The organism is Pseudomonas sp. 25 R 14, assembly GCF_900004755.1.
Classification (GTDB): domain Bacteria; phylum Pseudomonadota; class Gammaproteobacteria; order Pseudomonadales; family Pseudomonadaceae; genus Aquipseudomonas; species Aquipseudomonas brenneri.
On the sequence record NZ_CVTS01000050.1, the window covers coordinates 1 to 57458 of the forward strand.

48 protein-coding genes and 2 pseudogenes (1 of these 50 running past the window's edge) are annotated in these 57458 nt (G+C 61.3%); 25 read left to right on the forward strand and 25 right to left on the reverse strand.

What is annotated here, in order from left to right:
• Positions 1–795: L,D-transpeptidase family protein (locus tag BFQ03_RS17205; protein WP_175403906.1), on the forward strand; the 795-nt coding region annotated here is incomplete at its 5' end.
• A gap of 133 nt (positions 796–928) precedes the next feature.
• Positions 929–1312 carry a hypothetical protein gene (locus BFQ03_RS17210; RefSeq protein ID WP_065943613.1) on the forward strand — a complete coding sequence of 128 codons (384 nt, stop codon included), beginning with the start codon at positions 929–931 and terminating at the stop codon, positions 1310–1312.
• 46 nt (positions 1313–1358) lie between these two features.
• On the opposite strand, the gene BFQ03_RS17215 is transcribed toward BFQ03_RS17210, so the two are convergent.
• The 3 genes and pseudogenes from BFQ03_RS17215 to BFQ03_RS30710 form a co-directional block, all read right to left on the reverse strand.
• Positions 1359–2477, reverse strand: coding sequence for an acyl-CoA dehydrogenase family protein (locus BFQ03_RS17215; RefSeq protein ID WP_065943614.1), 1119 nt, complete (start codon positions 2475–2477; stop codon positions 1359–1361).
• A 21-nt stretch (positions 2478–2498) separates the two neighbouring features.
• Positions 2499–3287 carry a GNAT family N-acetyltransferase gene (locus BFQ03_RS17220; RefSeq protein ID WP_065943615.1) on the reverse strand — a complete coding sequence of 263 codons (789 nt, stop codon included), beginning with the start codon at positions 3285–3287 and terminating at the stop codon, positions 2499–2501.
• 325 nt (positions 3288–3612) lie between these two features.
• Positions 3613–3775: pseudogene (locus BFQ03_RS30710) on the reverse strand (alpha/beta hydrolase); the annotation flags it as partial.
• Between the two features lie 132 nt (positions 3776–3907).
• Between BFQ03_RS30710 and BFQ03_RS17225 the strand changes: the two are divergent.
• A complete protein-coding gene (locus tag BFQ03_RS17225) occupies positions 3908–5125 on the forward strand; it encodes a TPM domain-containing protein (RefSeq protein WP_032860951.1) in 1218 nt (405 codons plus the stop codon).
• Positions 5126–5139: 14 nt separating this feature from the next.
• On the opposite strand, the gene BFQ03_RS17230 is transcribed toward BFQ03_RS17225, so the two are convergent.
• Both BFQ03_RS17230 and BFQ03_RS17235 read right to left on the reverse strand, forming a co-directional pair.
• Positions 5140–5631 carry a GNAT family N-acetyltransferase gene (locus BFQ03_RS17230; RefSeq protein WP_065943616.1) on the reverse strand — a complete coding sequence of 164 codons (492 nt, stop codon included), beginning with the start codon at positions 5629–5631 and terminating at the stop codon, positions 5140–5142.
• A gap of 113 nt (positions 5632–5744) precedes the next feature.
• Positions 5745–6347: a LuxR C-terminal-related transcriptional regulator gene (locus BFQ03_RS17235; RefSeq protein ID WP_032860949.1), complete on the reverse strand. Its 603-nt coding sequence runs from the start codon at positions 6345–6347 to the stop codon at positions 5745–5747.
• A 113-nt stretch (positions 6348–6460) separates the two neighbouring features.
• Here BFQ03_RS17235 and BFQ03_RS17240 point away from each other — a divergent pair, with 113 nt between their 5' ends.
• Positions 6461–8074 carry an ATP-binding response regulator gene (locus BFQ03_RS17240; protein WP_032860948.1) on the forward strand — a complete coding sequence of 538 codons (1614 nt, stop codon included), beginning with the start codon at positions 6461–6463 and terminating at the stop codon, positions 8072–8074.
• Here BFQ03_RS17240 and BFQ03_RS17245 read toward each other — a convergent pair.
• Positions 8067–8399 (reverse strand): hypothetical protein, encoded by a 333-nt coding sequence (locus BFQ03_RS17245; RefSeq protein ID WP_032860946.1) that lies wholly within the window; start codon positions 8397–8399, stop codon positions 8067–8069. The two genes, BFQ03_RS17240 and BFQ03_RS17245, sit on opposite strands and share 8 nt — an antisense overlap.
• A 192-nt stretch (positions 8400–8591) precedes the next feature.
• Here BFQ03_RS17245 and BFQ03_RS17250 point away from each other — a divergent pair, with 192 nt between their 5' ends.
• A complete protein-coding gene (locus tag BFQ03_RS17250) occupies positions 8592–9056 on the forward strand; it encodes a GNAT family N-acetyltransferase (protein WP_032860944.1) in 465 nt (154 codons plus the stop codon).
• A 206-nt stretch (positions 9057–9262) separates the two neighbouring features.
• On the opposite strand, the gene BFQ03_RS17255 is transcribed toward BFQ03_RS17250, so the two are convergent.
• Positions 9263–9733 (reverse strand): copper chaperone PCu(A)C, encoded by a 471-nt coding sequence (locus BFQ03_RS17255; RefSeq protein WP_032860943.1) that lies wholly within the window; start codon positions 9731–9733, stop codon positions 9263–9265.
• Positions 9733–10338, reverse strand: a complete 606-nt coding sequence (locus tag BFQ03_RS17260) for an SCO family protein (protein ID WP_032860942.1) — start codon at positions 10336–10338, stop codon at positions 9733–9735. The genes BFQ03_RS17255 and BFQ03_RS17260 overlap by 1 nt, the downstream gene beginning before the upstream one ends.
• A 327-nt stretch (positions 10339–10665) precedes the next feature.
• Here BFQ03_RS17260 and BFQ03_RS17265 point away from each other — a divergent pair, with 327 nt between their 5' ends.
• The 3 genes from BFQ03_RS17265 to hemN all read left to right on the forward strand — a co-directional run bounded on the left by BFQ03_RS17265 (position 10666) and on the right by hemN (position 13889).
• Positions 10666–11109: a hypothetical protein gene (locus BFQ03_RS17265; protein WP_065943617.1), complete on the forward strand. Its 444-nt coding sequence runs from the start codon at positions 10666–10668 to the stop codon at positions 11107–11109.
• An 82-nt stretch (positions 11110–11191) separates the two neighbouring features.
• The gene (locus BFQ03_RS17270) at positions 11192–12517 is read left to right on the forward strand and encodes an oxygen-independent coproporphyrinogen III oxidase (protein ID WP_032860939.1); all 1326 of its coding nucleotides are present in this window, start codon (positions 11192–11194) and stop codon (positions 12515–12517) included.
• Positions 12504–13889 (forward strand): oxygen-independent coproporphyrinogen III oxidase, encoded by a 1386-nt coding sequence (hemN, locus tag BFQ03_RS17275; RefSeq protein ID WP_032860938.1) that lies wholly within the window; start codon positions 12504–12506, stop codon positions 13887–13889. The genes BFQ03_RS17270 and hemN overlap by 14 nt, the downstream gene beginning before the upstream one ends.
• 142 nt (positions 13890–14031) lie before the next feature.
• Here hemN and BFQ03_RS17280 read toward each other — a convergent pair whose 3' ends face one another.
• The 3 genes from BFQ03_RS17280 to BFQ03_RS17290 are packed head-to-tail and all read right to left on the reverse strand — an operon-like array spanning position 14032 to position 17320.
• Entirely contained in the window at positions 14032–14871 is an 840-nt protein-coding gene (locus BFQ03_RS17280; protein WP_065943618.1) for a metal-dependent hydrolase, read from the reverse strand.
• Complete coding sequence (locus BFQ03_RS17285) at positions 14871–15767, reverse strand: SDR family NAD(P)-dependent oxidoreductase (RefSeq protein ID WP_065943619.1); 897 nt, start codon at positions 15765–15767, stop codon at positions 14871–14873. Before BFQ03_RS17285 ends, BFQ03_RS17280 begins: the two co-directional genes overlap by 1 nt.
• On the reverse strand, positions 15764–17320 hold the full coding sequence (locus BFQ03_RS17290) for a flavin-containing monooxygenase (RefSeq protein ID WP_065943620.1): 1557 nt from the start codon (positions 17318–17320) through the stop codon (positions 15764–15766). The genes BFQ03_RS17285 and BFQ03_RS17290 overlap by 4 nt, the downstream gene beginning before the upstream one ends.
• Positions 17321–17621: 301 nt before the next feature.
• Between BFQ03_RS17290 and BFQ03_RS17295 the strand changes: the two genes are divergently transcribed.
• From BFQ03_RS17295 to BFQ03_RS17340, 10 genes are all read left to right on the forward strand, one after another.
• Complete coding sequence (locus tag BFQ03_RS17295) at positions 17622–18620, forward strand: alpha/beta fold hydrolase (protein WP_032860932.1); 999 nt, start codon at positions 17622–17624, stop codon at positions 18618–18620.
• Between the two features lie 326 nt (positions 18621–18946).
• Positions 18947–20224, forward strand: a complete 1278-nt coding sequence (locus BFQ03_RS17300; RefSeq protein ID WP_065943621.1) for an alkane 1-monooxygenase — start codon at positions 18947–18949, stop codon at positions 20222–20224.
• 146 nt (positions 20225–20370) lie between these two features.
• Complete coding sequence (gene praA, locus BFQ03_RS17305) at positions 20371–20865, forward strand: alkane oxidation protein activator PraA (protein WP_065943622.1); 495 nt, start codon at positions 20371–20373, stop codon at positions 20863–20865.
• Between the two features lie 129 nt (positions 20866–20994).
• Positions 20995–21501 carry an alkane oxidation protein activator PraB gene (gene praB / locus BFQ03_RS17310; protein WP_065943623.1) on the forward strand — a complete coding sequence of 169 codons (507 nt, stop codon included), beginning with the start codon at positions 20995–20997 and terminating at the stop codon, positions 21499–21501.
• A gap of 114 nt (positions 21502–21615) precedes the next feature.
• Positions 21616–23061: an outer membrane protein transport protein gene (locus BFQ03_RS17315; protein WP_032860926.1), complete on the forward strand. Its 1446-nt coding sequence runs from the start codon at positions 21616–21618 to the stop codon at positions 23059–23061.
• Between the two features lie 291 nt (positions 23062–23352).
• Positions 23353–25878 carry an acyl-CoA dehydrogenase gene (locus tag BFQ03_RS17320; protein WP_065943624.1) on the forward strand — a complete coding sequence of 842 codons (2526 nt, stop codon included), beginning with the start codon at positions 23353–23355 and terminating at the stop codon, positions 25876–25878.
• Between the two features lie 82 nt (positions 25879–25960).
• On the forward strand, positions 25961–27304 hold the full coding sequence (locus BFQ03_RS17325) for a 3-oxoacyl-ACP reductase (protein ID WP_032860924.1): 1344 nt from the start codon (positions 25961–25963) through the stop codon (positions 27302–27304).
• Between the two features lie 2 nt (positions 27305–27306).
• Positions 27307–28209 carry a MaoC/PaaZ C-terminal domain-containing protein gene (locus BFQ03_RS17330; protein WP_032860922.1) on the forward strand — a complete coding sequence of 301 codons (903 nt, stop codon included), beginning with the start codon at positions 27307–27309 and terminating at the stop codon, positions 28207–28209.
• Complete coding sequence (locus BFQ03_RS17335) at positions 28206–29504, forward strand: acetyl-CoA C-acetyltransferase (protein WP_065943625.1); 1299 nt, start codon at positions 28206–28208, stop codon at positions 29502–29504. Before BFQ03_RS17330 ends, BFQ03_RS17335 begins: the two co-directional genes overlap by 4 nt.
• Positions 29505–29535: 31 nt before the next feature.
• Positions 29536–31239 (forward strand): AMP-binding protein, encoded by a 1704-nt coding sequence (locus tag BFQ03_RS17340; protein WP_065943626.1) that lies wholly within the window; start codon positions 29536–29538, stop codon positions 31237–31239.
• 123 nt (positions 31240–31362) lie between these two features.
• Here the strand turns inward: BFQ03_RS17340 and BFQ03_RS17345 are convergent, their stop codons facing one another.
• Positions 31363–32478: a Gfo/Idh/MocA family protein gene (locus tag BFQ03_RS17345; RefSeq protein ID WP_065943627.1), complete on the reverse strand. Its 1116-nt coding sequence runs from the start codon at positions 32476–32478 to the stop codon at positions 31363–31365.
• Positions 32479–32585: 107 nt separating this feature from the next.
• Between BFQ03_RS17345 and BFQ03_RS30715 the strand changes: the two are divergent.
• From BFQ03_RS30715 to BFQ03_RS17355, 3 genes and pseudogenes are all read left to right on the forward strand, one after another.
• Positions 32586–32672, forward strand: a pseudogene (locus tag BFQ03_RS30715) (outer membrane lipoprotein carrier protein LolA); the annotation flags it as partial.
• A 237-nt stretch (positions 32673–32909) separates the two neighbouring features.
• Positions 32910–33950, forward strand: coding sequence for a WD40/YVTN/BNR-like repeat-containing protein (locus BFQ03_RS17350; protein ID WP_032860916.1), 1041 nt, complete (start codon positions 32910–32912; stop codon positions 33948–33950).
• Positions 33951–33965: 15 nt separating this feature from the next.
• Positions 33966–36341 (forward strand): efflux RND transporter permease subunit, encoded by a 2376-nt coding sequence (locus tag BFQ03_RS17355; protein ID WP_032860914.1) that lies wholly within the window; start codon positions 33966–33968, stop codon positions 36339–36341.
• A 52-nt stretch (positions 36342–36393) separates the two neighbouring features.
• On the opposite strand, the gene BFQ03_RS17360 is transcribed toward BFQ03_RS17355, so the two are convergent.
• Positions 36394–40527: a dermonecrotic toxin domain-containing protein gene (locus BFQ03_RS17360; RefSeq protein ID WP_239695253.1), complete on the reverse strand. Its 4134-nt coding sequence runs from the start codon at positions 40525–40527 to the stop codon at positions 36394–36396.
• Between the two features lie 165 nt (positions 40528–40692).
• Here BFQ03_RS17360 and BFQ03_RS30720 point away from each other — a divergent pair, with 165 nt between their 5' ends.
• From BFQ03_RS30720 to BFQ03_RS17375, 4 genes are all read left to right on the forward strand, one after another.
• Entirely contained in the window at positions 40693–41031 is a 339-nt protein-coding gene (locus tag BFQ03_RS30720) for a hypothetical protein (RefSeq protein WP_239695254.1), read from the forward strand.
• A gap of 409 nt (positions 41032–41440) precedes the next feature.
• On the forward strand, positions 41441–41731 hold the full coding sequence (locus tag BFQ03_RS17365; protein ID WP_065943629.1) for a DUF5629 family protein: 291 nt from the start codon (positions 41441–41443) through the stop codon (positions 41729–41731).
• A complete protein-coding gene (locus BFQ03_RS17370; protein ID WP_032860912.1) occupies positions 41718–42893 on the forward strand; it encodes a lactonase family protein in 1176 nt (391 codons plus the stop codon). Before BFQ03_RS17365 ends, BFQ03_RS17370 begins: the two co-directional genes overlap by 14 nt.
• A 155-nt stretch (positions 42894–43048) precedes the next feature.
• Positions 43049–43228: a hypothetical protein gene (locus tag BFQ03_RS17375; RefSeq protein WP_032860910.1), complete on the forward strand. Its 180-nt coding sequence runs from the start codon at positions 43049–43051 to the stop codon at positions 43226–43228.
• Positions 43229–43317: 89 nt separating this feature from the next.
• Here the strand turns inward: BFQ03_RS17375 and BFQ03_RS17380 are convergent, their stop codons facing one another.
• From BFQ03_RS17380 to BFQ03_RS17435, 12 genes are all read right to left on the reverse strand, one after another.
• Positions 43318–43932: a glutathione S-transferase gene (locus BFQ03_RS17380; protein WP_032860909.1), complete on the reverse strand. Its 615-nt coding sequence runs from the start codon at positions 43930–43932 to the stop codon at positions 43318–43320.
• Complete coding sequence (locus BFQ03_RS17385) at positions 43929–47567, reverse strand: SbcC/MukB-like Walker B domain-containing protein (protein ID WP_065943630.1); 3639 nt, start codon at positions 47565–47567, stop codon at positions 43929–43931. Before BFQ03_RS17385 ends, BFQ03_RS17380 begins: the two co-directional genes overlap by 4 nt.
• Positions 47564–48805 (reverse strand): exonuclease SbcCD subunit D C-terminal domain-containing protein, encoded by a 1242-nt coding sequence (locus tag BFQ03_RS17390; protein WP_032860906.1) that lies wholly within the window; start codon positions 48803–48805, stop codon positions 47564–47566. Before BFQ03_RS17390 ends, BFQ03_RS17385 begins: the two co-directional genes overlap by 4 nt.
• Positions 48806–48892: 87 nt before the next feature.
• The gene (locus tag BFQ03_RS17395) at positions 48893–49192 is read right to left on the reverse strand and encodes a DUF6124 family protein (RefSeq protein ID WP_174553282.1); all 300 of its coding nucleotides are present in this window, start codon (positions 49190–49192) and stop codon (positions 48893–48895) included.
• A 338-nt stretch (positions 49193–49530) separates the two neighbouring features.
• Entirely contained in the window at positions 49531–51171 is a 1641-nt protein-coding gene (locus BFQ03_RS17400; RefSeq protein ID WP_065943631.1) for a BatD family protein, read from the reverse strand.
• Positions 51168–52904 carry a tetratricopeptide repeat protein gene (locus BFQ03_RS17405; RefSeq protein ID WP_032860901.1) on the reverse strand — a complete coding sequence of 579 codons (1737 nt, stop codon included), beginning with the start codon at positions 52902–52904 and terminating at the stop codon, positions 51168–51170. Before BFQ03_RS17405 ends, BFQ03_RS17400 begins: the two co-directional genes overlap by 4 nt.
• The gene (locus tag BFQ03_RS17410; RefSeq protein ID WP_032860899.1) at positions 52901–53989 is read right to left on the reverse strand and encodes a vWA domain-containing protein; all 1089 of its coding nucleotides are present in this window, start codon (positions 53987–53989) and stop codon (positions 52901–52903) included. Before BFQ03_RS17410 ends, BFQ03_RS17405 begins: the two co-directional genes overlap by 4 nt.
• Positions 53982–54476 (reverse strand): DUF4381 domain-containing protein, encoded by a 495-nt coding sequence (locus BFQ03_RS17415; protein WP_032860898.1) that lies wholly within the window; start codon positions 54474–54476, stop codon positions 53982–53984. Before BFQ03_RS17415 ends, BFQ03_RS17410 begins: the two co-directional genes overlap by 8 nt.
• Positions 54473–55405, reverse strand: a complete 933-nt coding sequence (locus BFQ03_RS17420) for a DUF58 domain-containing protein (protein ID WP_065943632.1) — start codon at positions 55403–55405, stop codon at positions 54473–54475. Before BFQ03_RS17420 ends, BFQ03_RS17415 begins: the two co-directional genes overlap by 4 nt.
• Positions 55406–55410: 5 nt before the next feature.
• Positions 55411–56370 (reverse strand): AAA family ATPase, encoded by a 960-nt coding sequence (locus BFQ03_RS17425; protein ID WP_003218556.1) that lies wholly within the window; start codon positions 56368–56370, stop codon positions 55411–55413.
• 239 nt (positions 56371–56609) lie between these two features.
• Positions 56610–56963, reverse strand: coding sequence for a hypothetical protein (locus tag BFQ03_RS17430; protein WP_065943633.1), 354 nt, complete (start codon positions 56961–56963; stop codon positions 56610–56612).
• 93 nt (positions 56964–57056) lie between these two features.
• Positions 57057–57458, reverse strand: the final stretch of a protein-coding gene (locus tag BFQ03_RS17435) for a dermonecrotic toxin domain-containing protein (protein ID WP_065943634.1). It continues 1203 nt past the right edge of the window; 402 of the gene's 1605 nt are visible here — the last part of the coding sequence; the start codon falls outside the window, past its right edge — the gene reads right to left on this strand; its stop codon occupies positions 57057–57059.

Genomic DNA, 57458 nt, shown 5'->3' on the forward strand with positions numbered 1-57458 from the left:
GGGGTGATCGGCCCGGGCACGGTGGCGGAGCTCAACGTCAGCCCGGCGGTGCGTCGCGAGCAACTGCGGGTCAACCTCGAGCGTTTTCGCTGGCTGGCCCAGGACCTGGAGCCTGATGGCATCCTGGTCAACGTCGCGGCTGCCCAGTTGAGCGTCTACCAGGGCGGTGTCCCCGTGTGGCAGACCCGCTTGCAGGTGGGCCGCGCCGAACGGCAAACGCCGCTGCTCAAGTCGCGTATCACGCGGTTGACCCTCAACCCCACCTGGACGATCCCGCCGACCATCATGCGCGAGGACAAGTTGCCGGCCATTCGCCTGAACCCGGAGTACTTGCGCCAGCAGAACCTCAAAGTGCTCGACAGTGAAGGTCGCGCCCTGTCGCCCGAACAAGTGGACTGGTCGCGCCCGGGTAATATCCTCCTGCGCCAGGACGCCGGCCCGCGCAACCCGTTGGGCAGGATCGTCCTGCGTTTCCCCAACCCATTCTCCGTCTACCTGCACGATACGCCCAGCCAGCCGTTGTTCAGCAAGGGACCGCGGGCGTTCAGTTCCGGGTGTGTGCGGGTGGAGCAACCGATGGTGCTGCGCGACTTGCTGGTGAACCCGGCGGAAAAGGCGCGGACCGAGGAATTGCTGGCGACCGGGGTGACCCATGAGTTCCGGCTGGCCACGCCGGTCCCGGTGTTGCTGGGCTATTGGACGGTGCAGGTGGATAGCCAGGGTGCGTTGCTGTACGCACCGGATATTTATAGCCGCGACGGTGTGCTGTTGAAGGCCCTGGGCGCTGTCCTGTAGGGGCTGTCGTGAAACTGCGCAATATGAGACCCGGTTGGCATCCTTGAAAGAATAGCCATCAGATAATTCTGAAAAGCTCAAGAAACCAACCATGCTTGCCGACGTGATGGGTACATACCCAGGAGCGTTCAATATGAGCAGTCAACGTTTGGCAGTTGGTATCAGCCTGTTTCTTGCGCTCGTCAGTGGCAGTGGCCAGGCGGCCACGACCGTGGCCCAAGGTGTTATCCAGTTCCGTGGCAGCATTGTCGAGGCGACGTGCAATGCGGGCGATGGGGCGGGGTCGACACTGGCCTTGAGGGGTTGCCCGATGTTTGCACCTGGGGGCAGCATCGGCGCCTATGGCGTCGAGCCGGTTCGTACGGTCAGTGCGCCGGATCGCTCTGCGGTCAAGGTCACGCTGGTGGCCGAAACGACGGGTGATGGCCGTTACTTCGACCGGCAATACCGCTTGAACGATGCGGCGGGCAAACCGTTGCAGTCGGGGGCTTACCTGGTGACGCTGAGTTACCCATAAGGCCAGTCGAAGGCTTGCCGGATGCGCGGTTCCGGCAGGCTGCGGCCTAGCTCAGCTGTTCACACAGGAACGCGGTGCTGGCAAGTCTGGAGGTCGGGTGGAATGCCAACAAACGAGTGGCAACCAGCAGATACGCGACCTCTTCTGAAGACATGAAGGCCATGCCTCCCAGGATTTCGAAAGCGCGAGTGCTAATGCGGTTCACGGCGTCCTGTATGGCAAACCGGGTTGCCTGTGCTCGCGCCAAATCACTGTGCAAGAAGCGATTGTCGTCTATCGACGCTGCCAGGCCGCGCAAAGCCATTGTGGCGCCTTGCAGATCGATGAGCAGCAGGGCTCGATCTTCTTGCGAGCCTTTTTTACCGGTCAATGCACGTGACGCCAACGCCGATGCCATTCCCAGGTAGGACGCGCTGGCCAGCAGTTGAAACCAGATGGCGAACAAATGGTTGCCGGTTCCTTGTTGAGTCTCATCGAGTTGATCATCGACGGCTGCGCTGAAACACATCATGGCTTCGGGAACCATCAAGTTATTGAAGATGACTTCATGGCTGTCAGCCGCCTGCAAATGCGGTACGGACCAGAACTCTTTCCGCTCGATGCTCGGGTCTGCGGCAAATCCTACGCCTATGCCGATTTGGGGCTGGCCTTGAGGGGCCATGTAGTTGACGCCAAAGGTGATGAGGTCAAAGTGATGTGTCATGGTGCAAGGTTTCTTGCTGCCGTTGACGAGGTAGCCGCCGAGGGTTTTTTGAACGGCCATTGTCGACGCTAAAATAGGCGTATTCGTGCGCCCTTCGGCAAAGCCTGAGGCAACTAATAAGTTGTCGCGAGCGATCATGGCCAACAATCCCTGGATATCTGGGAAGAAATGCCTGGCGGCCATCATTCCGGCGACAGTGTGGTGATGCATGGTCATCATAATTGCCAGGGACGGACAATGTGCACCGACCCAAGTATGCAGTTGCGCCATGTCCAATGCACTGGCACCTGCGCCACCCAGCTCTTTGCCAATGGTGAGCGCGGGTTGGCCGAACTTTCGAAATAGGTCGGCTAAGCGCCGAGACTCACCACGCTCAAGATCAAGAAGTGAGGCGGTTTCAAGAAAAGATACCATCTCCGGCATCCATTTGAAGGCAGTGTTTCTTTCTTCTTGTAATAACATATCGATTAAGTTCTTTAAGGTTCAGGAGGGGTGTGCAGGCGTATCTGTCTTCAGGTAATGACGCGCATAGCGGCTGTCCAACTTCGACAGTGGTAACAACATAAAGAAATCAGCTGCATTGTAATCAGGATCCCAGGCGGGCTCGCCACACACCCAGGCGCCGCTGCGCAAATAACCCTTTAACAGCGGAGGCATCTGTGGAATATGTCCACTTTCACGCTCATGCACGGGAAATGGATTGTGCGGGGTCACGTGATATTCGCTGGGGGCAAAGTTTTGCGCGGTCAAGGCGTGATACAACGCTGCGGCATTGTGGCCGCCATCCGCCAGGCTTACGCTGGCGCAACCCACCAAATAATCGCTGCGTTCACGTCGCATATACATGGCCAACCCCGTCCATAACAGCATGATGACACTGCCGCTGCGGTAATCCGGGTGCACGCAGGCATGCCCTGCTTCGGTCATGCGCGGTCGTAAGTGATTCAGGCGACTGAGGTCAAATTCCTGCTCGCAATAGTAACGTCCCATGCGTTGTGCGGCCGTGGGGCTCATCACGCGATAAGTCCCCACCACGTATGATGTCTGAGTGTCGCGCACTATCAGGTGATCACAGTAGGCATCAAACTCATCAATATTTAAACTGCCGGAGTTGACAGGTTCGGAAAGCTGGAAAGTTTTAGTGAAAACTCTATGGCGTAGACGTTGTGCTTCACGTATTTCTTGCGGTGTGCTGGCAAGACTTATGGTCAATTTTGTATGTTTTAAGTTTGCGCTTGAATGGCTCTCATTGGACGGTGTCATTGATTGCATGCGACTTCCATTTAGATTTGTTTAATCCTGTCTGATAGCGCTCGAAATAATAACGTTCCACTTTTGGCCGCGGCATAAGGAAAGTCTGAAGTGTTCGCAAATACATGCGTTGAGAATAAGACAGGACTCGTCTGTGGACCTCGCTGTCCTGGCCGGCGCATGGTTATGGACCGAGAGGCTGGCCCCGTCGCGATTGGTTGTTGCAGCTCGCGTTCGTACTTGACACGGTCGGTGGTGCCGAACTGTGCCAGGGGCTCGGGCAACGGGTCATTGGCCATGAATAACTATCCATGGCACCAGAAAGCCATCCATCGCGTCCGCACAGGCCGGCGCCTACCAGGTCATACAGCACCACGCGAAAACGCTCGATGAAATAGGGCAGCAGGTAATTCCACATGACCTGGTTGCAGTCAAAGCCATGGGAAAACGACCAGGGTCGTGGAGCCATTGCCCATTACGTTGACGTTGTTGCGATGTCGAAGGTCCATGGGAGTACTAGTGAAGTCATTTTGCCATGAGATTTTGCCGTCAATTTAGAGCGTCATCCGTATGGGGTCACTAGGTATAGCGTTGATAGGTTAAAGTCGCTGCCTTCAGGATGAAACGTCAGGTAACAAAGTATGCGGCTGTTTTTACGGCAATCGGCCCTGGGCCTGCTGGTCATGGTGTTCACCGCGCTGGCCTTGGCGCAAACGGCGCCACCGGCACTGGTCAACGTGGCATTGAACCAGCGGGTGATCGACCTGACCAATACCCTGGATACCTCGACCCAGCAGCGTCTGACCAACCAGCTTGCGGACCTCGAACAGCGCAAGGGCGCGCAGATCGCCGTGATGCTACTGCCAAGTACCGGCGACGCTGATATTGACGCGTTCACCACCCAACTGTTCCGCGCCTGGAAACTGGGGCGCAAGGGCATCGACGACGGTATTTTGCTGCTGGTGGTCAAGGACGACCGCAAGGTACGGATTGAAGTCGGCTACGGCCTGGAAGGGGTGGTCACGGACCTGTTGAGCCACCGGATTATCGAGGAACAGCTGACCCCGGCGTTTCGCCAGGGCAATTACGCTGCGGGTGTGCAGCACGCCGTGAATGCCCTGACCATGCTGGTAGAGGGGGAGGACTTGCCGGCGGTGGACGACACCCGGGAGACGATCGATGAGTCTGCGGTGTTACTGGCGTTGCTCCTCGGCGCTGTTGGCGGGGTGCTGCTGGCCGCGGGCAAGCTGCATTGGCGACGGGGCCTGATCGCTGCCCTGGTGTTGACCGTGCTGCTGACGGCGTTGGCCGCGATCAATGGCAAGGCCTGGCCGTTGTATATGCTGGCACTGCCGTTTTGCATGTCGATCACCGCGGCTATATTTGGCGCATTGTGGCAGGCCAAGGCGGTGTTTTATTTCGTGCTGGGGCTGATTGCCTACAGCGTCGGCCTGGGGCTGGTGGATCACTACCTGACGCAAGTGTCCTTCATCAACTGGCTGGCATGGCCGATGGCCGGGTTGGTGGTACTTGGCCTGTACCTGATCCTGTTCATGGTGATGAAGGCTGCCTGGAAAAACAGCCCGCTAGGGTTCTGCGTGCAGTCAGTGATGGTGCTGGGGGTGTATGGCGCGGCGGGCTACTTGTTGGAGCTGGGGCTTGAAGGCTGGTTGTTCGCCTTGCCCATCAGCTCGTTCGCGGCGCTGTTCATCTATGGCCAGGGTACGGGGGGATCGGGCTCCAGTTCCAGTTCCAGCGATCGCTCAAGCTCCAGCTCCAGTTCGAGCTCAAGCTCCGGTGGTGGGTTTTCCGGTGGCGGCGGCTCCAGCGGCGGCGGTGGGGCCTCGGGGAGCTGGTGAAGCCCGGCGTCTGTTCAGAGCGCCATTACCATCTCATGCCACGCCATCCCGCCGTGGTCTGATGCCGAGGGCTGCACATACTGGTAGCCCATGCGCGTGTACAGCGGCACATGCTGTTGCTTGCACATCAGGTGGATGGTTTGCTTGCCCATCTCGCGCATCTGCTGCACAAATGCCGTCATCAATTGCGTGGAATACCCCTTGCCCTGATGCGCCGGGTCGACCACCACCGACATGATCACCACATTTGGCGCATCTGCCGAGTGCCCTACCAATTCCTTGAAGGCCTCGTCCGACATCACCACGTCGTAGGCGCAACCGCCGTTGATAAAGCCTGCGACCTGGCCGTCGACTTCCAGGATCAGGAAACCTTCCGGGTACAGGGCGATACGCGTGGCGATCTTCTCCAGTGTCGCGGCTTCATCACCCTCGTAGGCGCTGATTTCGATCTCGTAACAGCGCTCGGCATCTGCCGGGGTGGCGTTGCGTAGGGTGAGGGTGGGCATGGCGGTTCCTGGGCTGGGCGGTTGAGCGAGGGGCTGCATGATAGCGGGGTAGCTGTACTGACGAAAATCCCATAGATAAAACCCGCCCACAGTAGATGCCGGCAAGTCGGCACCTACAAGGACGCGCTGTATTTGACGGCCGCCGCCGCCCGCGATGGTACGTTCAGGCTTCTCAGCAATCCCGAGACATGGATGCGCACGGTAAACGGTGAAATATCCAGGGCCTTGGCGATTTCCTTGTTGGTCTTGCCTTGGGCGATCAGCCGCAATACGTCTTGCTGACGCGCGGTCAGGGTGTTGGTGTCCAGCGGCAACAGCCCCGAGGGTGCAAACTTGACCAGCACCTCGCCTTGGCGAATGGCGAGCAGGGCCTGGCCGATTTCTTCGGGGGCGATGTTTTTGCCGATAAACCCATCGGCGCCCATCGCCATCACCTGTTCGATCAACTGCGGGTCATCGACCATCGATACCACGATCAACGTAGTGCGCCGCAGTTGCTGGCGCAGCTCGCCCAACTGGCTGATGCAGGTCAGGCCCGGGAAGCGCAGGTCGAGGATCAGCGTGTCGACTTCGCCGCCGGTCTTGAGCATTTCCAGCACCGTGTCCAGGTCGCCCGCCTGTTCCACGCAGGCCTCGGGCAGCAGGCGTTGCACGGTACGCAGCATGCCCTCGCGAAACATCGGGTGATCGTCGGCGATAATGATCCGGCATGTCATGGGGTGCTCCTCCCTGGGGCCAGGTTGTCCTGTGGCATGCTACTTTAACACTCTGCTCAGCGCCTGCCTCCCAGGCGCACAGATATGACGATGACCGTACAAGGACGTTGCCCATGAAGTTCGTGAAAGACGCCGAACTGGATCAAGCCAACCTGCGCATTGTGGTTGCCGCCATAGCCCTGGTTTACATCGGCCTGCTGGGTTTTCTGCCGGGGCAATCGGTGGCGCGCTATGTGCCGGTAATGATCTATATCGGCCTGTTCCTGCTGGTCTCGATTGTGCTGCGCCAGGTCATCGCGCGCTGGCCGGGGCATTACCCGGCACGGCGGATTTTCGGGATGATCCACGACTACACTGGCACCTCGTTCGGCCTGGTGGTGGGCGGGGAGGCGGCGCTGCCGCTGTATGCGGTGATGGTCTGGGTCAACCTCGGCAACGGCATGCGCTATGGCTCGCGCTACCTGGCGATTGCCACGGGCCTGGCGCTGCTGGCGCTGCTGATCGTGTATCGGCTGACACCACTGTGGCAGGCACAACCGTTTATGGTGTTGATGCTGATGATCACCAGCACGGTGATCCCGATCTACGCCCACCTGTTGCTGGAGCGCACGCGCAAGGCGTCTGAAGAAGCCATCGCCGCCAACCTGGAAAAGTCGCGCTTCCTGGCCCAGGCCAGCCATGACCTGCGCCAGCCGATTCACTCCATCGGCCTGTTTACCGCGTGTCTGCGCGAAGCACGGCTGGGCGATGAAGAGCGGCGCCTGGTCGACAATATCGACCGTTCGCTGCTCAACGTATCGCAGTTGTTCCGCTCCATCCTTGATCTCTACACCTTGGACAACGGCCGGCTGCTGCCCAAATACCAAGCGGTTCACCTGGGCGAGTTGCTCGCCGACCTGGTGCGCCAGAACGCCGAAGCCGCGCGTTGGGCCGGGGTGGAGCTGCGTTTGCGGCCATGCGCCCATTGGGTCAGGGTCGACCCGGCACTGCTGGCGACCATGGTGCAGAACGTGCTCTCCAATTGCTTTAAATATGGCGGCCAGCACCCGGTGCTGATCGGTGTGCGCAAGCGCGGCGACGGGGTCGTGATAGACATTCATGACCAGGGGCGGGGGATTGCCGAAGAACATCTGCCCAAGGTCTTTGAAGAGTTCTATCGCGTGCGTCAACAGCGGGACAAGGACGTTGAGGGCGTCGGCCTGGGGCTGTCCATCGTCAAGCGCCTGGGCCAGTTGATGGAGCTGGACGTGGTGTTGCGTTCACGAGTTGGCCGTGGCACCTCCGTCAGCCTGCAGGGCTTGCCCCTGGCGGTAGCATCCCGGCCGATGCTGGTTCGCGACGACGCGCGCCAGGTTGGACTGCTGACCGGGTTGAAAGTGTGCCTGGTGGAAGATGACCACAACGTGTTGCTGGCCACCCAGGCCTTGTTGGAACGCTGGGGCTGTGAAGTGCAGGCCGAATCCTCAGGGCACAACCTGGTCAGTGATTGCGACATCATCGTCGCCGACTATGACCTGGGCAATCAGGCCACCGGTATCGAGTGCATCGACCACCTGCGCCAGCAACGCGGTTGGGCGGTGCCGGCGCTGATCCTCACCGGACACGACGTAGAGAAGATCCAGGCGGCATTGCATGATCGCCAGATCGCGATCCTCTCCAAGCCCGTGCGCCCCGCAGAGCTGCGGGGTACGCTACGAGCGCTCAGCCAGCAGGCGGCAATCAGTTAAACGGCATCAGCGGGTTGCCACGGGCACCCTTGGGTTGGCAGTAGGCGGCGGGTTTCATCAAGCCAAAGCTGGCCACGGCAAACATCCCGCCGCTGGCACCGCTGGGCACGGAGCAGTTGTAGTCGCCGGACGCGGTGCTGGCGATGTAATAGGTGGTCATGGAGTCGCTGCGAACATTGGAAACACGCTTGACCGGCTCGCCGAGGTTGGTTTCCGAGAGGGTCTTGAGATGGTCTTCGGTGGGCTTGATATTGCTGCAACCGGCAACGCCGATCATCAGGGCGCCCAGCAGGGCAAGGCGGGTGACAGGGGAGTGCAGTTTCATGGCGCTTCTTCCTTGGGGTTGTTTTGGTTTTTTCAACGCACAACGATCCCTTGCACGGCGGGTTCGACGTGCTGGCGGGGAGCATTGGGGTTGCCGGGGAATATAGCGCCGGGTGCTTGCGGGGTCGATTAGCACAAGTGTGCTAATGGCACCTTGAGGTCATGGCAAACAGGTTTATTCAGGGAGATTCGAATGCTGCATATCAGACGCGCCACTCACGACGACGGCCCCATCGCCTTCGACATCCGCCTGCAGGCGATCCGCAGCCAATGCATCGGCGCCTACACCGCCGAACAGATGCTGACCTGGACCCGTGGCGCGGCCGAGGACGGCTATAGCGCACTGATGGGCAAGCCGTTCTACCTGGGTTGCGTCGACGGTGAGCCGGTCGCTACCGGCATGCTCGACCCGGACCATCGGGAAGTCGGTGCACTGTTTGTACTGCCCGGTTTTACCGGGCGCGGGTTTGGCGGGCAGATGCTTGAGCACTTGGAGCAGGTGGCGCTGGAGTTGGGGATTGCGCAGGTGGTGCTGGATGCAACCTTGAATGCCGCACAGTTCTATCGCAGCCGGGGTTACGAAGGCTGCGAACAGTCCATCTATCATTCGCCCACGGGGCTGGATCTGGCGTGTATCCCGATGGTCAAGCGCCTGTAGACCCTATTGTGGTGCGGACCAAAACCCTGTGCCAGGCAAAGATCCCCTGTGGGAGCTGGCTTGCCTGCGATGGTCGCTAACGATGACGGATGAATACCTGACACCCTGCGGCGGCCTTATTGACGCCATCACAGGCAAGCCAGCTCCCACAGGGGGATGCAGCTCCGCGCTTTTGCTCTGCTTTTGATCTTGGGCGCCCCTGCGGATCAGTGGTGCATGTGTTCGCCGTCAGCGCTGCCCAGGCTGCGGGCAGGGGCCTGGACCTGAATGTCCTGCTTCTCGCCCTTGGCATTTTCCACGGTCAGGGTCAGCGGCACCTGGTCGCCTTCCTTGATCTGGCCCGTCAGGCCCATGAGCATCACGTGATAACCCTCGGGATCGAGCTTCACCGCCTGGCCGGCCGGCAGTGCCACGGAGTCCACCGGGCCCATGCGCATGACGTCGTCCTTCATGCTCATCTCATGAATCTGCACATCCTTGGCCACCGGCGACTTGACGCTGAGCAACTTGCTGTCGCTGTCGGCGGTCAGGGTCATGAACGCCCCGCTCGAATGCTGGCCCGGCACAGTGGCGCGGGCCCAGGCGTCGCTGATCTGGACCTGGGCGCTGGCGTGGGCGGCGAGGCCCAGCAGGGAAAGACCGAGGGCGATGCGCTTGAGGGTTTGGACAGCAGTCATTAGCAGACCTCCATGACGGTGAGCAGGTCTTCTGCGCACTCTTTGGCGTTAAGCGATGCCGACAGGCCCAGGCGCAGGTTGCTGCGGGTGTCGAATACAAAGCTGGTGGCGGTGTGAGACAGGGTATAGGTGTCGCCGGCGGGGATCTTTTCATAAAAGATCCCGAACTCCTTGGCGGCCACGGCGATTTCTTCCGGGGTGCCGTAGAGTGCTTCGAAGCTGGGGTCGAAGGCCTTGACGTAGGCGTCGAGCACCTGGGGCGTGTCGCGTTCCGGGTCCAGGGTGATGAAGATCACCTGCATGATTTCGCCGTCGCGGCCCATCAGTTTCTTGGCCTGGGCCATGCGCGCCAGGGTGGTAGGGCACACAGCCGGGCACTGGGTGAAACCGAAGAACACCACCGGCATCAGGCCGCGGAACGAGGTCAGGGTCACGGTTTCGCCAGCGGTGTTCTTGAGCTTGAACGTGCGGCCCATGATCTTGTTGCTCAGGTCCTTGCCGTACTTGAAGTTCAGCTTGGGGCCGGTGTCGCAGCCGCTCAACAGGCCCAGGCCCAGCAGGCCCATACCGGTAAGGACCTTACGACGGGTGAATAACGTACTCATGAAAGGGGCGTCCCGTGAAGCGCCTGACGGCTGCGCATAACAGGTCAGTCAGGCTTTGAAAAGCGGTGAACAGGAAGGTGGGTAGTCTACCGACCTTGATCGCGCTTGATAATCTGCGACGTTCTGCCACAGGGGCGGTGGCCACCTTACCAGCCAAGGGGGTAATTGCGTCTGTGGCACACTGTCGCAGACATCGGCAAAGGCCCGCCGCACAAGGCTTGGGGCAAATGTATCAACGATTATCAGGGCCCTTGACCCGCATCAAGGCAGCGCTTGCTCGCTGTAGGGCACAGTCACGGTACAAGGACCGGCCACCGTGAGGCTCTGATGCTCTATCTTTTGTTCCTGCTGGCCCATCTGTTCGCAGCGCTGATTTTCATCGGCACGGTGTTCTTTGAAGTGTTGATCCTTGCCAGTGTGCACAGGCAACTGCCGGCCCGCGTCATGTTGCTGGTGGAGCAAGGCATTGGTCGCCGGGCCAGGGCCTTGATGCCGTGGGTGCTGCTGGTGCTGTTCGGCGCCGGCATCGGCATGGTCTGGCTGCGCTACCTGCCGGTGCTGGCCGCGCCGTCGAGTTCGGCATTCGGTGCGCTGCTGACCCTCAAGCTGATCCTGGCCGCCAGTGTGCTGATGCATTTTTTGCTGACGGTGGGGTTGATGCGCCGTGGGCAGGTCAGCGCGGCCTATCTGCGTTTTGTCCATCTGAGCCTGTTCTGCCATATGGTCGCCATTGTGTTGCTGGCCAAGGGCATGTTCTACATCACCTGGTAATCGCCGGCGCTTGATGCATATCAAGGTGCGCTGTCCGGTCGCACCGCACAATGACCCACCGTAGCCAGACCCGGAGGCCGTCATGCTCACTGTCATTCATCCCGCCCGCGAGTGGCGCCTGCGCCGTGACCAAAGCGTGCTGGACCAGGGTCAGGTGGATATCGGCAGATTTCACTCGGGCATCGGCTCCCTCGACCTGCTGCGCGCCTTGCGCAGCAGCCGCCAGCGGCAACGGCCCCTGGCGCTGAACCTGCAATGGCCGGCCGGCCTGGTGGCCGATGATTACCTGGGCGCGCTGGAGCAGGAGATCCACCTGGTCGGTTGCCATGTGGGCGGTCGGCAACCGGTGGATCAATTCCATCTGGGCGGCGCCACACCGGCGATTGCCGACCTGCAACGCTTGATGGCGCACCTGCGCAGTCGCCTGCACTTTCTTGAGCACGACCAGGGTGACTACAGCCTCGATCTCGACCCACTGCATACCGACTGGGCGACCATGGGCCTGCTGCGCGAGATGGGGTTCAACCACATCAACATCGGCGTGCCGGATGCCAATGCCGAGGTCACGCCATCGGTGGCCGGCTATCAGGACCCGGCGCCGATCCAGTCGCTGATCGATGCGGCGCGCACCTTCGGCTTTCGCTCGGTGAATGTCGACCTGGGCTATGGGCACGCCTGGCAGACCTGCGACAGCTTTGAAGCCAAGCTGGCCAGCCTGATCGCCCTGGAGCCGGACCGCCTGCAAGTGTTCGACTATGCCCAGGCCCCACGGCGCTACCAGCAGCAGCCACGGCGTGCGCTGTCGTCGAATGTCGACAAATGTGGCATGCGCCGCATCGCCTTCCAGCGCCTGGAAGCCGCCGGTTATCACTACATTGGCCTGGGCCAGTTCGTACGCCCCGACGATGACCTGGCACTGGCCCAGGAGCGCGGGCACCTGAGTCGCAATTGCCAAGGGTTTACCCGTCACGGCTACTGCGACCATATCGGCTTTGGCCTGGGCGCCATCAGCCAACTTGACACCCTGTATGCGCAAAACACCGACGACCTGGCGCGCTATCGCCAGCAGTTGGACAGCGACCTGTTGCCCACCGCCCGCGGCTGGCGCTGCGAGGCGGGCGACCAGATCCGCCAGCATGTCATGGAGCGCCTGGCCTGTGACCTGGAGCTGGATATCCAGGCCCTGGAGCGCCGCTATGGGGTGATTTTTCCCCGCTATTTCTCGGCGATCTGGCCGCTGCTGGAGCATCTGCACCAGGACGGTCTGATCGACTTGTCCGAGCGTTTCCTCTGTGTGCTGCCGGCTGGCCGGCACCGGGTCGAAGCCCTCTGCGCGCTGTTTGACCGGGCCGCCAGTGCTGTCCCTCCTTGCTCCAACGATGAGACCATCGACCATGAAAGCGTTTGAGTTCAACCGGGCCCTGGTGCAGAAATACGACCGCCCGGGGCCGCGCTACACCTCGTACCCGACTGCGCCGCAGTTTCACTCAGCCTTTGCCCTGGATGACTACCAGCAGGCGGTCGCGACCAGCAACCACGCGGTGGCGCCCAAGGCGTTGTCGGTGTACATCCACGTCCCGTTCTGCCAGAGCCTTTGCTACTACTGCGGCTGCCACAAGATCATCACGCGCAAGACCCACCGCGCGGTGGAGTACCTGAGCTACCTCAAGCGTGAAATCCAGATGCAGGCGGCGCTGTTCGACCGCGCGCGGCCGCTGACCCAGTTGCACTTGGGGGGCGGTACGCCGACCTACCTGGACGATGGGCAACTGGCCGAGTTGATGGACTGCCTGGCCCAAGGGTTCAGCCTGGATACCAGTGATCGCCATGAGTTTTCCATTGAAGTGGACCCGCGCACCATCAGTGTCGAGCGGATCCACAACTTGCGCGGGCTGGGTTTCAATCGCCTGAGTTTTGGCGTGCAGGACTTTGATGCGGATGTGCAGGCGGCAGTCAACCGTGTGCAGAGCGAAGAGCAGATCGTGCAACTGGTCTCGGCGGCGCGTGAGGCGCGGTTCAAGTCGATCAGCGTAGATCTGATCTATGGCCTGCCGTTGCAGACCGTGGCCAGTTTCGACGTGACCCTGGGCAAGCTGATTGCCTTGCGTCCCGACCGCGTGGCGGCCTACAGCTACGCGCACCTGCCGACACAAATCCGTGCCCAGCGCATGATTCGCCCCGAAGACATGCCACCGCCGGAGCGCAAGCTGGAATTGCTGGAGTTGACCATTCGCCGGCTGACCGAGGCCGGTTATGTGTATATCGGCATGGATCACTTTGCCTTGCCCGACGATGAACTGGCCCTGGCCCGGGCCAATGGCACCTTGCAGCGTAATTTCCAGGGCTACTCGACCCATGCCGATTGCGACCTGATCGGGCTCGGTGTCTCGGCCATCGGCAAGGTGGGCGACAGCTACAGCCAGAGCGTCAAGGAGTTGTCCCAGTACTACGCACGTATCGACGCCGGCTTGTTGCCGGTGCAGCGCGGCTACCGCCTGAACGCGGATGACGTGCTGCGTCGCGACGTGATCAACGGCCTGATGTGCCACGGGCGTATTGACTTTGCCGGGGTCGAGGCGGGGCACGCGATCCAGTTTACCGAGTACTTCGCTCAGGCCCTGTCGCGCCTCGATGAGCAAGTGGCGGATGGTTTGCTGCATATCCAGGACGATGCCGTGCAACTGCTGCCCCAGGGGCAATTGATGGTGCGCAGCGTGGCGATGGCGTTTGATGCGTACTTGGGCGGGCAGCAGAAGGGCCAGTTTTCCCGCACGGTCTGACCCGTGCTAATACCAACTGTAGGAGCGAGCTTGCTCGCGAAAAACTTAACGACAACGCGTTTACCCAGGCAACCCGCGTTATCGTTGACGACCTTCGCGAGCAAGCTCGCTCCTACAGCGGCATTCGGCCAAACCTATAGGGTCAGGCTCCGGCAACCGTGTTGGTGCGCTCTATCTCTTCGACCAGCTTATCGATCCCTTCCAGCCGCGCGCGGTTGTCGTGATCCCATGGATGAAACCCCGGCTTGAAGTAATGCAGCCACGGCCGGGCCATGCGCGGGAATACGCCCCTGGTGCCGTAGAGAAACTTCAGCATCCGCCAAAACCCCTTCAGATGCCCACCCGCGCGGCGGTCGGCGAACAGCAGGCGCAGGTGGAAATCAAACACCACCAGCCAGAAAAACACCGTGGTAAACAGCATGGTCCCGGTGCGCAGCAAATAGCGCCTGGGCCCTGGCTTGATTACGCGGTTCCACACATCGAAGGCCACGGCCTTGTGTTCCGTTTCCTCAAGCGCGTGCCAATACCACATCTGCTGGTAGCCCTTGAGCGAATCCCCAAAGCGCGTGGGATCGCTGAGCAGGATTTCCGCGAGCATCGCGGTGTAGTGTTCCAGGGCAATGGTCACCGCCAGGTTGAAGGACGGCGGCAAGTGCTTCTTTTGCAGGTCGAGGATGAATTTCAACCGACGGTCGAGCAGATGGGCCGGCAGCCCGGCGGCTTGCAGCAGATCGTTATAGGCCACATGTTCACGGCTGTGCATGGCCTCCTGGCCGATAAATCCCTGGATTTCCTTCTTTAATGCCGGGTCGTCGATGCGCTGGCGATAGTGGCGCACGCTGTCCATGAAGAACAGTTCGCCCTGGGGAAACAGCAGCGACAGGGCATTGAAAAAATGCGTGATAAAGGGACCTTGCTCGTGCCAGTCCTTGATGCGTTCGGCGGGCAGGGCAAAATGCAGGTCGCGGCGAATGGGCAACATTATGGCGACTCCTGTTCAGTGATGGGGGTGGGCGCCGGGGCCTTGCGCTTTTTCGGTGCCATGCGCCGGCTGGCAAAGACCACCAGCGCCTGGTAGGCCGCCGGCAGAAAGCGTGCGAGCAAGTCCAGGGCGTAGGCATCGCGGCCAATCAGCACGCGGCGCTTGTTCTTGCGCACGCCTTGCAGGATCACCTTGGCGGCTTGGTCGGCGTCAGTGATAAACAGCTTCTCGAAGTCGGCGCGGGCCTGTTGTTCGCTGTGGATCAGGAACCCAGTCATGTTCGCGTCGATCCGGCTGCTGCGGCAGATATCGGTGCGGATCCCGCCAGGATGCACGCAGGTGGCCGAGACCCCGCTGCGTTGCAAATCCAACTCCTGGCGCAAGGATTCGGTGAAGCCGCGCACCGCGAACTTGGTGGCGTTGTAGCCGCTCATACCGGGCTGGGCGAACAGGCCGAACACGCTGGAGGTGTTGACCACATGCCCGTCGCCGCTGGCCTTGAGGTAGGGCAGAAAGGCCTTGGTGCCGTAGACCACGCCCCAGAAGTTGATGCCGACGATCCACTCAAGGTCGGCATAGTCCACACCTTCCACAGTACTCGACAAGGCCACCCCGGCATTGTTGAAGATCAGGTTGACCTGGCCGTGCTCCGCCGCACAACTGGCCGCCCAGTCCTCCATGGCCTGGCGGTCGGACACATCCACCTCCCGGGAGGTCACGCGGACCGGTGCCAGGGTGCCGCGCTGGATCAGCTCCACGGTTTCTTGCAAACCGGCCTGGTTCTTGTCTGCCAGCGCCAGGTGACACCCCTCGCGCGCCAGGGCCAGGGCCAAGGCGCGACCCATGCCTGACGCGGCCCCGGTGATGGCCGCCACACGGCCATTGAATGACTTCATGACAGGCTTCCTTCTGCGGTGGAGTGGGGCTGCGCGAGGGGATGCAGTGCGGTGCCGCTAACCAACGGCGTGACGTGATAATCGCGCAAGGCGAACTGGCGGGTGACCTGTTTGAAGCGCCAGGTCGAACCGGGCCACAACGTGGTGTTTTTGCCGGTGCGCGGGTCGAGGTACCAACTGCGACAGCCGCCGGTGTTCCAGATGGTGCGCTGGAGTTTTTCCTGGATGTGCAGGTTGTAGGCGCTTTCCACCGCTGGCTTGACGTCCACCGTGGCAATTTGCTGGCGGCGCATCTGTTGCAGGGCGTCGAGGATGTAGGTGACTTGCGCCTCGATCATCAGAATCATCGAGTTGTGGCCCAGCCCGGTGTTGGGCCCGACGATCAGGAACAGGTTTGGATAACCTGGCACGGTGGTGCCCTTGTACGCATGGGCGCCATCGCGCCAGGTGTCCATCAGGTCCACGCCGTCGCGCCCGATGATGCAGTCGCGGGGCAGGGGATCGGCGGCCTGGAACCCGGTGCCGAAGATCAGGCAGTCAGCCGGGTGCTTGATGCCATCGGCGGTGATGACGCCGTCGGCTTCGATCCGCAGCACATGCTCGGTAACCACCTCGACATTGCTGCGTGACAGCGCCGGGTAGTAGTCATTGGAGATCAGCACGCGCTTGCAGCCGATGGTGTAGTCCGGCCGCAGCACCTTGCGCAGGGAAGGGCGCGCCACTTGTTTGTGCAGATGGCGCAGGGCGATTTTCTGCACCATTTTCATCAGCCGCGGGTGCAGCGCAAACCCTACGACTCGGCCTTCCAGGGCCCAGTAGAAGGCCCCGCGCACCAGGCGCTGGGTGAACGGCAGGTGCTTGAAGGCCCAGCGCTCAACACGTGAAATGGGCCGGTCCGGCTTGGGCATGATCCACGGCGGGGTGCGCTGGAACAGGTCCAGGTGCGCCACCTGCGGGGCGATCTGCGGCACGAACTGGATGGCACTGGCGCCGGTGCCAATCACCGCCACGCGCTTGCCCTTCAATGAATACTCGTGGTCCCACTGCTGGGAGTGAAAGCGCTTGCCCTTGAAACTGTCCAGCCCCGCAATATCCGGCAGCGCCGGACGTGACAGACCGCCCATCCCCGACACCAGCACCCGTGCACTGACGTGGCGGCCATTGCTGAACTGCAACTGCCAGCGTTGCAGTTGCTCATCGAACACCGCCCGTGTAAGACCCATGCCAAAGCGCAGGTACGGCGCCAATTCAAAGCGTTGCGCACATTGCTTCAGGTAGGCGCGGATTTCCGCCTGGGGGGCGAACTGTCGGGTCCAGTCCGGGTTGGGCGCAAACGAAAACGAATAGACGTGGGATTGCACATCACAGGCGCAGCCCGGGTAGTGGTTGTCGCGCCAGGTGCCGCCCAGGGAATCGGCCTGTTCGGCGATGAAGAAGTCGTCGAGCCCGGCTTGCTTGAGTTTGATCGCCATGCACAGGCCGGCAAAGCCTGAGCCAATGATGGCGATGTCTACGCAATCTGCCGGGCCGCTCGGGCGGGTAGAGGCATTCATAGGGTGTCCCTCGTGGGCTGTGGGCGCCTGACGGGTTTTGACATCGGATGTGCTCCTGTTTTTGTTTTTGGCTTTTAGATAGAACACCATTGCAAAGAAAAATTGTATTTATTATTTTAAAAAAGATTTTAAATAATCTACCTGAAAATATCGCCTACGCTAGAGCCTTGTCCTTTATGTGCGATTTGTCCGACGGACGAACCTTTTGCGCACGTAGTTGAAGTCCAAGGTGTGGACGATGGCTGAGGTCTTGACCAATACCGGTCGGATCGCCAGCAGCAGGGAAGCAGAGGACCGAGCTATGGCTGTCGAATGGGTTGTCGCTGCGGGTGTGTTTATCGGCGCAAGTGCGGCGTTGTGGGGCTTGAGTGCCTGGATGACGCGTCGTATCGAAGCGGCTGTTCCAAGCAACGGGCGCTTTCTGGAGGTGGATGGCGAGCGCTTTCATTATGTAGACGAGGGCAAGGGCCCGCCGCTGGTGATGATCCACGGCCTGATGGGCAGCAGTCGCAACCTGACGTATGCCTTGTCTGCGCAATTGCGCGAGCACTTTCGGGTGATCACCCTGGACCGCCCCGGTTCAGGCTATTCCACCCGGCATAAAGGCACCGGCGCCGACCTGCAAAGCCAGGCCCGGCAAGTGGCGACCTTTATCCAGACCCTGGACCTGGGCCAGCCCTTGGTGCTGGGGCACTCCCTGGGCGGGGCGATTTCCCTGGCCCTGGCCCTGGACCATCCCCACGCTGTGTCCGGGCTGGTGCTGGTGGCGCCATTGACCCATCCCCAACGCATGCTTCCCCTGGTCTTTTTGTCACTGGCCGTGCGCCCGGCCTGGCTGCGGCGCTGGGTGTCGCGCACGCTGACCATACCCATCGGCATGCTCACCAGCGGTGCGGTGGTCAAGGGCGTGTTCGCTCCCGACCCGGCACCGGCCGACTTCGCCACCCGTGGCGGCGGGATGCTGGGCATGCGCCCCGACAACTTCTATGCCGCCTCCACCGAGATCGGCCTGGTCAACGAGTACCTGCCGGAGATGGTCAAGCGCTACCCGCAGTTGCGCCTGCCCATCGGCCTGATCTATGGCTCACGGGACAAGGTGCTGGACTTTCGAAAGCACGGCCAGGCCCTGGCGGACAAGGTGCCGGGGCTGAAGCTGCAGTTGGTCGAGGGGCGCGGCCATATGCTGCCGATCACCGCGACAGAGCGGGTGGCCGCACTGGTCCAACAGGTTGCCAAACGCCGCCAGCCGGTGGAAAGCGCCACTGTCCTGCACCCGCCATTTGCACTGGCGAGTAAATAATCATGAACCCCACGGCGTGGTCGAGACGCGGTAACGCTTGCCCTAGACACCTGACCGAATGGATGAAAAAGAGACTGCCCGGTCACGTCGAAAAGGCCTCGAAAAAGTAGTTGACGACCTAACGGTTCCGCGCTATTTATTTAAAAAAATATTTCAATATTTATTTTGAAATGATTTTTGAAATGCCTAAGAGCGAATAAAATAATGAAAAAAACGCCTTTTATCGCATGGTTGATTTCAAGTGGCTTTCACTGCTGCCTGAACCTGTTTTCTGCCCCTGTTGCTTCGCTCCCACTCCCTGCCGCGCAGTGCGCCCGGAGGTTGCCATGAATCAGACCCTGGCTGCCCCGCACGTCTGGACCGATGGCAAGCGCCACCTGTGGTGGCTCGGCATCATGCCGTTGGCAACCCCGCTGCTGTCCGGTGCCCTGGCCATCACCACCGGTGTACAAGAACTGTGGTGGGTGGGTGTGCTGGTGATTTTCGGCCTGATCCCGCTGATCGACGGCCTGCTTGGCGAAGACGTCAGCAACCCGCCGGAATCTGCGGTCAGCGGCCTTGAATCGCAGAAGTACTATCGCTGGATTGTCTACACCGGGGTGCTGCTGGTGATTTCCTCCCTGGTGATGACCGGTTGGATGGCCGTCAGCGGCATTGACTGGATGATCAGCGGCGGGTTGTTGCAACTCACGGCGTCCCTGGACCCTTCGGGCTGGATGGCGCAAACCGCCAGCTTCCTGACTGCCCGGGTGCAACTGCACGGCGAGGTCAGTTGGTTCACCTACCTGGGCATGGCCATGTCCACCGGCGCCGCCACCGGGATCGCGATCAACACCGCCCATGAACTGGGGCACAAGCCGCGCCTGCTGGAGATCGTGCTGGCGAAGATCACCCTGGCGCCGACCTTCTACGGGCACTTCTATACCGAACACAACCGTGGCCATCACGTACGCGTCGCTACCCCGGAAGATCCGGCCAGCTCCAGGCTGGGGGAGAGCTTCTGGGCCTTCCTGCCGCGCTCGGTGTGGTTCAGTGCGCGCTCGGCCTGGAACCTGGAACGCGAACGCCTGCGCAAGCTCGGCCTGCCAGCCTGGCACTGGAGGAACGGTGTGCTCAGCGCCTGGATGTACAGCGTGGTGCTGTGGGGGGCAATGATTGCCTGGCTGGGTGTGGCGGTGATTCCCTTCCTGTTGATCCAGGGTATCTACGGCTTCTCGTTGCTGGAAGTGGTGAACTATGTCGAACACTACGGGCTTAAACGCCAGAAGTTGCCCAATGGTCGTTATGAGCGGTGTTCGCCGCGCCATTCGTGGAACAGTAACCGTATTGTCACCAATATCTTTCTGTTCCAGTTGCAGCGTCACTCCGATCATCACGCCAACCCGACCCGCAGTTATCAGTCGCTGCGTCACTTTGATGAATCGCCACAACTGCCGTATGGCTACGCCAGCATGATTGTCTGGGCCTACATCCCTTACTTGTGGCGCCGGCGCATGGATCATCGGGTACTGCGGCACTATTCGGGGGATGTCACCCTGGCCAATATCCAGCCATCCAAACGCCTGAAGATACTGGAGAAGTACGGTAATACCAGCACCTTCTAATGTGATTTAACCGTTGTAGGGCGCACTCGGGATCTGTGTATCGCGCAGGTTTTCATCGCCCACGGTTTGCCGGTTTCGAGTGCTGCTTAGTTGCAAGAAAGTTGTTTGACCCTGACAAAAATAAAATCAAGGGAAGGACGTACACCATGCAAACGCCTGCCAAGTTCACTGCTCATATCCTGCTCGCAGCACTGGGTCTTATTGCCTATCACCAGGCCCAGGCCGCGCGTATCGAACCCGCCGGCAGTGCCTTTACTGCCCAGGGCCCCATCAGCTTTTCCAAGGGCGCGCTGATCAGCGCCGACTGCATCATCAAGGTGGCCGGCAAAGTCGCGGCCGATGGCTCGCAAGTCAATGTCGACAAGGTCGAGTTCGACGGTGGCCTCAAGTGCAGTCGCGTCGAAGCCATCAACTTGCCGTGGATCCTCGTGGCCAAGGACACCAAGAGCGGCTCCATGTCGAAGATCAGCGTCGACGTGCACGCCTTTGGCCTGGGCGGCAAGTGCGGCCCATCCACCGCCGAAGGCACCTGGGATAACGCCACCGGCAAATTGGAAGCGGCCAATGTGCCGATTGGCGAAGACTGCACGATCAAGACCGTGTCGATCAAGATGCCGCCGACGTTCAAAGTCGTCGAGTAAACCCCCGAATTTGTAGCGGTAGTTGAATTGAAATTTGGCTGGAAAGGGAAGTTCTGCTGTTTCTCCGTGACCTCTCGATCATGGCCATTACCCCGGCGAAATGACTCGCCATACATGTGAGGAAAAATAATGAAAAGTTTCAAAACCCTCGTTTGTGTAAGTTCGTTTGCTCTGTGCTTTGGTGCGGCTTCGATGGCCAGTGCGGCATCGATCACGCCTGATGGCCCATTTACCACTAACTCGGGCACTCTCGTGGTGAAAACGCCTTCTGCACCTGGCGATATCACTTGCAATGTGACCTTCGGTGGGAACGTTTCCGGCGGGGTGGCCACCATTACTTCGGCGCAGCTTTCGGGCAACGTGCTCTGCAGCCTGCCAACGTTGAAGAACATTCCTTCCCCAGGTTGGGTACTGACTGCAAACACCTTTGACCCGGGTACCCAAACCGGTACTGGCACCGTGACTGGTGTGGGCTGGACCATCACCTTCCCAGCGTCCAACTGCGGCCCAGGCCCACTCAACGTAGTGTGGGACGAAGCAACCAAAACCCTGTCGACCACTGGCAGCCAATCGCTGTCCGGTAACTGCTTCGTCAGGTCGCTGAACGTCAAGGCCCCAACCCTGAAGTTGCAATAAGAGCAAAGGGCTGATCACCCCTGAGAGAAGCAGGTGCCTCGTTAGAGGCACCTGTTGAGGCAAAGCGGCTCGGTTGTACCGGTTGTGATGAATAAAAATAATAAGGAGTGGCGCATGAATAACAAGAAACAGCAGGCCCAGGCGTTATTAGGCCTGGCATTGTTGGGCGGGCTGATCGCCTCGGCAGGAACCGTTCAGGCGGGTGGCTTCATGACGCCAACTGCGAATACTGCTGGCTGGGGCCGGGCATTTGGTGGCGGTTCAATGTTCAAGAACGATCCATCAGCGGCCTACAACAACCCGGCTGCAATGGCTTTCATTGATAAAACCATTTCGCAGTTCACCCTCAACTACGCGAATATCGATATCAAATACAAAGGCTCGGCGTATGACTACGCTGGCAATCCGACGTCCAACACCGTCATGGATCCTGCGACTGGGGAACTTGTCTCGTCGACCCCGCGCACCGGTAACGGCGGCCAGGGCGGGTTCGAAGCATGGGTGCCTACCGGCTTTATGGTGATTCCGATCAACGATCGTTTTGCCTTTGGTTTGAGCCAGGTGGTGCCTATGGGCGCCCGTACAACTTGGGATGAGGATTGGAAAGGCCGCGACTTCGCGGTGGATACCCGCATTGAAACCGTTGGCCTGACCGGCTCCCTGTCGTTCAAGGTCAATGATGAGTTTTCCATCGGTGGCGGTGCGATTCTTCAGCACACCAAAGGCTTTGTGAGCCAGAACGTCGACCTGTATGCCGCTGCTGCGCAATCGCCGGACTTCGGGATGATTCCGTTCCCCGCTGGCCAGGGCTTCGCCTTGATGCGCGTCAAGGTCGACAACAACTCTCTGGGCTGGTTTGCAGGGATGACCTGGAAACCCACGGCGCAAGACACCCTGGGCTTGAACTACCACGCCAAGATCAAGAACAAGCTGGAGGGCAAGTACAACATGTACGCCGATCCGACCTCGGAAGGGCTGATGACCATTCCTGTGGTCGACGGTAAAACCCTGGTGGAGCTGGCTTACCCTGGCCTCAAGCTGTATCCGGGCGGTGCCAATGCCTCCACGCAACTGGATATTCCTGCCAACGCGTCCCTGGACTGGGTACACGACTTCTCTGACCGCCTGACCCTGGGCGCCAGCGTGACCTGGACCCAGTGGTCATCCTTCGAGGCGCTGACCTTGAAGTCCAATGGCAGCACCATCGTGTCGATCCCGTACAAGTACAAGAACACCTGGATGTATTCGTTCGGTGGCGACTACAAGCTCACGGATGACTTTACCGTGCGCGCTGGTGTGGCCTTCGACCAGACCCCAACCCGTAACTCCACCCGTGACCCACGTATCCCGGATGGTGATCGCACCTTCGCCTCCCTGGGCTTTGGCTACAACATCCGCGCCATTCCTGGCCTGAGCATCGACGGCGCGTATTCCCGCCAGTTTGTGGAAACCGTCAAGCTCAAGACCAAGAACGTTGATCGTCTTGGCGCGGCATCGCTGGATGGCAAGTCCGAGGCCAAGGGCGAAGTGGTCAGCCTGTCGGCTACCTACGCTTTCTGATCTGTCGTTGTATCTGCGTAGTCCCAGCGTAAACGCATAGTCGGCGCATCGTTCTACTGCGTTTACCGGGTGCCGCACCGGTGGGTCGCCCACGCGACCCCTTGTGATTTCCTTCCCCTTTGGCATTTCGGCTGACGCGTTCGGCCGTGAATTTTTTCGCGAAATGATTAAATAAAAATTTCAAAACAAAATTTGAATTTAGCTTTTCAAGTTTGTAGTGTGGTGATCAGTCGCAGGCCATACCGACCTGCTGATAGGCGTGCCGCGCCCTGAACAAGTAGAGGTATCTCCATGGTTATCTGGTTATTGGCAGGACTCGCTGCGGCAATCGCCCTGGCGTATCGACAAGCGGCAGCCAGCCTGTGGCTGGGCGTTGGCCTAGCCTGGTTGGCGGGCGGTTATCTGTTCAATGGGGTCGCAGGGTTTGGCCTGAGCGTTGCGGCGCTGCTGGTGGTGTTGCCGGCGCTGCTGCTGAGTATCAAGCCCCTGCGCCGTGCGCTGCTGACCAGTAAGGCCCTGGGCCTGTTTCGCACGATCATGCCGGCCATGTCCGACACTGAGCGCGCCGCTATCGAGTCCGGCACCGTGTGGTGGGACGCCGAGCTGTTCAGCGGCAAACCCAACTGGCAGCGCCTGCTGCAAGCCGCTCCGGCACGCTTGAGCGCCGAAGAGCAGGCGTTCCTCGACAACGAAGTGGAAACCCTTTGCGACATGGCCAACGACTGGGAAACCACCCAGGTCTGGCAGGACCTGTCGCCTGAAGGCTGGCAGTACACCAAGGACGCCGGTTTTCTCGGCATGATTATTCCCAAGCAATACGGCGGCAAGGGCTTCTCCCACTACGCCCATTCGCAGGTGGTGATGAAGCTGTCGACCCGTTGCTCGGCGGCGGCGATTTCGGTGATGGTCCCCAACTCCCTGGGCCCCGCCGAGCTGTTGCTGCATTACGGCACCGATGCCCAGCGCAATTACTACCTGCCGCGCCTGGCCCGTGGTGAAGATATCCCGTGCTTTGCCCTGACCAGCCCCTATGCCGGCTCCGACGCTGGCGCCATTCCTGACCTGGGCATCGTCTGCAAGGGCATGCATGAAGGCCAGGAAGTACTGGGCTTCAGCGTGACCTGGGACAAGCGTTACATCACCCTCGGCCCCATCGCCACGGTGCTGGGCCTGGCCTTTCGCGCCGAAGACCCGGACGGGCTGCTGGGCCAGCCCGGTTCGCTGGGTATCACCTGCGCGTTGATTCCCACATCCCATCCCGGGGTGAACAGTGGCCGCCGTCACTGGCCCCTCAATGCGGTGTTCCAGAACGGTCCGACCACGGGCAAGGACGTGTTTATCCCCCTGGAGTGGGTGATCGGCGGCCGTGAGCAAGTCGGTAATGGTTGGCGCATGTTGATGGAATGCCTGGCGGCCGGGCGGGCGATTTCCCTGCCGTCGGCCAACGTTGGCCTGGGCAAGGTGGCGGTGCGCGGCACCACGGCCTATGCGGCGATGCGCAAGCAGTTCGGCCTGCCGATTGGCAAGTTCGAAGGCGTGCAGGCGCCCCTGGCGCGCATGGCCGGGCACCTGTATGCCTGCGACGCGGTGCGCAAGGTGTCGGTGGCGTCTTTGGATGCCGGCGAGAAACCCTCGGTGATTTCGGCGATTGCCAAATACCACGTCACCGAGCGTGCGCGAATCATCGTCAACGATGGCATGGACATCGTCGCCGGTAAGGGCATCTGCATGGGGCCCAACAACTTCCTGGCCCGTGCCTATCAACAAAGCCCCATCGCGATCACGGTGGAAGGCGCGAACATCATGACCCGCTGCCTGATCATCTATGGCCAGGGCCTGATCCGTTGCCATCCTTACGTGTTCCGTGAGATGGAAGCGGCACGCAACACCGATCATCGCCAGGCGTTGCTGGCGTTCGACAGCGCCATGTTCGGTCACCTGAGCTTCGTGCTGGCCAATACCGTACGTGCGGCGGTGCATTCGCTGACAGGCGGGCGGCTGATTGCCGTGCCGGCCAAAACCGATCCGGCGCTGGCATCCTACTATCGCCAGGCCAATCGGCTGTCGGTGGTGTTGGCGTTGATTTCCGATATTTCCATGGGCGTGCTGGGCGGGGCGCTCAAGCGCAAGGAAAGCATCACCGGGCGCCTGGGCGATATCCTGTCCCAGCTCTACATTCTGTCCTGCGTGCTCAAGCGTTTCGAGGACGATGGCCGGCCCCAGGCGGACCTGCCGCTGGTCCACTGGTCGGCCCAGGATGCACTGTTGCGGGCCCATGAGGCGCTGGCCGAAGTGCTCGACAACTACCCCTCGAAGCCTGCTGCGGCGGTGATTCGCGGCTTGAGCTTCCCGTTCGGCATTCCCCAGCGCAAACCGTCGGATCGCTTGCTGGCCCAGGTCGCGGAACTGGTGCAGACCCCGGGCGAAAGCCGTGACCGTTTGCTGGCCAATTCCTACATTCCACGCCCGGAAGTCGACAAGCTGGCCTATGGCGAATTGGCGTTCCGCTTGTTGCCGCAGGTAGAGCTGATCGAAGGACGGCTCAAGGCGGCGGTCAAGCAAGGCACTCTCGACCCGATGCCGATCAGCGCCACGGCCTTTACCGCCTGGCGCATCAAGGCCCGGGCCCTGGATTTGATCACCAGCGAGGAAGACACCTTGCTGGCGCGCTATGTGGAGTACGCCGACCACGGCATCCAGGTGGATGACTTCCCGCAGGACTTTGGCTTGCTGGAGGCGTTGCAAAAGCGCCAGCAAACCTTGGAGCAAGCGGCCAAGCCCAGCACCAGAAAGCGTGAAAACGCCACGGTGAACTAAAGACCAACGCGCTCGATGTAGGAGCTGGCTTGCCAGCTCCTACAGGAGATTGGGTTTGCAGGTCAGGAAAACGGATCGATTTATGAGCGACAGCTACCTCTCTTTTGTTAATTCTTCCTGGGGCCGTCGCCTGGCCCAGACCATTGGCTTGCCACAACCCTTGCCCCTGCAACGCCACCGCAGCGGCCAGCAAGGCCTGGCCAACCCGGTGATCATCGCCGGGGCAGGGCGCCTGGCGGACGAGGTGCGGCGCATCTTCAAGGCTACCGACACCGTGCCGGCCCAGGCCGCCACGCTCAAGGCACCGTCCACGGTCAAGGTCCAGGGCGCAGTGTTCGATGCCAGCGCCGTGGTCGACCTCAAGCAACTGGACGAACTCTACGAATTCTTCCACGCCAATGCCCGGCGCCTGGGGCAACACGCACGGGTGGTGGTACTGGGCACCGCGCCCGAGCACTGTCAGGATTTGCCGCAGGCCATCGCCCAGCGCGCCCTGGAGGGTTTGGTACGGTCCCTGGCCAAGGAGTTGCGCCGGGCGATCACCGTGCAGTTGATCTATGTCGCGCCGGGTGCCGAGCAGGACCTGGAAAGCAGTCTGCGGTTTTTCCTGTCGCGGCGTTCGGCCTATGTCTCGGGGCAGGTGGTGCGCCTGGAAAAATCGGTGGACGGCGCGCCCAGTATCGACTGGGGCAAACCCTTCAGCGGCCGTCGCGCCCTGGTCACCGGCGCCTCCCGCGGTATCGGCCTGGCCATCGCCCAGGTTCTGGCCCGTGATGGGGCGCAAGTGGTGTGCGTGGATGTGCCGCAAGCATTGTCATCCCTGGAGCAGGCGGCCAGCAGTGTCGGCGGCCATGCCTGGGCGCTGGATATCACCGCCGCCGATGCGGTGCAGCAGTTGCAGGCCTATGTGGCCGAGCACGGCGCATTTGATGTGGTGGTGCATAACGCCGGGATCACCCGCGATAAGACCATTGCCAAGATGACCGAAGCCGCCTGGCGCAGTGTGCTGGCGGTCAACCTCCAGGCGCCGTTGCAACTGAGCGACGCCTTGCTGCAAGGGCAGGGGCTCAATGCGGGTGGGCGGATTGTCTGTGTGTCGTCGATTTCCGGGATCGCCGGCAACCTGGGGCAGAGCAACTACGCCACGTCCAAGGCCGGGGTGATTGGCCTGGTGCAGGGCCTGGCACCCGTGGCGGCGGCGCGGCAGGTCACGGTCAACGCCGTGGCGCCGGGGTTTATCGAGACCCAGATGACCGCAAAAATCCCGCTGATGATTCGCGAGGCGGGGCGGCGCATGAACTCCCTGTCCCAGGGCGGGCAACCCATCGACGTCGCCGAAACCATCGCCTGGCTGGCGCACCCGGCCTCGGGCGGGGTCAACGGCCAAGTGGTGCGGGTATGCGGCCAAAGCCTGTTGGGAGCCTGAGCATGGACTACGTGACACAGATCATCGACCCGCCTCCGTCGCGCAATCGCCTGCTGCTGGATGGCCTGTTGGCACTGCGCAAGCCCAAGCTCGAGGGCGCGCCAACCTTGCCCAAGGCGCGCCTGGTGCGCTCGGCGGTGGAGTTGATCGCCAATGATATTGCCGCCTATGGCCGGGCCTGTGGCTTTCGGCGTGAGCAAGGGGTGCCGTTGTCCTATCCCCATGTGCTGGCGTTCCCCTTGCACTTGATGCTGCTGACACGCCCGAGCTTTCCCTACCCGGCCAGCGGCATGGTGCATCTGGCCAATTGCATTCGCCAGCATCGACGCCTGCAGGAGGGCCAGGCCCTGCGCCTGGAAGTGTTTGCCGAACGTTGGGTGGCCCATGCCAAGGGCCAGGCCTTGAGCATCGCCACCCATGCCTATAGCGCCGGCGAGTTGGTGTGGCAAAGCGAGAGCCTGTACCTGCGTCGGGATGTCGCCAACCCGGTGGGCGAGCCTTGGGGCGACAGCCTGGGGTTGCCCGAAGAAGGCTTGCGGCGCACTCAGCGCTGGGTGCTGCCGGCGGATCTGGGGCGGCGTTTTGCCAAGGTATCGGGGGATTTCAATCCGATCCACACCTCGCTGATCGGTGCGCGCCTGTTCGGCTTTCGTCGGGCCATCGCCCATGGCATGTGGACCTTGGGCCGCGCCTTGGCCGCCCAACAACCGCCAGGCGGGCTGGACGTGGCCGAGGCCCATTGCGAGTTCAAGTTGCCGATTTTCCTGCCCGGTCAGGTCGCCCTGTGGAATGCCCCGGCAGACGGCCCCCGCCGTGCATTCGAGGTGCGCAACCCGGCCGGGGACAAACCCCATATGCGCGGCCTGTTTATCTGGCATCCACGTTTTGATGAGAGTCGTCCATGAGTGACTACAGCTTCAGCCCCGCCCCGACGCGCCGCGTGGCGATTGTCGGCGGCAACCGCATTCCGTTTGCCCGCTCCAACACGGTGTACGCCCACGACAGCAACCAGGATTTGCTGGTGGCCGCACTGCAAGGCCTGGTGGACCGCTACAACCTCCACGGCCTGCGCCTGGGCGAGTTCGCTGCGGGCGCGGTGATCAAGCACTCGCGGGATTTCAACCTGGCCCGCGAATCGCTGCTGTCCACCACCTTGTCTGCCGAGACCCCGGCCTACGACCTGCAACAAGCCTGTGGCACCGGCCTGGAGGCGGCGTTGCTGGTGGCCAATAAAATCGCCCTCGGCCAGATTGACGTGGGGGTTGCCGGGGGCGCCGATACCACCTCCGACGCGCCCATTGGCATCAACGAAGCCCTGCGCCGTACGCTGCTGGCGGCTAACCGCGCCAAGGGCACTGGCAACAAATTACGCAGCCTGTTGCAGGTGCGCCCGTCGATGTTTTTCAAGCCGCTGCTGCCGCGCAATGGCGAGCCGCGTACTGGCTTGTCCATGGGCGAACATTGCGAAGAAATGGCCAAGCGCTGGCAGATCAAGCGCCTGGCCCAGGACGAGTTGACCCTCAACAGTCACCAGCGCCTCGACGCGGCCTATAAAAACGGCTTTTTCGACGACCTGATCAGCCCCTATCGCGGCCTGGCCCGCGACAACAACCTGCGCGCCGATGCCAGCCTGGAGAAGCTCGCCAGCCTGGCCCCGGCCTACGACCGGCAGAACGGCACCCTCACGGCCGGTAACTCCACGCCGCTGACCGACGGCGCTTCGGTGGTGTTGCTGGCCAGTGAGGAATGGGCCGCTGCACGCGGCCTGCCGGTGTTGGCCTACCTGCGTACCGGTGAGACCGCCGCGGTGAATTTTGTCGATGGCAGCGAAGGCTTGCTGATGGCCCCGGCCTATGCGGTACCCCGCATGTTGGCGCGGGAAGGCCTGAGTTTTGCCGATTTTGATTTTTTCGAGATCCATGAAGCCTTCGCCGCCCAGGTGCTGTGCACCCTCAAGGCCTGGGAAGACGCTGATTATTGCCGGGAGCGCCTGGGGCTGGAAGCGCCGCTGGGGCCAATCGAGCGAGCCAAGATGAACGTCAACGGCGGCTCGCTTGGGTGCGGTCATCCATTTGCCGCCACCGGGGGCCGACAATTGGCAGCACTGGCCAAGGCCATCCACCAGCGCGGTGGCGGGCGCGGGCTGATTTCCATCTGTGCCGCCGGTGGCTTGGGCATTACCGCCATCGTTGAAAAGTAGCCGTACAAAAACAACAACAAAGGAGACTGCCATGAACGCTGTGAGCCAGGAACAAACCGAACGTATCTGGTTGAACGCCTACCTGCCCGGGGTGCCCACGGACATTGAGGCCGGTATCGAGGACTACCCGTCGTTGCGCGAGGTCTTCCTGGAGCATCTGCACAAGTACCGTGACCGTGTGGCCTACGTCAGCATCGGCACCGAAATGACCTACGCCGCCTGGCAAACCCAGGGCATTGCCTTTGCCGCCTGGCTGCAGGCCCAGGGTGTGCGCAAGGGCGACCGCGTGGCGTTGATGATGCCTAACTGTTTGCAGTACCCGATCTGCCTGCTGGGCACCCTCCTCGCCGGCGCGGTGGTGGTCAACGTCAACCCGCTGTACACCTCTCACGAACTCAAGCACCTGCTCAAGGACAGTGGCGCCGAGACCGTGGTGATCTTCGAAAACTTCGCCCACACCCTGGAAAAAGTCGTGGCCGGCAGCACAGTCAAACGTGTGGTCATTGCCGCTATCGGCGACCTGCTCGGCACCTTCAAAGGCGCGGTGATGAACTTCATCCTGCGCCGCGTGCAGAAACAGGTGCCGGCGTTCAACCTGCCAGGCGCGGTACGCTTCAACACCGCGCTCAAGCAGGGGCGTGGCCAGACCCATACGCCGGTGCCGCTGGCGCGTGAAGAACTGGCGTTCCTGCAATACACCGGAGGCACCACCGGCGATGCCAAGGGCGTGATGCTCAGTCACCGTAATATCATCGCCAACCTGTTGCAGGCCAAGGCGTGGGTCGGCGATCAACTGGACCAGAATCAGCAGGAAACCAACGTCACCCTGTTGCCGCTCTATCACATCTTTTCCCTGACGGTGAATTGCCTGATGTTCATGTGCCTGGGCGGGCGCAACATCCTGATCGCCAACCCTCGGGACGTGAAGCGCGTGCAGATGATCCTGCGCAAGGAGCGTTTCAACGGGATCGCCGGGGTCAATACGCTGTTCAACGGCTTGCTGGAGAACGCGGAGTTCCGTGCGCGGGATTTTTCCGACCTGCGCCTGGTGATCGCTGGCGGCATGGCCACGCACACCGCGGTGGCCAAGCGCTGGAAAGAAGTCACCGGCCTGCCGATCATCGAGGGCTACGGCCTGACGGAATGCTCGCCGGTGGTGAGCATCAGCCCCATCGATATCTCACGCATGCGCGACATGGAATTTACCGGCAGCATCGGCGTGCCATTGCCGTCGACCTGGGTGCGCTTTATCCGCGAGGACGGTGCAGTGGCTGACATCGGCGAGCCGGGCGAATTGCAGGTGCGCGGCCCGCAGGTGATGCAGGGCTACTGGAAACGCCCCAAGGAAACCGCCGAGGTGCTGGACGCCGAGGGTTGGCTGTCGACCGGGGATATCGGGGTGATGAATGCACAGGGTTTCATTCGCCTGGTGGACCGCAAGAAGGACATGATCCTGGTGTCGGGCTTCAACGTGTACCCCAATGAGATCGAGGATGTGGTGGCCTTGCACCCGGGCGTGGCGGAAGTGGCGGCGATTGGTGTGGAAGACGGGGTGACCGGGGAGAAGGTGAAGATTGTGGTGGTGCGCCGTGATCCGAACCTGACCCAGGAGCAACTGCTGGCTCATTGCCGGGAGTACCTGACGGGCTACAAGGTGCCCAAGTTTGTGGAGTTTCGCACCGAGGAACTGCCCAAGACCACCGTGGGCAAAGTCCTGCGCCGGGCGCTACGCTGACCTGACCCGATCTAATGTAGGAGCTGGCTTGCCTGCGATGGCGGAGTATCAGCCAGCACATTTACTGACTGACGCTCCGCCATCGCAGGCAAGCCTGCTCCCACAGAGGATTGTCTATATTATTCAGACCTCGTTCACCTTGACCCAGCGCTCTTCCCGCGCAGCCATGCGAATGGCTGTCGCCAGCCGCTCCACTGCCCAGGCTGCTTCAAAATCAGTGCCCTCAGCACCTTGCCCGGCCAGCGCCATGATCAACTCCTGCACCTCCAGGGTCTTCAACTCGTTGTACCCCAACTGATGCCCCGCCGCCGGGCTGAACGCGGCATAGCCGGGCAGGGTGGGGCCGGCCAGTAAACGCTGGAAACTGTCTGCTCCAGCCCGGCATACCCGCAGTTCATTCAAACGCTCCTGGTCGAAGGCCAGCGTGCCTCGGGTGCCACTGATTTCGAAACTCAAATGGTTCTTGTAGCCACGCTTTAGCCAACTGCTGCTGACGGTCCCACGCGCGCCGTTGGTAAAGCGCAGCAAGGCATGCACCTGGTCGTCGATCTCGATCGGGCGCATCTGGCTACTGCCAGGGCTGGCCGGTCGTTGGGCGTGTACCGTCTGGCTGTCGGCGCAAACGTGAGTGATATCGCCCACCAGGTACCGCGCCATCGCCAGCAGATGACTGCCCAAGTCCGCCAGGGCGCCGCCGGCATGTCCCACTTCGCAGCGCCATGACCACGGCGAAGTCGGGTCGGCCATGAAGTCTTCACTGAACTCGCCTTGGAAACTGATGATCTGCCCCAACTCGCCAGCCTCGATCATCTGCCGTGCCAGGACGATCATCGGGTTGTGCTGGTAGTTGTAGCCAACCCGTGTCACCACCCCGGCCGCGCGGGCGGCACGGCGCATGGCGTCAGCTTGTTCCAGGCTCACGGCCAGGGGCTTTTCGCAATACACCGCCTTGCCCGCCGCCAGCGCGGCCATGGCCATGGGGTAGTGCAGGTGATTGGGGGTGGTGATGGCCACCAGGTCCACTTGCGGGTCATCGATCAACTGTTGCCAGTCGCCATGGGCCTGGGCGAACCCCCAGGCGCTGGCGCAGCGCTGGGCGCGTTCGGTGTCGGCATCGGCCAGGGCCGCCAGTTGCACATTGACCGGTAACTCAAACACCGTACGGGCGTTATTGAACGCCAGCGCGTGGGCACGGCCCATGAAGCCTGTACCGATCAGGCCGATTCCAAGTGCTCGCATAGCGGTGGTCCTTGTGGATTATTGTTTTCAGGAGGGCAATTAATAGAATAAAAATTCTCAACTATCAATATCTAGAATAAAAATATCGCTGCCTTGTAGGCGCGAGCTTGCTCGCGAAGGTCGTCAATGATGACGCGGGGCACCAGGCTCCCCGAGGTGCTCTGGGGTTTTTCGCGAGCAAGCTCGCTCCTACAGAGCAATGTACGAAACTATCATTTCGGCGAATGCGGCTATATTCAGCCAGCAGGCAAAAGGCCTTCAGTTAACAAAAGATAACGTAGCGCCGATTGTCAGACGATTCGAAAGCCCGATAGGATGGCCCCTGCTTCCTCAAGGGGCTCTAGATTGCAGGTTTGCGCACTGCGAACACCCTGGAAGGTGTTACGACCTAACAATAATAAATGGGAGAAAGGTCTATGAGTGAGCCTGTCATGGGTGTGGGTTTTTGCCGCCCGCTCGCGTCGCGCAAGGTCGCGGTGCTGGCTACAGCGCTCTCGCTGCTGGGGGTTGTCGCGTTGTCGACGGCTGCCCAGGCTGCAACCAACGTCGCAGAGCCTGCGACATTTGCCATTGAATCGCCAAGGGCCGAAAAAGGTCTGATGATCGACGTCGTGCACGCCGGCAAACGCCTGGTGGCGGTCGGTGATCGCGGGCATATCCTTTATTCCGATGATCAGGGCGCCACCTGGGTGCAAGCCAAGGTGCCGACCCGGCAACTGCTCACGGCAGTGTTTTTTATCGACGAGCAGCACGGTTGGGCGGTGGGGCATGACGCCAAGATCCTCGCCAGCACCGATGCCGGGGCCACCTGGACTGAGCAGTTCAAAGACCTCAGCCGTGAAGCGCCGTTGCTGGACGTGCTCTTCAACGACGCCAACCATGGCTTTGCCGTGGGCGCCTACGGTGCGTTGATCGAGACCACCGATGCGGGCAAGACCTGGACCGATGTCAGCGACCGCCTGGACAACGAAGACCAGTACCACCTCAACGCCATTGCCCAGGTCAAGGACGCCGGCCTGTTTATTGTCGGCGAGCAGGGCAGCATGTTCCGCTCCAGCGATGAAGGGCAGACCTGGGAAAAACTCGAAGGCCCCTACGAGGGCTCGCTGTTCGGCGTGATCGGCACCGCGCAGCCCAAGACCCTGCTGGCCTACGGCTTGCGCGGCAACCTGTTCCGCTCCACCGACTTTGGCGACACCTGGGAGCCGGTGGCGCTCAAGGCCGACCGTGGAGCCCTGGAGTTTGGCCTGTCGGGCGCGACGCTGCTCGACGACGGCACCCTGGTGGTGGTCGGCAACGGCGGCAGCGTGGTGGTCAGCCACGATGATGGCCTGACGTTCAGCGTATTCAATCGCCCGGACCGCATTTCACTCTCGGCAGTCACGGCAGCGGGCAATGGCGACTTGATTCTGGTGGGGCAGGGTGGCGTGCGCGTCGCCCTGCCAACCGGCGCCGAACGCAAAAAACAATAAGAAGGCGGGGATAGAATGAGCAGTCATCACAACGATAAAGCGACCTTTCTTGAGCGCCTGATTTTTAACAACCGCCCGGCAGTGATCGTGATCTGCCTGCTGGTGAGCATTTTCCTGTTCTGGCAGGCGACGTTGATTCGCCCGTCCACCAGCTTTGAAAAAATGATCCCGTTGCAGCACCCCTTCATCGAAAAGATGATGGAGCACCGCAACGACCTGGCAAACCTGGGCAACACCGTGCGCATCTCGGTGGAGGCCAAGGACGGTGACATCTTCAGCAAGGAGTACATGGAGACCCTGCGTCAGATCAACGACGAGGTGTTCTACATCTCCGGTGTCGACCGCTCCGGCCTCAAGTCCCTGTGGAGCCCCAGCGTACGCTGGACCGAAGTGACCGAAGAAGGCTTTGCCGGCGGTGAAGTGATCCCGCAGAGCTACAACGGCTCGCCGGAAAGCCTCGATCAGTTGCGCAACAACGTGCTCAAGTCCGGCCAGGTCGGGCGCCTGGTGGCCAACGACTTCAAGTCGAGCATCGTCGATATCCCGCTGCTGGAGTCCTATCCAGACCCGCAGGACCAGGGCAAGTTGCTGGCCCTGGACTACCAGAAGTTCTCCCATGAACTGGAAGACAAGATCCGCACCAAGTTCCAGGAGCAAAACCCCAACGTCCAGATCCATATCGTTGGTTTTGCCAAGAAAGTCGGCGACCTGATCGACGGCCTGATCATGGTGGTGCTGTTCTTCGGCATCGCGTTCGTGATCACCCTGGTGCTGCTGCTGTGGTTCACCAACTGCGTGCGCAGCACCATTGCGGTGTTGATCACGACGCTGGTGGCCGTGGTCTGGCAGCTCGGCTTGATGCACTTCTTCGGCTTCGGCCTGGATCCGTATTCCATGCTGGTGCCGTTCCTGATCTTCGCCATCGGCATTTCCCATGGTGTGCAGAAGATCAACGGCATCGCCCTGCAATCGAGTGAGGCAGACAACGCCCTGACGGCGGCCCGCCGCACGTTCCGGCAGTTGTTCCTGCCGGGGATGATCGCGATTCTCGCGGATGCGGTGGGCTTCATTACCCTGCTGATCATCGACATCGGCGTGATCCGTGAGCTGGCCATCGGGGCCTCTATCGGCGTGGCGGTGATCGTGTTCACCAACCTGATCCTGCTGCCGGTAGCGATTTCCTATGTCGGCATCAGCAAACGTGCGATCGCCAAGAGCAAGAAAGACGCAAACCGCGACCATCCGTTCTGGCGCCTGTTGTCGAACTTCGCCAGCCCGAAAGTCGCCCCCATCTCCATTGCCCTGGCCCTGGTCGCCTTCGGTGGCGGCCTGTGGTACAGCCAGAACCTGAAGATCGGCGACCTCGACCAGGGTGCCCCGGAACTGCGTCCGGACTCGCGCTACAACAAAGACAACAACTTCATCATCAGCAACTACTCCACCAGCTCCGATGTGCTGGTGGTGATGGTCAAGACCAAGTCCGAAGGCTGCTCGCGCTACGAAGCCATGGCGCCCATCGACCAGTTGATGTGGAAGATGCAGAACACCGAGGGCGTGCAGTCGGCGATCTCCCTGGTGACCGTGTCCAAGCAGATGATCAAGGGCATGAACGAGGGCAACCTGAAATGGGAAACCCTGTCGCGTAACCCGGATGTGTTGAACAACTCCATCGCCCGTGCCGATGGCTTGTACAACAACAATTGCTCCCTGGCGCCGGTGCTGGTGTTCCTCAACGACCACAAGGCCGAGACCCTCGACCGTGCGGTGAAGGCAGTGCAGGATTTTGCCAAGGAAAACAACAAGGACGGCCTGGAGTTCATCCTGGCCGCCGGCAACGCCGGGATCGAAGCGGCCACCAACGAGGTGATCAAGGAAGCCGAGCTGACCATCCTGATCCTGGTCTACCTGTGCGTGGCGACCATGTGCATGATCACCTTCCGCTCCTGGGCGGCGACCCTGTGCATTGTGCTGCCGCTGGTGCTGACTTCGGTGCTGGGCAACGCGCTGATGGCGTTCATGGGCATTGGCGTCAAGGTCGCGACCTTGCCGGTGGTGGCGCTGGGCGTGGGGATTGGCGTGGACTACGGCATCTACATCTACAGCCGCCTGGAAAGCTTCCTGCGTGCCGGTTTGCCGTTGCAGGAAGCCTATTACCAGACGCTCAAGTCCACCGGTAAAGCCGTACTGTTCACCGGCCTGTGCCTGGCGATCGGCGTGTGCACCTGGATCTTCTCGGCCATCAAGTTCCAGGCCGACATGGGCCTGATGCTGACCTTCATGCTGCTGTGGAACATGTTTGGTGCGCTGTGGCTGCTGCCGGCACTGGCGCGGTTCCTGATCAAGCCGGAGAAACTTGCCGGGCAGAAGGGCAATTCGTTGTTTGCCCACTGATCCAATCCAGCCTGCAGAAACGCCCGATGTCAGAACCATCGGGCGTTTTTGATCAGGTGGTTGAGGGGGCGATGGCTAAAAACAGTTGATCCTCAGGCGGCGTGATCAATACATACAAAATCTTCTCGATAGGTTCGGCCCCCGGCACCTGCTGGTTGCTTAACCGCGCTTGAATATGGGCCTTGAGCAGGTCCTTTTGCGTGTATTTACGCTGACTGGCCAATTTCAAATGCGCCCTGGTGTAGCGACTGGGCGGTGCGTTGGCAGTTGCATAGTGGAAATGGGCATACCAGAGCACCTGCGGTGGCTTTTGAGCTTTGTCATACACGGCGTACTCGGTGAAAAAATCACCGCTGAGGGTGGGCCGCTGCGGGTCTGCCTGGCTGGTCAGGTTGATGTCGATTTCTTTTTGTCGCCACAAGTATTCAAGGCTTTGCAGTGTTGGCCACTGGCGTTTGTAGGCCTCGCTGCACACCCGCTTCGCCATTCGCTGCATGTCTCTGGCATGTGCCCGATAGTTGTCGATCAGGTCCAGCGCCAACGGCTGGTTGCGGTGTTCTCGCGAGATTTCATCGGCCAGGTCGGTTAACGTTTTGGCTTGTTCGGTAAGCAGCTCATTCCAGTCTGCTGGGTTGACGTCTTGCAGGCTGATGGGGCTTTCCAGCTTCTGTTGCTGAGTGGTTATGACTCGTTCGATCTCGGTACGCTGCTGGATCAGTATTTCGCCCTGGGTCCTGAGCACCACCAGGGAACTCGCTTGGGGGGCTGGTTCTGGTAGGGCAACGCGTGTCTGGGGAGCCTCTACCCAACTATCGGAGTCAAATTGATTGAATGAGGAAACGGTTTCGCCAGTGAATGTGTTGGTAATGGTGAGATGTTCATGAGGGTGTTGGCCATCAGCAGGTATCAGGTTACCCACCAGGTATTTTCGATTGCGGGTTTTGAAAATGCGCTTTGTCGGTGCTTTCGGTCTGCGTAGCGTTGCCAATGACGCTTCGACCTCCAGTGCCTCCTGGCTGCGGACTACGGCTTCCAGCTCTGTTTCGGCAAGCGTGTGGGCATGCTTGAGCCCATTGAGCAGCCGCTCGGCGATGGGGTGTACGCGTTGCGGATTTATAAACTTGAGAGCTTCGATGGCGTGCGCATAGCTGCGGTACTTATCAAGCAGGGTGTCGTAGAGCATACGCTGCGCATCGAGTGGGTAGCCGGTGCTACTACGCACTTCGGTGTGCGACAGCAAGGCCTGGCTCAGGCCTGAATCATCGAGATGTTGGATATACAGGGCCTCCAGTGGGGAGGGCTCAATCGCTGACGGTTTGACGACCCCCCACGACAGCGGGATTAGCGCGTGGATTTCCAGGTTGTCTGAAAAAAAATGTTGGGGGAAGTCGATTTTTGCCAGTAACTCTTCACGGATGGCACGTCCCGCTACGGAGTCCTGCTCCAACAGCGCAAGGGTGGTTTCCATTTCTCTAGAGCGAGCGGCCATGCGTTGGATGACGTCTGCCAGTCCACTCGATCGAGTCATGTGTTCGTTATAGATCCAGGGACGTCCGCTCTGTAACTCAGGCAGCATCCGCTGAACCAGGTCATTCATAGGCTCACCAAGATCGCTGAATAGAAAGGTATCTGCCCATTTCTGCAGGTGGATATGCACACGCTGCTGGTCATCCCAGAGCGTTTTCAGGGTTGTCGCCCGGTCCTGGACATGGCCACGAGCTCCTGCGTATCTTTCCAGGTCCTGGCCCACCTTGAACAGTTCAATCCGCTTTGGCAGCAGCAGGGCATGTTGTCGCTCCAGCCTCTCCAGGACGAGTTCATAGTCGGTGCGGATCTTTGAGTAGTTTGATATTTCTTGCTCGTGGCGCGCTTGAAGGGCCGATTTCTGAGCGCCGCTGGCTGTTTCCAGAAGGCGCCATACCAGTTTCAATGTATTGATTTGTTTTATCAGCGTTTCGCGGTTGCTGTTTATTCGAGTCAGCCAGTTTTTGAGTTCGGGCATCGCGTGGGTAAGTTCTACACTGAGTACTTGCATGCGCCCCTGGAGCTGCTCTATCTGACGCTGGTTTTCCTCGCGCAAGGCTGCCAGGCGCTTGGGGCCACCGCCTGCCAGTTTCAGCCCGCGATCCAGGGTCCAACGGCCTAAGCCATTGGCGCGGAGCTTGATTCCGGGATGCTCTGGTTTTTCGGGGGCAATGATGAATACTTCATCAACCCCTGGGGTAATCCCCACGCGGAAAAACAAGCCGGCCACGGAGCTGTACCAGAGGTTGTCGACCTTGAACAACCCCTTGAGCGCACCTGTCGCGATGGGTTCCGGTGCCGGTTCGGGCCAGGGAACGTTGACCTCAAGCAGTTTTTGCAGCAGACGCGCCGATGCACTGTCGCTGGCCAGGGAACGGTCAATATCCAGCAGGGTTTTGCCGCCCCCTGGCGGTTCGGAAGGCAGTCCAACGATGCCTCGCTCAACGATGGGGCGCTGACTGATTGCCTGGTCGTAAGGCTGCCTCAATGGCAGGGCTACCAAGGGCTGTTGGGCTGCACTATCTTCGATCAATGGCCTGCCTGCTGCTGGGGCGGGCAATCCATGGTGGATCAAGACCATGCTGAGGTTGAGCAGCAGATCAACCCACGCAAGTTCCCTGGCAATAGGGTCTTGGCTCGCCAGGGCCGGCAGGTCATGCTCAAGGCTCAGGGCCAGTTGCATGAACCAACCCACTGCCGCCAACGGGCCGCGCACCAGCATCAACAATGTATTGAAACCCAGTTGTACCCCTTCAAGAATCAACGCCCATCGGCTTTCGGCATTGGACGTTGACTCTCGGTCGGCCTGACCCAGTAACTGACGGGCTTCGCAAACAAACAAGTACTCCATCAGTTGGTTGTTGTTCAACGCCTGCAGGATCTGATCGTTGCTTTCATCGTCGGTACTTGCCAGCGTCGGGGGTTTCGGGACGCTGGGCAAGGGGTCGAACTCTGAACCTATCCCGCTGACACGTACGTAATGCGGTTCTTTAAAGCCACCATTTCTGTAGACATCCCTGGCATCATCCGCCAGCCACGTCAGCACGCTCTTCTGGATTGCCCCGGGCTGTGCGATGGCCGCCAATAAGCTGTGGCGGCTGGCAAATTCCAACAGCGCGTCCTGATAAGCCGGGCGATAGAGCAGGTGCGGCCCGGACTGTCCGTTGCGCGATTCAATGATGAACATGTTCTGCGCCACATCGGCCTTGGCCCCAGGTTTGCGTTGAAACGCCAGGGCTCGAATGACGATTTCATCATTGTCGACCCAGCGCTCTGTACGGTGGGTGCCGACCACGGCCATGACGTAGCGCAAACCTCTCGGCGTCAGCCCGGCTTGCCCCTTGATTTTGTGCTCCAGGGCCTGGATCTTCAGGTCGATTGGCCGTTGCCCGCAGAACAGGTGTTTGCGTTTTTCAGCCTCCGCAGTGTCACTCAGCAGTTGCTGCTGGATATAGACCGGGTAGTTCAGGCCGACATTGACGCGTTGGACCAGCTCATCCAGGTAAGCCTGGGTCAGCCATGCCTCGATCTCCTGACCGCCAGTGTGGCGCAAGCTCACAGTGCCACTGGGTTTTCCCGAAAGGTTTTTCAGGGCCAGATCGACCAGGCTCATCGTCACCTTCTCGATGTAGCCACTTTGTAGAGTGCCGACGGCCACATCGAAGGTCAGTTCCAGTTCGTTGGCCTTGTACTTTGAGTGTGCAATGTCTGTACAGGTGTGCGTGCCGTGCAGCACGAAGTTTCTCTTCAAGCACAGTTGGTGGTTCAGATGGCTGGCGGCATAGGTGCGGATATCGTCCAACCCACTCAAGTAGCCTTCGCCCCGTGTCAGGCGCCTGAGGCTGGCCTGTTCGATCACGCATTGGCGATAGGCAAAGAGGTCAGCGGGCGAGGCCGCTCGCAGCCACTCGGGGAGGGCGGCCTGGATCGGTGACAGGGTCTTGACTGGTGTGAGTGGCGAATGGGTAAACAACGTAGCGGGGTTGGTGATCGACTCAAAGAGTCCTTCCACCTTGCTTACCGAGGTGCCAGCAGGCAGCTGGATCGCCGCGAGATCTTCCAGCTGCTGGTTTAATGCCAACGCGGCTTGTACCTCGAAAATATCGCCATCGGGCTCGTATTGGCGCCAAGTGATTTTGTCGGCGATGAACTGCTGCCCCATGCGCTCACCCCATGCCTGGGCGAATGCATCCAGGCTGGCGTAACGCTCGACCTGGCCTGCCAGGGTGTACAGAAACACGCGCTTGCCGCTGACCACCAAGAGATCGCTGGACTGCAAGGTCAGCGTGGTGCTGTCACGTACCAGATGCGCTTCGAGGGTATAGGCATGGATCGAATTATCGGGCCAGGGCAGGTTGGCCCTGGCTTCCCGGCTGGGGTAGCTGGCCAGTGTGCTGAGTATCTGCAATTGTTCGGCATCATCGCCCGATTGGCGAATGGCCGCAGTTCTCAGCATGCCTTGCAGCAGCCCGGCAAGCCACTGCCAGCGATTGCCACCGGCGTCGCTGTTTTGTCCCCAGTAGTCAGCCAGGGCATCTTGAAAGCTGATAAACAGAATCAAGGACAGTTCCCATACCACGGCTTTGACGACGTGCACGTCATATGTGTCCAGACGGGTACCGGTGGCATCACTCAGGTAGCAGTCAAGGTTGTCGCGAGTGGATAAGTCGGGGAAGCTGCCGTCGGCAATATGCTGCAGTGCCACATCCAGCAGTGGCTGCAGGGTTCGACCGCCACCGTCGCGGGGGAGCGCCAAGTAAAGGTCGCTGGATTGATAGGGTAAGAGTGCATATTTCTCTTTCAGGGTGTATGTCAGTGTCTGAGCGGCCACTGAGCGCAGAGTGGGGCGAGTGGAGAAGTGTGCGGCCACTGCTTTTTGCAGAATATTTTCGGATGGGTTTGTCGTGGGGTTTGGCACAGGTGAAGTCCTTTACAGAGGGAGGCGTATTCCCCCGTAAAGTACTGTCAACGTCGCGCCTGGTGCGGTAACCCGCTACCGCTGGGCAAAGCAAGGCAGGAAAGACGCAAGGGATTGCCCTATCATCAGCGTTTTTCCAACGGATGAATGATCCCCGATGACTGCCGCTACCCTGCTGACTGAACTTGCCTCCAGCGATATGCTCGTAATCGATGGCCTGCATGCCTTTGATTTCAACTTAACGGATCAACAGTTGCTGATTAAAAGCATGGACGGTCGGGCCGAGAAGCGCTGGACGTTCAGCATCGCGCAAGTGCAGGCGGCGATCTTTGATGAAAGCTTGCAAAGCTGGACCCTTGCCGGCGATACGGGCGAGCATCGCCTGGTGTGCCTGAGCGCGGTCACCGGCAACAACGACGACGAGGAAGACGAGCATGCTGATGCGTAAATTCTGGCCCCTGCTGATGGCTGGCAGTGTCGGCGCCATGTCGGTCCAGGCCGCACCGGTCGATACCGTTGAGCTGTTGGTGGGCAGCTATACCGCCGGCACCAGTGAAGGCATCTACCGCCTGCAGTTCGACAGCCGCACCGGCCAGTTCAGCGGCCCGCCGGTGCTGGCAGCCAAGACGCAAAACCCGTCCTGGCTGACCCTGTCCAAGGACCGCAAGCGCCTGTTTGTGGTCAACGAAAACGGCCCCGGCCAGCAAGACCCGGTAGGGCGTGTCAGCAGCTACAGCATTGACCCGGCCACCCATCAACTGACCCTGATCAACCAGGTGCAGAGCCTGGGTAACGAGCCGACCCACGCCAGCCTGGCCGCCGATGGGCGTTACCTGTTTGTCGCCAACTATTCGGTGCTGGAAGATCCGGGCGGCAGCCTGGCGATCCTGCCGGTAGACGGCGAGGGCAAACTGTCGCCGCCGGTGCAACTGAGCGCGCACCCGGCCAGCCGGGTCAACCCCGAGCGCCAGGCATCCAACCATGTGCATTCGGTGGTGTCGTCGCCCGATGGCAAGTACGTGTTCGTGCAGGACCTGGGGGCGGACAGGCTTTTTGCCTACCGCTACGACCCCAAGGCCAACCCCGAACTGCCGCTGACGCCGGCCGATCCGGCCTTCGTGCAGTTGCCGCCAGGCAGTGGCCCGCGGCACCTGCTGTTCAGCGCGGACGGCAAGCATGCCTGGCTGACCACTGAGATGAGCGCGCAGGTCGCGGTATACGACTACCTGGACGGCAAGCTGACCCAGCGTCAATTGGTGGAATTTGCCGCCGGCCAGCCAGTGTCAGACAAGGCCGGTGCGGCGTTGCATGCGTCCAGTGACGGCAAGTTCCTCTACGTCAGCAATCGGGGGACCGCCAATCAGATCGTGGTGTTTGCCATCGATCCGGCCAGCGCGCAGCTCAAAGAGATCCAGCGACGCTCCGTGGAAGGCGATCATCCCCGTGAGTTCAGCCTTGACCCGAGCGGCAAGTTCCTGCTGATTGCCAACCAGAAGAGCAACCAGATCGTGGTGATCGAGCGCGATACCACGACCGGTCAATTGGGCAAGACGGTACAAAAACTGCCGATTGATGCCCCCAGCGACCTCAAGTTCGTGCTGCGTCAATAAGCCACAGGCCCCGCCGTGCGGGGCCTGACTCGTTGTATTAATCCCAGTGATAACGGCTACTGTTTCAAAGCATTTCAGCCAGCCGGTACCCAGGCGTAAGTTTGCTCCAAGGCCTTCACAAGCCATCCAGCCAACTGAACACAAGGGTTACCGCCATGAACTTCAATCTCTTCTCGATCATCGCCGCCTCCGCTGTTTCCGCCACCGTTGCCCTGCCTGCCAGCGCCAGCGTGGAGATCAGCAGCAAAAACTCCAGCACCAGCGCCTACACCCAGAAGTACCTGCAACAGAGCGCCAATTTCTATGCTGCCCTGGACCATAAGACCCAAGCCTGAAGTCTTGTAGGCGTCAGTTTGCCGGCGATGGCGGTGTGTCAGTCACAGTAATTCCAACTGACAGATGGCTATCGCCGGCAAGCGGGCTCCTACAGTGGGTTGTTTTTGGCCATGATCGCGGTAAACAGCGACGACGCCAAAAACCGCTCCAACCATTGCTGCAGACGCAGATAAGGCGTGGTTGCAAACCACTCCCGATCGACATGGGCAAACTGCCGTACAAACGGCACCAGCGCCACATCTGCCAGGCTCAAGTGATCGGCCAGCAGGTAATCGCGTTGGCCCAGCAACTCTTCAAGCCTGCGCAAAAACACCTCACCCTCGGCCCGATACTGTTCCATCGTCTGCTCCGGGTAGCGCTCGGCGTATTTGTAGCGATTCAAATGCACCTTGAAGGCCTGGTCATTCTCTTCAAGTAAACCCGCCATCAGCGCCTGCGCCGCCGGATCGTCCTTGAGCAGCCAATCTTCGGGATCATTTTGCGCCAGCGCCCAGTGCATGATCGCCAGGCTCTCGTCGATCACCTGGCCAGCTACCGCCAGCACCGGCACCGTGCCCTTGGGCGACAGCGCCAGCATCTGGGCGGGCTTGGCCTTGAGGCTGACTTCGACAATGTTCACCGCCACGCCTGAGTAACGCAGGGCCATGCGCGCACGCATGGCGTAGGGGCAGCGGCGGAACGAATACAGCACGACGTCGCTCATTTCACCTCCAGGGTGCTCAGGCCATTGCCTTGGCGCTTGACCTGGATCTGTACCGGAATCCGCTCGTGCATTTCCTGCACATGGGAAATCACCGCCACCTTGCGGCCCTGGGCCTGCAAGCCGTCCAGGGCATCCATCGCCAATTGCAGGGATTCGGGGTCCAGGCTGCCGAAGCCTTCGTCGATAAACAACGACTCGATTTTCAGCGTGCTGGACGCCATCGATGCCAACCCCAGGGCCAACGCCAGCGACACCAGGAACGTCTCGCCGCCGGACAACGAATGCACCGAGCGCAGTTCATCACCCATTTCTGTGTCCAGCACCAGCAGGCCGAGCATGCTGCCGCCGCGCTTGAGGCGGTAGCGACGCACCAGTTGGCGCAGTTGCACGTTGGCGTGGTGTACCAACAGGTCGAGGTTGTAGGCCTGGGCGAATTTACGGAACTTGTCGCCGGTGGCCGAACCGATCAGCGCATCGAGCCGGGCCCAGCGTTGCCATTGCTCATAGGCCTGGGCGGTGGCGAGTGCCAGGGTCTGGTTGGCGTCCTGGCGCCGCTGGTCTTCGGCTTGGCGTGCGCGCAGTTCGGCGCAGTGTTTTTCGCCGCTGCTCAATTGCTGGTTGAGCTCGGCCAGGGCGCTGTCCAGCTGTTCGGTGTCAAGGTTGCCGTTGTGCAGGGCCTGGTGGTCCTTGAGGCGTTGCTCGCGTTCTTGCAGCAGGACTTTGGCTTGTTCGATGGCTTTTTCGCTGTGCTGCACCTGCTGGCGCAGTTCGCTGATACCGGCCTCGTCGAAGGCCAGCAGGTGCGCCAGGCCGGTGTCGTCGAGTTGCGGATGCTGGGCGCGCCATTCGCCGATACGGCTGTGCAGCGCCTGGAGTTCGGTGTCCAGGGCGTGCTGGCGTTCCTGCCGGGACTTGAGGTCGGCGGCCAGTTGGATCAGTTCGTTGCGGGTGTCCTGCAACTGTTGATTGGCCTGGGTCTCGCTGTGGCGCGCCTGTTCCACGGCCAGGTCGAGTTGCTGCTGCCAGTGCTCGGCGCTGGAGTGTTCGCCCACCAGGGCGCGGAGTTTTTCCTCGGCGGCTTGCTGCTGGGTGGTCAGGTCGACCAGTTGCTGGTGCAGCACGGCCAACTGTTGCTGGCGATGTTGCTGGCGGTCCTGTTCTTTTTCGATGGCTTGCTGGCGCTGTTGCTGCTCGGCCAGTTCATCCTTCTGGTAGCCAAGCTGCTCCAGGCGCTGGCTGATCTGCTGGTCCAACAGCATGAACGTGGCGGCCGGCTCCGTACGCAAACCTTCGAGGGTCTCGGCCGGCAGCAGGCTGGCGAAGGCGCTCAGTTCCTCGTCCAGGCGCTCGCGGTCGTTGGCCAGTTCCCGTTGCTGGTCGATCAACTGTTGGCGGGACTGCTGGCTGGCGTCCTGGGCGGCTTGCAACTGCTGCTGCATGCGCCCGGCGTTTTGTTGCAGGTTGAGCAGGGCGCCCTGGCGTTGTTCGTCCTGGGTGATGCTCTGGTTGAGCTGGCCCAGTTGCTGCGCCAGCCAGGCGCTGCGTTTGCCGCTGTCCTGATTGAACAGGGCGGCGCTTAACGGGTGGGCATCGAGGCTGGGGACCAGCGCCTGGAACTGGGACGCCAGTTGTTCCTGCTGTTGCAAAAATTCCTTTTGCTGGGCGATCAAACCGCCGACTTCACCGCGCAACTCGGTGAGCTTTTCCTTGAGGGTGTCGACGGCCTTCTGCGCATTGGCTTCTTCACTTTCATCATGGCGCGTGAGGCTGTGCAGCAGGGCTTCAGGCTGGTGATACGGATGCTCGACGCTGCCACACACCGGGCAAGGCTGCTCATCCTGCAATTGCCCACGCAGTTCTTCGACACTGGCGCTGCGCGCCAGGCGCTGGCGTTCGAGTAACTGCTTGGTCACGCTCAGCGTCTGCTCGGCCACGCTCAGTTCGGCCTTGGCTTGCAGGCCGGTCTGGTTCAACTGCTCGCGCTGTTGCTGGGCGGTGGCCTGCTTGAGGGCCAACTCCTGTTGCTGCTGGTCCAATTGCTGCTGGCTGTCCCACAGCCGCGTCAAGTCCTCGAAGGCCCGTTGCTGCTTGCGGTTGTCCTTGAGCAGGCTGTCGAGCAACTGGATCTGCTCGGCCACGGCGTGGGGTTCGGCGCCGGCTTCCTGATACAAGAGGTCCAGGGCTGTGCGCTGTTGGGCCCATTGCTCGCTGGCGCTGTTGGCACGAGCCTCCAGTTGGGGCAGTTCGGCCTGGCCTTTGTTCAGGCGATTGCCGATCAGCATCAGCTGTTGCAGGCGGTCGCGGTAGGCGTTCCAGGCATCGCTCAAGGGCGCAAGGGCAGCACTGCGTTCAAGCTGTACCGCCAGTTGTTGCAGGCGGCTGGCAACCTGCTGTTGCTGGGTGTGCAAGGCATCCAGGCTGGCCTGGCCCTCGGTGCAGGCGGTTTGCCCCAGCTGCTGTTGTGCGCGGCTTTGGGCCAGTTCGCGAGTCAGGCGGGCGAGGGTGCTTTGCGCTTCGAAGGCCTGGCGTAGCAGAGGCACGGACTCGGTCTGCTGTTGCAGGGCGGCGGCCAAGGCGCTGTGTGCGCTGGCTTGCTGCTGTTGCAGTTGCTCCTGGCGCGCGTGCAGGGCGGTCTGCTGCTCAAGGTGCTGGCGGATCTGCGCGGCCAGGGGCTCCAACTGGCCGGTCAACTCGCTGTGCCGCGCGAAATGATGACGCTGCGGTGCCAGTTGTTCCAGGCGGCTCAAGTCCAGGCGTTGCGGGCCCTGGTTGTGCCACGCCTGCTCGGCCTGTTGCAGTTGCTCAACTGCACTGTGCTGGCGCTCTTGCCACTCACGCAGCTCCTTGAGCCAGGTGTGCTGCAGCTCCAATTGCTTGAGCTGGGCCTGCTGGGTCTTGAGCTGTTGCTGGGCCGTACTCAACTGTTGATCCAGCTCGGCGCGGTCTTCGGCCGGCAGCGGCGTGACGCCGCTGGCCTGGTCCTGCAGCAGTTTGTGGGCTTCCTTGGCCTCTCTGGCCTTGACGAACGCGCGCTGCCCCAGCTGGGTGTAGAGCGCAGTGTCGGTGAGCTTTTCCAGCAATTCGCTGCGCTCATTGTCGTTGGCCTTGAGAAAGGCGCTGAACTCACTTTGTGCCAGCAGTACGGCGCGGGTGAACTGCTCGAAATTCAGACCCAGGGCCAGTTCCAGCTGAGTCTTGTATTCGGTTTTCTGGCTGGCCAGCAATTGCTCGCTGTCCAGGTCGATCAGGCTTTGCCGGCTGTTCTGCAGCTTGCCGCTGGCCTTGTCGCGGGCACGGTTGGCTTCCCAGCGCGCACGGTAGCGGCGCCCGCTGACCCCGATAAAGTCCACCTCGGCATAACCACCCCCAGTGCCGCGTCGGATCAGGGTGCGTGGGTCGCCGATGGAAATATCGGTATCGGCATCGGGCATTTTCGCCTGGCCGGTGTCGCCCAGGCGTGGCACGGCACCAAACAGTGCCAGGCACAGGGCATCGAGCAGTGTGCTTTTACCGGCACCGGTGGGCCCGGTGATCGCGAACAACCCGGCACTGGCCAGGGGTTCGGCAGTAAAGTCGATCTCAAACGGCCCGGCCAGGGAGGCGAGGTTTTTCAGGCGGATGGCGAGGATTTTCATGGTTGTTCATCCTCCTGTTGCACTTCCTGGAGCAGCACGGCGAAATCCTTCAGGGTCTGTTCGTCCACATCATTGCCGTAGCTGTCCTGCCAGGCGCGGCTGAACAGCTCCTGGGGGGTGAGTTGGTCGAGTTCGATCAGGCTGTTTTCGTCACTGGCATCGCTGGCGCGTTGACCGGCGTACTCAGCGGCGATGCGCACCAGGCGCACGGCCTTGCCAAGTAGGGCGGTTTCGATTTGCTGGCGCAGGTCCGGTTGCGGTTCGTCGAGGCGCACCCGCACTTCGAGCCAAGGGTGGCGCTGGGTTTCGGCGAGCAGGTCGATATCCGGCAGATCTGCCAGGGCCTTGAGGATATCGGCCAGGGGCGCGGCTTCCAGGCGTTGCAGGTTGACCGCGCGCGGAATCAGGAGGGGTTCGACGCTGACCAGCATTTGGCCCTGGAATGTCACGTCGAGGATCTGGTGTTTGTAGCCGATTTCGGAAAACGACAGCGGAATCGGCGAGCCGCTGTAGCGAATCCGCTCTTCGCCATTCACCTTTTGCGGCTTGTGCAAATGGCCGAGGGCAACATAGCTGACACTTTTGTCGAACAGCTTGGCCGGCAGCGCCTCGGCGTTGCCGATGATCAGACTGCGCTCGGAGTCTTCCGACACCGAACCACCGGCCATATGCGCGTGACTGATGGCAATCAGCGCCTGGCCTTTTTTGCGTTTGGCGTTGGCAGCGGCAATGAGCCATTCATGGACCTGGCCGATACCGCGCAGGTAGTCGTCACCCAGGTGCGCACCGGTCACTTCTGCCGGGCGCAAGAAGGGCAGTGCAAGGCACCACGCGGCGATCTTGCCTTTGGCATCCGGCAGCGGGATCAGCAGGCGCTCGGCATCCAGTTGGCCATCATCCAGCCACAACACGCGACCCACTGCATGGGTACGCAAACGGCGCATCAACGGCGCAGGCAGTTCGATACGCGAGCCGGAGTCATGATTACCGGCGATCATCACAATCGTCAGTGTGGGATTTTGCTCATGGGCGCTGATGATGAAGTCATACAGCCGCTCCTGGGCCTTGAGTGGCGGGTTGACCGTGTCGAAGATATCGCCGGCGATCAGCAGCACGTCGGGGCAGTGCTGCTTGATCTGGCCCAGCAGCCAGTCAAGGAAACAGGCGTGTTCGAAGTCGCGTTCCTGGCCGTGGAGGTTTTGGCCCAGGTGCCAGTCGGAGGTGTGAAACAGACGCAAGGCGAACTCCGTGGGGAATTGATAAAGGAGGGGAGTTTACCTGTAAATGCCTGCACGCTTGCATCCATGCAGGCAACGTGTAGAGGGTCAATGGGGTTTGAGGCAGTCCAGCGCGCGGTCAGCTAGGGTTTTTGCCTTGTCTATCAAGTGCGCGGTGGCACCAGCCATGTGGCGTTGATCGCCGACCATCCCCTGGGTGGTGCCGGCGGCGGTGGCGGCTGCGCAGCGCAGCAGGTCGCAGATTTGGGCAAGGGCGTCTTCGAAGCTGAGGTCTTGCTGCACGGTGAAGGACGGGGGCGAAGTGGGTTGCAGGTAGTGGCGCAGGGCGCGGTCGAAGATTTCGCGGTCGGGGGTAAAGCGGGGTGGGTCGGGGACGATTTTGTTCATGCAGAAGCTCCTACTGAAAAGGGAGCCATCTCGATGCCGGTCTCACTCGACAACAAGGTGGCAGCTATGTGCGGGGTGAGAATACCGGACAGTAGGACTCCGGCCAGACCGAAGTCTGCCCGCACACAGCCGCCATAGAACATGGTGCAGACGGTTGTGGCGCTTGGCGCCTACTGGTTCACAGGTTCTCACACCCGATCGCTGATATGCAGCGACGGAGCGAAGGCTAGCCAGTGAGGTGAACAGGCGCAAGGCCGTGGGATTGTCTAGGAAACGTCCTGCAAATTAAAGGGATAGGGATTGCTGGCCTTTAACAATGCATGTCAGGGAGCTTACGGTTATTTGGGATACAGCGGCGGCAGGCTGGTGCTGTCGGCCACCGGCGCCTGTTCGCGTTCGGCCATGGGGATGGCCTTGACCGCCCGCCACAACTCCTCGCCCTGCCAGTACTGGCCGCTTTCGCTGTAGAGCGCACCATTCAACCCATCCAGCGCATCGGACAACGGCACAAACCGCGCGGCCATGTCCGCCAGGGTTTCCGGTTGCTGGCGTGCCCAGGCATCCAGGGCCTGACGCGTGGCCTGGGGGTCATTGGCCTGGCTCGCGCGCTTGAGGTCATCGAGCAAGGTACGCGGGCTGGGGCCGGTCTGGGCGGCGCGCAGGATTGCCGGGCGTGAGCGGGCGCGCCACCACAGGCCGAAGCCGAGCAGGGTGGTGCAGGCGAAGATCAGGCTGGTCAGTTGCCAGATCCACAGGCGGCCATCGTCCGGCGCAGTGATGACCGTGGGGGTGGCTGGGGTGTCGACCACCAGGCTCGGGTTGACCGCCACTTGCAGGGTGCGGGCCGGCAGGCTGGTGCGTTCCAGGTGGTCCTCGTGGGTGTTCCACCACACCACCTCCACCGCGGGCAACTCCAGGGCGCCGGCGCGATTGGGCACCAGGGCTTCGCGGTCTTCGCGGCTGCCGATCACCCCGCGTTCGCTGTTCTGGTTGCTCAGCACCGGCTGGTCGGGGTAGCGCCGCAGACCGGCGATTTCGGTGCTTGGCAGCGCGGGCAACTGGGCGCTGGCCAGGCCTTCGGCCTTGAGGGTGAGGATGCGGGTGAGAGAGTCGCCGACCTGTACGTTTGTCGGTTCCGGGTTCCAGCTTTCGCCCAGGCTCAGGCTGCGGGCCGGCAGCCAGGGGGCATCCGCTGGATAGAGCGCCGGCTTGGGCTTGACTGTCAGGGGGATCTCGGTGGAATTGACATGCAACAGCTTGCCAGGCCTCGGCGCCTGGGGCGCAGTGCCCTGGGCCGGGCGCGGTTCGACCATGGTCGCGCTGAACATTTGCGCGGGGATCAGCAGTTGTCCGCTGTGCTGCGGGTAGATCCCGTAGCGCATTTCGATCACGCCATGGCGCACGCCGTTGATGACTTTTTCATAGGTGCGTGAATCGCCCACTTGCTCGACCCGCGCGTCAGACAACTGCAAGGGGGCGAGGCTGCTGTCGTCATACAGCGCCACCGAATGGTAGATGCGCACGGTCAACAGGGCCTGGGCCTGCACATAGACGCTGTCCTGGTCGAGACTGGCTTCGATGAAGACCGGCGCCAGTTGGTTGTCGCTGTCCTGGCCCAGGGTTTCGTCCACTTGCAGGCTGAGCGCCTGGGTCTTGAACTCACCCAGTTGCAGCGACGGGATCACCACGGTGCCGGTGGTCTTGGGCTGCAAGGTGATGATCCAGCGAGTCGTCGCGTGGTTGGCTCCGTCGAGGGTGGTGAGTTGGTTGATCTGGCGGGTGCCGCGTACGTCGAACAGCGGGTCCAGGGGCGACAGGTCCGGCTTGCCGAACTGGGTGACGTCGTTGGACTCGATTGTCAGCTCCACTGTTTCCCCGGAATTGACGCGACTGCGGTCGAGACTGGCAGCCAGTTCGACCGCCTGGGCGTGGCCGGCCCACAGCGCGAGTACTAAGAGGAATGGGGTGCAGCGGCTCATCGAGTCTTGTCCTGATGTTGTTGCTGTTCGTACCAGAATTTGCGTCGCAACAACTCGCCGGGGTTGTCCGGGATCTGTCGCAGCCATTGTTCCAGGGCCTGGCGGTGCTCCTCGTCGAGGTTGGCTTCGGCCGGGCGCAAGGGGGGCGTGGTGGTCTGTTCGTCGCCCAGTTCGCTGCCGGGTACTTCGTTGTTGCCAGCAGGCGGCGGGGGGGCGGTGGGTTTCTCAGCCGTGCCCGCCTGGCCCGCGCCCTGGGGGGATTGCTCGCCGCTGCTGGTTTGCTGGCTGTTGTCGCCTGGTTGCGCAGTTTGGCCGGGTTGGGCGGATTCGTCATCCTCGTTTTTTTCAGGTGTTGGCGGTTCGGGTTCCGGTTCTTCCAGCAACAGGCTTTCGACAAGGGCTTTGTTTTTCAAGGCGGGCTGCAAGTCCGGCTGGGCTTCCAGCGCTTGCTCATAGGCGTCTATCGCGGCTTCCAGCTCCCCGGCGCGGGCCAGGGCGTTGCCGCGATTGTAGTGGGAATAGGCGTCATTGCCCTCGGCAAAGCGCCGGGCTGCCTCGGCGTAGTTGCCTGCCTCATACAGGGCGACACCTTGCCATTGCGGGTTTTCAAAGTGTTCGGCGGCCTCGGCCGGGCGCTTTTGCTTGAGCAGGTACTGGCCCTGTTGGTCGGGGCGCAGCCACAGATCCTGGAAGTCGAACGCATAGCTGGGCTGTGGTGCTGCCAATAGCAGCAACGGCAGGCAGAACAGCCAGCCCCGGCGCCCGGCGCAGGCGGCGAGCAACAGCAGCGGCAGCAGCAACCAGTAACCCTGGTCGGCCCAGGTGTCCAGTTGCAGGCGCTGGCCGTCGTCGCGCAGGTTTTGCGGGCCGTCCAGCAGACCCAGGTTGCGCAGGTCCTTGTCATCCAGGCGCGCCTGGCGATAGCGACCGCCCATTTCGCTGGCGAAGGCCTTGAGCGTCGGGCTGTCCAGGCGCGGGATCAGGATTGCGCCTTGTTCATCCTTGAGGAACTCACCGCTTTCCTGGGTGACAGGTGTGCCTTCGCGGCTGCCGATTCCGAGGATCGACAGGCTCGGCGCCTGGCCTTGCAGCAGCAGGCGAATGCCCTGGCGCTCCTGTTTGGACAGTGACGAGCCTATCAGCAACAAGCGACCCTGGCCGAGGCCGCCGTGCTTGAGCAGGTCCAGGGCTTTTTCCACTGCCAGGTCCGCACGATGGCCGGCCTCGGGCATGATCGAGGGGCGCAGGGCATCCAACAGGTTGCGGCTGGTAGCCAGGTCATCTGACAGCGGCACCAGCGTATGGGCACTCCCGGCATAGACGACGATGGCGGTCTGCGCATCGCTGCGCGCCTGCAGCAGGTCCACCAGCTTGCGCCGCGCCTGTTCCAGGCGGTTGGGCGGGCTGTCGGTGGCGAGCATCTCGGGGGTCAGTTCCAGCAGTACCACCAGCGGGTCGGCGGGTTTCTGGCTGATCTGTTCGACTCGCTGCCAGCCAGGGCCGAGCAGGGCCAGCGTCGCCAGCAGCCAGGCCAGGCCCAGCAGCAGCCATGGCGACTTGCTTTCCCGGCCATTACCGCCACTGAGCAGGGCGGCGTGGAAAGCCGGCGGCAGGATCATCTGCCAGCGCCCGGCGCGTTTCTGCCGATGCCACAGTTGCCACAGCAACCAGCAAAGTACAGGCAGCAGTAACAGCCACCAGGGGCGCATCCAGTGCGGCCATAAAGCGATCATCGCCGCCTCCGTAAACGCAGGCGGTTGAGGCGTTGGCGCCATTGCGGGTGCTGTTGCAGGAAATGGCCCTTGGTCGAGAGTTTATTGAGCAGACGCTGCAGGGCGTTGTCCGGCCAGCGCTCCTGGATCACCAGCAACAGGCTCAGAAACAGCGCCAGGGCCAGCGGCCCGCTATACAGCGCCTGGGCCGGACGGGCCTGGGTCGGCTGTTGCGCCACCGGTTCCAGCTGGTCGAGGGTTTCCTTGATCGCTTGCAGTTCTGCACCGTCGTGGGCGCGGAAGTACTGCCCGCCGGTGGCCTCGGCAATGGCCTTGAGTGCCGGTTCGTCGAGGTCCAGGCTCGGATTGAGGCCGAGCATGCCCAGGGTCCCGGTTTGTTCTGGGTTGGCGCCGATGCCGATGGGGTAGATCTTCACCCCTTCTTCGCCGGCCAGGCGGGCGGCCGTCAGCGGGTCGATTTCGCCGCCATTGTTGGCGCCGTCGGTGACCAGGATCAGCACCCGGCTTTGTGCCGGGCGTTGGCGCAGGCGCTTGAGGGCCAGGCCGATGGCGTCGCCAATCGCGGTGTTTTTGCCGGCAATGCCGATGCGCGCTTCATCCAGCCAGGTGCGCACGGTGCGCCGGTCGAAGGTCAGTGGTGCTTGCAGGTAGGCCTGGCTGCCGAACAGGATCAGGCCAACACGGTCACCTTCGCGGCTTTCGAGAAAGTCTCCAAGCAGGTGCTTGACCAGGCTCAGGCGGCTGACGTCTTCGTCCTGCCATTGCATATCAGGGAAGTCCATGGAGCCGGATACATCCACCGCCACCAGCAGGTCGCGGCCGCTGGCAGCGATTGGCAACGGCTCGCCGAGCCATTCCGGGCGGGCGGCGGCGGTCAGCAGCAACAGCCATAGCACTACGAAAGGTGCCTGTTGGCGCCAGCCTGGCAGGTTGATCCGCGCGCGCCGCCGGGCCAGGCCTTCGAGGTCGCCGAGGAAGCTGACTTTCAAGGCCGGCTCGCCGCTGTCGGCCACCGGCAGGATCAGGCGCATCAACCACGGCAAGGGCAACAAGGCAAAGACCCACGGCCAGGCGAACTCAAACATGTTTGCGAATCCAGGTGTCGACCGCTTGCGTCAGGCCGGCAATGGCCTTGTCGTCGAGTTTGCATTCGGGTTTGTAGGCGCCTTCCACCAGGACCATCCATCGCGTGAGGCCGGCCGCCGGGCAGCGGTTGTCGAGAAACGCCAGCCATTTGCGGCCATTGAGGGTGTGGCTCTGGCTGTAGGGGTAGTCGTTGCGGCACAGGCGCTTGAGCAGGCCATTGAGCTGTTGCAGCCAGGCGCCGGCCGGTGCGCCATCGTAGGGCTTGGGCATCAGCGCCAGTTCTGCGAGGGCGGCAATGCGCAATGGGTCCAGAGGCTGTTCGGCCCGGCCCACGGGGCGTTTGCCCGGCAGGAAACGACGCAGTGACCACACGCCCCAGCCCGCCAGGGGGATCAGCACCAGCAACAGCCACCAGCCCGGCGCCGGTGGCCAGAAACCAATGGCCGGCGGGGCGATCAGCGGTTGCAGTGGGTCCAGGCGGCTCATGGCTTTTTCACCGGGCGTTGCGGGTTGAGGTATTCGCGCAGTTGCTCGACCATTTCGCTCTGGGTGCTCAAGGGCATCAGCAAGACCCGTAGCTTCTGCGCGAGCAACTCCCAACGGGCGATGCGTGCTTCGGCCTGGGCCTTGTAGGCCTGGCGCAGTTCGAAGTTCAAGGTGTCGATTTCCAACTGCGCGCCGCGCTCGGCGAAACGCAGCAGCCCGGCGGCGGGCAGGGCATGGTCCAGCGGGTCGGACACCGGCAGCAGCAGCAAGTCGCAATGGCGCGATAACAGGCTCAGCTGTTGCTCGGCACCTTCGGTCAGGGCGCGTTCATCGCAGATCACAATCACCAGGCTGCCGGGGCGCAGTACTTCGCGGCCACGGCGCAGGGCCATGCCCAGGGCATCGGCCTCGGGACGGCTCTCGGTGTTGAGGCTCTGGTTGACCCGCACCAGGCGGTTGAGCAGTTGCAGCAGGCTTTGTTTGCTGCGTCGCGGCTTGATTTCATAGTGTTCGTTGTCACCGAACACCAGGCCGCCGACTCGGTCGTTGTGGCCCAGCGCGGCCCAGCCGATCAGGCTCGCGGCCTGGGCGGCGAGAACCGACTTGAACATCAGCCCGGAGCCGAAAAACAGCCGGCAACTTTGCTCCACCATGATAAAGATCGGGCGTTCGCGTTCTTCATGGAACAGCTTGGTGTGGGGCTCCTGGGTGCGCGCGGTGACGCGCCAGTCGATGGTGCGTACGTCGTCGCCGGCCTGGTACACCCGCACCTGGTCGAAGTCGACGCCGCGCCCGCGCAATTTGGAGTGATGCAGGCCGATCAACGGGCTGCGTTGGCTCGGCGTGGAAAACAGTTGCACCTCTCGCACGCGATGACGCATCTCGATCAATTCGCTGAGGGTGACACGGATCCCGTCGCCGGCATTCATGGGGATCAAGCGACGGCTACGACGTCGAGAATACGCTGCACCACGCGGTCCTGGTCGATACCGGCCGCTTCGGCCTCGAACGACAGAATGATCCGATGGCGCAGTACATCGAACAGCACCGCCTGGATATCTTCCGGGCTGACAAAGTCGCGACCGGCCAGCCAGGCGTGGGCCCGGGCGCAGCGGTCGAGGGCGATCGAGCCCCGGGGGCTGGCGCCGTAGGCAATCCACTCGGCCATTTCCGGGTCGAACTTGGCCGGGGTACGGGTGGCCATGACCAGTTGCACCAGGTATTCCTCCACCGCATCGGCCATGTACAGGCCGAGGATTTCCTTGCGTGCAGCGAAAATCGCCTGCTGGCTGACCCGCCGCTCGGGCTTGGTCTCGCCATTCAGGGCTTCGCCACGGGCCTGTTGCAGGATGCGCCGCTCCACGGCGGCGTCAGGGAAGCCGATCTTGACGTGCATCAGGAAGCGGTCGAGCTGGGCTTCGGGCAGGGGGTAGGTGCCTTCCTGCTCGATGGGGTTTTGCGTGGCCATCACCAAAAACAGCGGCGACAGCTCATAAGTACTGCGCCCGACACTGACCTGGCGCTCGGCCATGGCCTCCAGCAAGGCCGACTGCACCTTGGCCGGGGCACGGTTGATTTCGTCCGCCAGCACCAGGTTGTGGAAGATCGGCCCTTGCTGGAACACGAAGCTGCCGGTTTCCGGGCGATAGATCTCGGTGCCGGTGATATCGGCGGGCAACAGGTCGGGGGTGAACTGGATGCGATGGAACTGTGCTTCGATCCCTTCGGCAAGCTCCTTGATGGCCTTGGTCTTGGCCAGGCCGGGAGCGCCTTCTACCAGCATGTGGCCGTCGGCGAGCAGGGCAATGAGCAGGCGCTCGATGAGTTTTTCCTGGCCGAGAATCTGCGTAGAAAGAAAGGTTCGCAGCGCGAGCAGCGCTTCACGATGTTCCATCGATGACGGTTCCTGGAAAGATGAGCCTGGGGAGTGTGAAAAATGCCAGGGCCTGGGGCGCTTACTTTAATGCATTGGAGGGGCTGGCGACTAACGAACCGGGGGGTATTTTTTGGGGTTTGTGGGAAAGGTCTGGGGTTTTTGGCGTCGCTGAGGGCCTCATCGCGGGCAAGACCGCTCCTACACCAATCCAAATGTGGGAGCGGGCTTACCCGCGATGGCGATTTTTCAGCCGCCAATCAAGGCGTGCGGATGTAGGTGCCGGTGCCCTTGAGAATGTTCTGCAGGGTTTGCTCCACCTCGGCCATGTCCGAATCAGGCGTGCTGTGTGTGATTTGCAGGTGATCGCTGCCGCCCAATGCGTCCTTGTCCGCCGCACCAATCTCCACCAGCAAGGTGGTTGCACCGAGGGTGATCTTCAGGCCGTCCAGGGTCGAAGGCTCGTAATCCCAGGTGAGCTCCACCTCGTCCTCATCCGGATAACGGGACAGCATGAACATCTCGCCATGGGCGCCGTGGCAGCAGAGCATGGCCATGTTGTCTTCTTCGTCGTCGCAGGGGGTGGCGAGCAGGTGGAGGGTGGTCAGTTGCATGTAAAATCCTGTCTGGAAAGGCGGCTTCAGGCCGGCAGGCTTTAATTCTGCCACTACCTCGAACTTTGTGTCGGCTTTTGTATCAAGCGGGCATCAGGGTTTGAGGGCCCAAGCACTGATTGTGCTGCCTATCGGTTTTAAGGCATTCCCCAAACCACTGGTAAAGATTGGTGTAAGGGTTTTCGAGGCACCTTCGCTGATGAGCTTGTCTGCCTCTGGGCGCTTGTTGATATAGCTGTCTATGCCAACGCCGAACTCGGCTGCACCCAGTGAGACGCTTGCCACAGTCAGTGCAATCCCCAGCGGTGGGTAAGCGATGCCTAGCGGGGCTAGAAGGAGCAGCCCATATTTTGCCCAGTCGAGGTACTTGAACACCGTCTTTGCCGTGACGTCGCGATTGAGTACGAATTGAAAACGAGTGGCGCTTTTCAGGTCCTCCTCGGTGCGTTGCTGGAGTTCCTCGAACGGGTTCCCTTGGACAACCTGGCCGCCGAA

Coding starts and splice junctions, on each gene's coding strand:
- BFQ03_RS17270 (WP_032860939.1), top strand. CDS start 11,192: ATGCTCACTGTCATTCATCCCGCCCGCGAGTGGCGCCTGCGCCGTGAC.
- praA (WP_065943622.1), top strand. CDS start 20,371: ATGCAAACGCCTGCCAAGTTCACTGCTCATATCCTGCTCGCAGCACTG.
- BFQ03_RS17420 (WP_065943632.1), bottom strand. CDS start 55,405: ATGAATGCCGGCGACGGGATCCGTGTCACCCTCAGCGAATTGATCGAG.
- BFQ03_RS17335 (WP_065943625.1), top strand. CDS start 28,206: ATGAGTGACTACAGCTTCAGCCCCGCCCCGACGCGCCGCGTGGCGATT.
- BFQ03_RS17290 (WP_065943620.1), bottom strand. CDS start 17,320: ATGAATGCCTCTACCCGCCCGAGCGGCCCGGCAGATTGCGTAGACATC.
- BFQ03_RS17260 (WP_032860942.1), bottom strand. CDS start 10,338: ATGAGTACGTTATTCACCCGTCGTAAGGTCCTTACCGGTATGGGCCTG.
- hemN (WP_032860938.1), top strand. CDS start 12,504: ATGAAAGCGTTTGAGTTCAACCGGGCCCTGGTGCAGAAATACGACCGC.
- BFQ03_RS30720 (WP_239695254.1), top strand. CDS start 40,693: ATGGATCGAATTATCGGGCCAGGGCAGGTTGGCCCTGGCTTCCCGGCT.
- BFQ03_RS17415 (WP_032860898.1), bottom strand. CDS start 54,476: ATGAGCCGCCTGGACCCACTGCAACCGCTGATCGCCCCGCCGGCCATT.
- BFQ03_RS17365 (WP_065943629.1), top strand. CDS start 41,441: ATGACTGCCGCTACCCTGCTGACTGAACTTGCCTCCAGCGATATGCTC.
- BFQ03_RS17375 (WP_032860910.1), top strand. CDS start 43,049: ATGAACTTCAATCTCTTCTCGATCATCGCCGCCTCCGCTGTTTCCGCC.
- BFQ03_RS17405 (WP_032860901.1), bottom strand. CDS start 52,904: ATGATCGCTTTATGGCCGCACTGGATGCGCCCCTGGTGGCTGTTACTG.
- BFQ03_RS17235 (WP_032860949.1), bottom strand. CDS start 6,347: ATGACATGCCGGATCATTATCGCCGACGATCACCCGATGTTTCGCGAG.
- BFQ03_RS17385 (WP_065943630.1), bottom strand. CDS start 47,567: ATGAAAATCCTCGCCATCCGCCTGAAAAACCTCGCCTCCCTGGCCGGG.
- BFQ03_RS17280 (WP_065943618.1), bottom strand. CDS start 14,871: ATGTTGCCCATTCGCCGCGACCTGCATTTTGCCCTGCCCGCCGAACGC.
- BFQ03_RS17330 (WP_032860922.1), top strand. CDS start 27,307: ATGGACTACGTGACACAGATCATCGACCCGCCTCCGTCGCGCAATCGC.
- BFQ03_RS17355 (WP_032860914.1), top strand. CDS start 33,966: ATGAGCAGTCATCACAACGATAAAGCGACCTTTCTTGAGCGCCTGATT.
- BFQ03_RS17400 (WP_065943631.1), bottom strand. CDS start 51,171: ATGAGCCGCTGCACCCCATTCCTCTTAGTACTCGCGCTGTGGGCCGGC.
- BFQ03_RS17255 (WP_032860943.1), bottom strand. CDS start 9,733: ATGACTGCTGTCCAAACCCTCAAGCGCATCGCCCTCGGTCTTTCCCTG.
- BFQ03_RS17245 (WP_032860946.1), bottom strand. CDS start 8,399: ATGAAACTGCACTCCCCTGTCACCCGCCTTGCCCTGCTGGGCGCCCTG.
- BFQ03_RS17300 (WP_065943621.1), top strand. CDS start 18,947: ATGAATCAGACCCTGGCTGCCCCGCACGTCTGGACCGATGGCAAGCGC.
- BFQ03_RS17425 (WP_003218556.1), bottom strand. CDS start 56,370: ATGGAACATCGTGAAGCGCTGCTCGCGCTGCGAACCTTTCTTTCTACG.
- BFQ03_RS17370 (WP_032860912.1), top strand. CDS start 41,718: ATGCTGATGCGTAAATTCTGGCCCCTGCTGATGGCTGGCAGTGTCGGC.
- BFQ03_RS17380 (WP_032860909.1), bottom strand. CDS start 43,932: ATGAGCGACGTCGTGCTGTATTCGTTCCGCCGCTGCCCCTACGCCATG.
- BFQ03_RS17320 (WP_065943624.1), top strand. CDS start 23,353: ATGGTTATCTGGTTATTGGCAGGACTCGCTGCGGCAATCGCCCTGGCG.
- BFQ03_RS17265 (WP_065943617.1), top strand. CDS start 10,666: ATGCTCTATCTTTTGTTCCTGCTGGCCCATCTGTTCGCAGCGCTGATT.
- BFQ03_RS17430 (WP_065943633.1), bottom strand. CDS start 56,963: ATGCAACTGACCACCCTCCACCTGCTCGCCACCCCCTGCGACGACGAA.
- BFQ03_RS17225 (WP_032860951.1), top strand. CDS start 3,908: ATGCGGCTGTTTTTACGGCAATCGGCCCTGGGCCTGCTGGTCATGGTG.
- BFQ03_RS17350 (WP_032860916.1), top strand. CDS start 32,910: ATGGGTGTGGGTTTTTGCCGCCCGCTCGCGTCGCGCAAGGTCGCGGTG.
- BFQ03_RS17240 (WP_032860948.1), top strand. CDS start 6,461: ATGAAGTTCGTGAAAGACGCCGAACTGGATCAAGCCAACCTGCGCATT.
- BFQ03_RS17345 (WP_065943627.1), bottom strand. CDS start 32,478: ATGCGAGCACTTGGAATCGGCCTGATCGGTACAGGCTTCATGGGCCGT.
- praB (WP_065943623.1), top strand. CDS start 20,995: ATGAAAAGTTTCAAAACCCTCGTTTGTGTAAGTTCGTTTGCTCTGTGC.
- BFQ03_RS17295 (WP_032860932.1), top strand. CDS start 17,622: ATGGCTGTCGAATGGGTTGTCGCTGCGGGTGTGTTTATCGGCGCAAGT.
- BFQ03_RS17285 (WP_065943619.1), bottom strand. CDS start 15,767: ATGAAGTCATTCAATGGCCGTGTGGCGGCCATCACCGGGGCCGCGTCA.
- BFQ03_RS17220 (WP_065943615.1), bottom strand. CDS start 3,287: ATGCAATCAATGACACCGTCCAATGAGAGCCATTCAAGCGCAAACTTA.
- BFQ03_RS17315 (WP_032860926.1), top strand. CDS start 21,616: ATGAATAACAAGAAACAGCAGGCCCAGGCGTTATTAGGCCTGGCATTG.
- BFQ03_RS17325 (WP_032860924.1), top strand. CDS start 25,961: ATGAGCGACAGCTACCTCTCTTTTGTTAATTCTTCCTGGGGCCGTCGC.
- BFQ03_RS17410 (WP_032860899.1), bottom strand. CDS start 53,989: ATGTTTGAGTTCGCCTGGCCGTGGGTCTTTGCCTTGTTGCCCTTGCCG.
- BFQ03_RS17215 (WP_065943614.1), bottom strand. CDS start 2,477: ATGTTATTACAAGAAGAAAGAAACACTGCCTTCAAATGGATGCCGGAG.
- BFQ03_RS17340 (WP_065943626.1), top strand. CDS start 29,536: ATGAACGCTGTGAGCCAGGAACAAACCGAACGTATCTGGTTGAACGCC.
- BFQ03_RS17230 (WP_065943616.1), bottom strand. CDS start 5,631: ATGCCCACCCTCACCCTACGCAACGCCACCCCGGCAGATGCCGAGCGC.
- BFQ03_RS17360 (WP_239695253.1), bottom strand. CDS start 40,527: ATGGGGCAGCAGTTCATCGCCGACAAAATCACTTGGCGCCAATACGAG.
- BFQ03_RS17210 (WP_065943613.1), top strand. CDS start 929: ATGAGCAGTCAACGTTTGGCAGTTGGTATCAGCCTGTTTCTTGCGCTC.
- BFQ03_RS17395 (WP_174553282.1), bottom strand. CDS start 49,192: ATGAACAAAATCGTCCCCGACCCACCCCGCTTTACCCCCGACCGCGAA.
- BFQ03_RS17250 (WP_032860944.1), top strand. CDS start 8,592: ATGCTGCATATCAGACGCGCCACTCACGACGACGGCCCCATCGCCTTC.